Genomic DNA, 54,487 nt, shown 5'->3' with positions numbered 1-54,487 from the left:
GCCCGCGTGCCGCTCTCGGGCGGGACGCAGGCGCTGGCCAACAAGCTCGTCGGCGCCGTGCTGCTGCTGTTCACGACAGGGGCGATGATCGCGCCGCTGGTCAGGCTGGCGCCGACCCCGGCCGCGCCGCCCGTGACGGCGGTCGCGTACTCGGCGCCGATCGTCGAGAAGACGCTCGAGACGAACACGACCAAGAAGGTGTACGTGGTGCAGCCCCCGCACGGCCGGCACCACGAGAGCCTGTGGGAGATCGCCGAGAAATGCCTCGGGGACGGCCGCCGGTATCCCGAGATCTACCGGCTCAACCAGGCGAAGGAGCAGCCGGACGGCAGCCGCCTGCGCATGGCCGACCTGATCAGGCCCGGCTGGGTGCTCGACATGCCGGACGACGCCAGGCACGTCCACATCGTCCCCGCCGGCCAGCCCCGCGAGGAGACGCTGCGCGAGTATCCCGGCAGAGCGCACGTGGACCGCAACCTCGAGCACGGCTCGACGACCGACCACGTCGAGAAGAAGACGGAGAAGAAGGCCGAGGAGGGGACGGGGGCCAGGCACCGGCAGCCGGAGCAGCGGGCCGAGCAGCGGCCCATCGTCCAGGAGAGCCAGGCCGACCTCACCGACTACCTCGCCTCGGCCTCGCTGGCCGCCGCCGGCCTGCTGCTCGTGCTGGCCAGGCGGCGGCGCGAGCAGCTCTGGCGCAGGATGTTCGGCCGCAGGATCGTACGCCCGCGCGACGACGCCGCCCAGGCCGAGGTCGCGCTCCGGCTGGGCGGCGACGCGCCGGGCGCCCGCATCCTCGACATCGGCCTGCGGCTGCTCGGCGCCGAGCTGGCCGCTCAGAACCGCACCCCGCCCACCGTGTACGGGGCACACCTGTCGGCCCGCACGCTCGACCTGTGGATCCATCCGCCGGACGAGCACCCGCCCGCGCCCTGGACGACCCAGGACGGCGGCCAGGTCTGGCGGCTGCCGGCCCACGAGGGCCGTCTCCTGGAGGATCAGGCTGGCGGCGCGCCGTACCCGGGGCTGGTCTCCATCGGCACGGACGCGAGCGGGCGCGTGCTGATCGACCTGGAGGCCGCGCAGGGCCTGATCAACGTGCGCGGCCCGCAGACCACCGCCGCGCTGGCCGCGCTCGCCGTCGAGCTGGCCACGAACCGCTGGTCCGACCGCATGCGCATCACTCTCGTCGGCTTCGGCGCGGAGCTGACCGCCATCGCGCCCGACCGGATCAGGGCCGTGGGCGGCCTGGCCGAGGTGCTGCCCGAGCTGGAGGCGAGCGCGGCGCCGCGCAGGGAGGTGCTGACCGGGCGCATCTCCGGCAGCCCGCGCGACGCCCACTACCTGCTGTCGGCGGTGGCGCCCACGCATGAGGAGGCCAGGCGGCTCGCGCTGCTGGCCCGCAGGGACACCGCCGGGTACGTCCTGGCGGGCGACGTGCCGCACGCCACCTGGACACTGGAGATCGGCGACGACGGCCGGGCCAGGATCGCCGAGCTGGGCTTCGACGTGCAGGCCCAGCTCCTGCCGCGCCGCCACTACCAGGCCCTGATCGACCTCTTCCGCACGGCCGACCGGGTCGACGGCGAGCCCGTCCCCGAGCCTGAGCCGCTGGACGGGCTGCACCCGCCCGCCGTCGAGATCAGGATCCTCGGCCCCATCGAGGTCACGGGCCTGCGGCCGCTGGAGGAAGGCCGGATGGCGCTGGCCACCGAGCTGCTGGTCTACCTGGCCACCCATCCCGCCGGCGTGCATCCCTCGGTGCTCGGCGGGGTGCTGTGGCCGCGCGGCGTGCAGGCCATGGTCAGGGACGCCACGATCGCCAGGGTCGCCGAATGGCTGGGGCCCGACCACCTGCTCACCGACGAGGCCGGCCGGCTCAGCCTGGGGCCCGAGGTGCGTACGGACTGGGCGCTGTTCCGCGAGCTCGTACGCCGCTCGCACGGCGAGCAGACGGCCAGGGCCGTCCTGCTGGAGAAGGCGCTCGGCCTGGTCAGGGGCCCGCTGCTGACCGGCCGCCAACCGGGCAGGTACGCCTGGCTGGCGGCCGAGGACCTGGAGTACGACGTGGCCGCCGAGGTGGCCGACGCGGCGCACCGGCTCTGCGAGCTCAGGCTCGCGCACGGCCAGCCGGACGCCGCCGTGGCGGCCGTGCGCGCGGCGCTGCTGCTGGCGGCCGACGACGAGGGCCTCTGGCGCGATCTGCTGCGGGCCACGCACGCGACCGAGGACGTCGTACGGCTGCGCGCCGTCGTGGAGGGGCTGACCCGCAGGGCGGCCTCGCACCCGTACGGCGGCGGGATGGCCCCGGAGACCGAGGCCTTGATCGAGGAACTGCTGCCCACGTGGCGCATCCATGTGGTGAGGGAGTCATCGGCATGAGACGAGTCCTGGTCCTGGTGCTCTTGGCGGTCGTCCTGGCCGGCTGCGGGCAGGCCGAGCGCCCGTACACGCCCGCCCCGGTGCGGAGCCCTTCCGCGAAAGCTGCGGAGAGTGCCGACCCGGCGGAGAAGGCGCTGCCGTCCGGCCCCCAGACCATCGCCATCGGCGAGGGCCTGCGCGTGCGGGTGGAGTGGCCCGCGGATCCCGACCCGCTGCTGAAGGTCATGGTCGACCAGTACGTGGGCACCCGCAAGGCCGTCGTGGAGGGCACCCGCGGCTACAAGCGCGATCTCGAGATCAACGCCGAGGAGCAGGCGGCGGAGTGGGTGAACCAGTTCGTCGACCAGGAACGCTCGCTCCGGGGGACGAGCCGGCTCTACAAGCTGCGCGTCAGCGCGCAGATGGGAAAGGGCGCCCAGGTCAACGCATGCGTGGACGAGTCGGGGGTGCGGATGATCTCTTCCCGCACCGGCAAGGCCGTCGCCCCTCAACCCGATTGGCTGCGCACCCCCTACAGCCAGAGCGTGGTCACTCACCGCGGTGACGACGGGGTGTGGCGCATCAGGTCCTACATCACCTCCACAGAGAGATGCACCCGATGAAACCTTTGATCGCGATGCTGCTCGCGGTGCCGCTGATGCTCTTTCCCACAGATCCCCCCAAGGTCGACGTCGATGCGGGCGGGTCCGGCAACACCAGGTTCGTGGACCTTTCGACCGACACCATCAAGATCTCTGGTGACGGCGCCGGGGGCGGCAAGGGGGACGGCTATCGCATCCCGCGGCCGTGCTGGTACGAACCCAGCCTGAACGCCGAGGACATGTACCGGCTGCACACCGGGGGCCGCGACCGGGCCAGGCGTCTGGGCATCGAGGAGGGCAGCCGCGTGGCCTTCGAACAGCAGTTCAAGGACAAGCTCGGGAAGCCGGGCCGGTGGTGGGTGCCCGCGTACAACAAGGCCGACCCGAACGGCGCCGCCTGCTGGGGCGGCCTCGAGCTGTTCGTCTTCATGCCGCCGAATGTCACGCCGCCGTCCGGGATCACGATCGAGCAGCTGGCGCAGATCGCCAGGGCCGCCCTGACCGTCCCGGAGCCCACCGTCAAGCTGAACCCGGACGCCAAGAGCTTCGTCAACCTGCCGACCTATGTCTGGCTGGAGAACGTCGGCCAGCCGCGCCGCACGGTCACCGCGTCGATCCCCGGCGTCATGAGCGTGACCCTGGTGGCGACGCTGCAGGACATCAAGATCGACCCTGGTACCGGCACGGACCGGGCCGAGGTGCGCCAGGACGGCTGCGGGCCGTCAGGGAAGCCGTACGTCAAGGGAGCGGAGTTCACCTGCGGCGTGCGTTACCTGCGCTCGTCGATCGACCAGCCGCGCGAGAAGTACACGCTCACCGTCACCACCGTCTGGCCGGTCCAGGCGGCCGGCAACGTGGTGCCGTTCCAGTTCGCGCCCGTGCAGGTCGGCGGCACCCGGGACGTGCCGGTCGGCGAGATCCAGAGCAACGTCAAGCCCTGACCACCGCGACCAGCGGGGCCAGCTCGGGCTGCTCGGCCGCCTCGTCCAGCACCTCCTTCAGCACGGCGTCGTGTGTGGGACCTGCCCGGCCGAGCAGCTCGAACCCGGCCTGCGTGACCTCGGAGTAGATGCCGCGCCTGTCGTCCTCGCACAGGTAGCGCCTGAGCAGGCCGCGGTTCTCCAGCCTGGTGACCAGCCGCGTCGTGGCGCTCTGGCTGAGCACGACGGCTCTGGACAGCTGCTGCATGCGCATGTGCCAGCCGTCCTGCCTGGCCAGCACGTCCAGCACTGTGTATTCGCTCACACTCAGCTCGTGCTCCTTCTGGAGCGCTTTCTCCAGCCTGTCCTCGATTTTCGCGTGCAGCGCCGCGAGGGTGCGCCAGCCCTGGGCGCGCGCCTCCACGGCGTCATCGGCTAGGGGCATGTGACAGCCTCCCCGGCATCCTTGTATGGTCAGTTAGTCGGCGTGTGCAAATAATGTCCACGCTCACTAACGTCGTCTGAGGAGTAGTCTATGCCTCTCGCCCTGTTCGCCCTCGCGATCAGCGCCTTCGGCATCGGGACCACGGAGTTCATCATCAACGGGCTGCTGCCGGAGGTGGCGGCCGACTTCGGCGTGACGATCCCGGCCGCCGGGCTGCTCGTGTCCGGATACGCCCTGGGCGTGGCGGTCGGCGGGCCGCCGCTGACCATGCTCGGCGGGCGGTTGTCGCGCAAGACCATGCTGCTGTCGCTGATGGTGCTGTTCATCGTGGGGAACCTGCTGTCGGCGCTGGCGCCCTCGTACGCGGTGCTGATGATCGGGCGCTTCCTGTCGGCCTTCGCGCACGGCGCGTACTTCGGGATCGGCTCGGTGGTCGCCGCCGACCTGGTGGCGCCGCAGAAGCGGGCCAGCGCCATCGCCCTGATGTTCACCGGCCTGACGCTCGCGAACGTCCTGGGCGTGCCCCTGGGGACCTGGATCGGTCAGGCGTTCGGCTGGCGGGCCACGTTCTGGGTCGTGGTCGCCATCGGCGTGGCCGGCCTCGCCGGCGTCCTGGCCCTCGTGCCTCGACAGCCGCGCCCGTCCGGCGGCGTCCTGCGGGAGCTGTCGACGTTCCGCAAGCCCGGCGTCTGGCTGGCCCTGGCGATGACCGTCTTCGGCTTCGCGCCGGTCTTCGCCGTCATCACGTTCATCGCGCCCATCATGACCGGCGTGGGCGGCTTCTCACCCGGAGCGGTGCCCGTGGTCATGGCCCTGTTCGGGGTGGGCCTGGTGGTGGGCAACCTGGTCGGCGGCAAGCTGGCGGACCGGGCGGTCATGCCCAGCATCTACGGCTCCGTCGCCCTGCTCACCCTCCTGGCCGTGGCGGTCGCCCTGGTGTCGGGGAGCCAGGCGGCCTTCGTGATCACCATCACGCTCTTCGGCGTGGCCGCCTTCGCCACGGTCCCGCCCCTGCAGACCCGCGTCCTGGACGCCGCCGCCGGGGCGCCGACCCTCGCCTCGGCGGCCAACATCGGCGCCTTCAACCTGGGCAACGCGATCGGCTCCTTCGCGGCGGGCCTCACCATCGACGCCGGCCTCGGCTACACGGCCCCCGCCTGGACCGCCGCCCTGCTGGGCCTGGTCGGGCTGGCGGTGGCGGGAGCGGCGGGCCTCCAGGCCCGCCGCCTGGTGCCCGCCACCTAGAGAACGCCCGATTCGTGGGCGATCAGCCACTCCTTGACCGGGACGCCGTAGTAGTAGCCGCCGTACCCCCCGCCGCTGGGCAGGATCCGGTGGCACGGCACGAAGGGCGCGATCAGGTTCTGCGCGCAGGCGGACCCGGCCGCCCGTGCGGCAGTCCTGGGCAGGCCGGCCCGTTCGGCGAGCTCGGCGTACGAGACGGTGGTCCCGGCCTTGACCTCGCGCAGCGCCTGGTGGAGGCGCTTGCGGGTGGGCGTGCCCGGCTGGGAGACCGGGATGGCGTCCAGGGCGTCCAGGTCCCCGTCCAGGTACGCCTGGACCGCCGAGACCGCGGGCCCGAGTCCGTCCACGACCTCCAGGCCCTCCGCCTGCAGGGCGGGCGTGAGGCGGACGAACATCTCCTTGGGGTCGGCCGTGAACCCGGCCGCCACCAGCACCCCCTCGCGGGACAGCAGGGACAGCGGCCCCACAGGGGTCGGTACGAGCTGGGCAGCGATCATGATGAGCTCCAAAGATGCAGGGCGGCGTAGGCCCGCCAGGGCCGCCACCGCTCGATGTGGTCGTCGGGAATGCCCAGGCAGGCCATGCGCTTCCTGAGCACGAGGTCGCCCGCGGGCCACGCGTCCGGGTCGCGGAGCGCCCGCAGCGCGATGTAGCTGGCCGTCCACGGGCCGATGCCGGGGACGTCGAGCAGCGCCGCCACCGCCTCGGCGGGGTCCTGGCCGCCGTCCAGGTCGATCTGGCCGATCGCCAGGCGGTCGGCCAGGTGCTTGAGCGTGGCGATCCTGCGGTTCGTCAGGCCCAGGCCGGTGAGGTCGGTGTCGAGGAGCTCGGCGGGGGTGGGGAAGAGGGGGCCGGGGGCCTTGGCGACGATGCGGCCGAGGATGGTGCGGGCGCCGGCCACCGAGATCTGCTGGCCCACGACCGCGCGTACGGCCAGCTCGAAGCCGTCGAACGCCCCCGGCACCCGCAGCCCAGGACGGGCCGCCACCAGGGGGCCGAGCGAGGTCTCGCCGAGGACCTCCGCGATGGCGCCGGGGTCGGCGTCGAGGTCGAGCAGGCGGCGGCAGCGCCCCACGATGCGGGCGAGCTGCCGCGTGTCGTCCACCACCACGTCCAGGGCTATGTGGTCGCGCCGCGGTGTGAGCGTGATCGTCCCACCGGGTACGGCCCGCGCGTACGACGTGGGGGACGCCTCCTCCAGCCCGGGGATGGCACGGGAGGCTAGGAACGCGAAGACCCCCTCCACGTCGTACGGCTCCCGCCGGTGCAGCCGGACCCGGAGCGCCGCGTCGGACACCCGGGGCCCCGCCGTCGCACGCAGCTCGCTCGGCGTGAAGCCGTACGTCTCCCGCATGGTCGCGTTGAACTGCCGGACGCTCCCGAACCCCGACGCGAACGCCACCTCGGTGACCGGCAGCCCCGTCTCCGTCAGCAGCTGCTTGGCCAGCAGCAGCCGCTTCGTCCGCGCGACCGCCAGCGGCCCGACGCCCAGCTCGGCCACGAACAGGCGGTGCAGGTGCCGCTCCGTGATGTGCAGCCGCTTGGCCAGCCCCGCGACGCCGTCGTCGTCGGCCGCCCCGTCGTCGATCAGCCGCAGCGCCCGGCCGACCAGGTCACCGCGGAAGTCCCAGCCGGGATCGCCGGGCGAGAGCTCGGGACGGCAGCGCTTGCACGGCCGGAACCCGGCGGCCTCGGCCGACGCCGCGTGCCGGTAGAAGCGCACATTGCGGGACGAGGGCGTGCGGGCCGGGCAGATCGGGCGGCAGTAGATACGCGTCGTCGTCACCGCCGTGTAGAAGCGCCCGTCGAACCGGGCGTCTCTGGCTGAGACGGCCCGGTAGCAGGAGTCGAAGTCGAGCTCTAGTGGTGACATGCCTCCGACAGTATGCGCTCGCCAACGGCGCCGACTGGCGGAAATCGGACCCGTACGTGACGGCTACTTGGACGAGACGCCCACCCCTAGGTCGAACTCCCGGTAGACCCTGGCCCAGAAGCCGTCACGCAGCCACACCCGGGCCTCCGGGTACGGGCGCAGCGAGTGGCCGAGCTCCTTCTCCGCCTCGATCAGCAGCTCGGTGTCGATCACGGTCGGCAGGATCGGGCCGGGCAGCAGGTCGCGGATGTTGTCGCGGCCACGGGTGAGGATCCACTTCTGTGCCACGTGCTCGCCCACGTCCTCCACGCGCGGGCGGCTCGGCCCGAGCTTGGCCACCTGGCCGGGCTTGGCGTGCGGCTTGACGGGCGTTCGCCCGGCGAAGACCTGCGCGGGCGAAGGAGCGGCGGCCGGCGGAGTGACAGGGACGGGCTGCGGAGCACGGCTGAAAAAGGGCCTCAGAAAATCAGCGGAGATCACTTCTACGGTGTCGGACTCCCACACCAGGCGCTCGGCCTGGTTGGTGCCGTAAGGCGGCTCGACGCCCCACAGGTGGATGCGGACGCCGTACGCCTGCGCCGCCTCGACCGCCGGAACCATGTCCTCATCGCCCGCCAACAGGATCGTGTCGGTGACCGCATGATGCCTCGCCAGTGCCTCCAGATCACTCCTGATCTGCGCGTCCACGCCCTTCTGCTGGCCACGGGCGTTCAGGTTGCCAAGTCGCACCTTGACCCAGGGCAGCTGAGCGATGACACGCTGGTCGACGGTGGGCACGCGATCACGGGCTGCGTCATACCAATAGATCCGCAGAAGTTCGCCGGAAATACGTTCCTCTGCATGTTTCTGTAGACTCTGGATGAGCTCATCGGCGGCCACCCGATATTCCTTGCGTTCCTTCGCGGCGAGCAGCACTTCACCTGCCGCCGCGTACAGATAACCGACATCCACCAGGACGGCGTACTTGGCTGCCACAGGATGCGGCATGAGGTCTGGGATGGCCATGTCGTCCTCCAGGCCGCGGTGTTAGTTGATCGGCCGACTATATACGCCTACTTTCTCTAGATAGTCCCAACTCCCGGGGTGCTTGACACCCGTTTCCCAGGATCTATCTAGGGTAGTGCGCTCACCCGCCAAGCCGACTTCCCTGGGACGACAGGCTTACGCATACCTCTGGCTGGGTTTCGCCACGTTTGTCTTTGCGGTACTGGAGACTTCTCCGGTTCGGTCCGGGAGCCCTGTCGTGCCGCGAGTACGGCCACCAACGCCGCGATCTCTTCGGGCGTGGCGTCGCCTCGGACAATTCGCAGATCTGCCGTCATAGCGGGATGTTCCCATGCTTCTTCGGCGGGAGCGTCGCCCGCTTGTTCCTGAGCGCCCGCAGCGCCCGCACAACCTGGGACCGGGTTTCGGCCGGCCGGATCACCGCGTCCACGTAGCCGCGCTCCGCCGCGATATAGGGGTTCGCCAGCGTGTCCTCGTACTCGGTGACGAGCCGCGCGCGCTCGGCCTCGGGGTCCGCGGACGCGGCCAGCTCGCGCCGGTAGAGGATGTTGACCGCGCCCTGTGCGCCCATGACCGCGATCTGGGCGGTCGGCCAGGCCAGGTTGACGTCCGCGCCGAGGTGCTTGGAGCCCATGACGTCGTACGCGCCGCCGTACGCCTTGCGCGTGATCACCGTGATGAGCGGCACGGTGGCCTCGGCGTAGGCGTAGAGGAGCTTGGCGCCCCGGCGGATGATTCCGTTCCATTCCTGATCGGTCCCAGGAAGGAATCCCGGCACATCCACAAAAGTCAGTATAGGAATATTAAAGGCATCACATGTTCGTATAAATCTGGCGGCCTTCTCCGATGCATTGATATCCAGACATCCCGCGAAATGCATGGGCTGGTTGGCCACGACGCCGACCGGCTGGCCGTCCAGGCGGCCGTACCCCACCACGACGTTGGGCGCGAACAGCGCGTGGACCTCCAGGAACTCCCCGTCGTCCAGCACGTGCTCGATCACCCGGTGCATGTCGTACGGCTGGTTGGCCGAGTCGGGGATCAGCTCGTCGAGCTCCGGATCGGGCTCCAGGTCGGCGGCGGCCTCGAAGATCGGGGCCTCGTCCAGATTGTTCGACGGCAGGTACGACAGCAGCGCCTTCACGTACTCCAGCGCGTCCTGCTCGTCGGCGGCCTGGTAGTGGGCCACGCCCGACTTCGTGTTGTGCGCGTGGGCCCCGCCGAGCTCCTCGAACGTGACCTCCTCGCCCGTCACCGTCTTGATCACGTCGGGCCCCGTGATGAACATGTGGGACGTCTGATCCACCATCACGACGAAGTCGGTCAGCGCGGGGGAGTAGACGTGCCCGCCGGCCGCGGCGCCCATGATGAGCGAGATCTGCGGGATCACGCCGGACGCGTGCACGTTGCGCTTGAAGATCTCCGCGTAGAGGCCGAGCGCGACCACGCCCTCCTGGATGCGCGCGCCGCCGCCCTCGTTGATGCCGATGATCGGGCATCCGGTCTTGATCGCCATGTCCAGCACCTTGACGATCTTCTCGCCGTACACCTCGCCGAGCGAGCCGCCGAACACGGTCACGTCCTGAGAGAACACGCACACCTGCCGGCCGTCGACCGTGCCGTGCCCGGTGATGACGCCGTCGCCGTACGGCCGCCGCTTCTCCAGCCCGAACATCGTGGACCGGTGCCTGGCGAACTCGTCGAACTCCACGAACGAACCCTCGTCCAGCAGCGCGAGCACCCGCTCCCTGGCGGTCATCTTGCCCTTGGCGTGCTGCTTGTCCACCGCGGCCGCGGAGCCCGCGTGCGCGGCCTCGTCGAGGCGCCGCTCAAGGTCGGCGATTTTCCCAGCAGTGGTGTGAATATCCGGCTGTTCCGGTATCGATTCCGCAGCTGTGGTCATGCGCGCAAGATTAGTCCTCCTCCTAGAGTTGATTCCATGACGGACGCGGTTCGCACGCAGGGGCTGTTCAAGCGGTACGGGCCGCAGGTCGCCGTGGCGGGCGTCGATCTCGTGGTCCCGGCGGGCAGTTTCGCCGGGCTCGTCGGGCCCAACGGCGCGGGCAAGACCACCACACTGAGCATGATCACCGGTCTGCTCCGTCCCGACGGCGGCTCGGCCGAGATCGACGGGTTCGATGTCTGGCGCGACCCCGTCGAGGTCAAGACCCGCATCGGCGTGCTGCCGGAGGGGCTGCGGCTGTTCGAGCGCCTGTCGGGCCGCGAGCTGCTCCTCTACAACGGCCGGCTGCGCGGCATCCCCAAGGCCGACGTCGAGCAGCGCGCGAGCGAGCTGCTGGCCGTGATGGACCTGGACGGCGCGGCCGACAAGCTGGTCGTCGACTACTCCACCGGCATGCGCAAGAAGATCGGCCTGGCCGCCGCGCTCCTGCACAACCCGTCGGTGCTCTTCCTCGACGAGCCGTTCGAGGGCGTCGACCCGGTCAGCGCCAACACCCTCACCGACGTGCTGCGGCGCTTCACCGCGTCCGGCTCGACCGTGATCTTCTCCAGCCACGTGATGGACCTGGTCGAGCGGCTGTGCGACTGGGTGTCGGTGATGAGCGCCGGCCACATCGTGGCTCAGGGGCCGCTGGCGGACGTACGCGGCGGGCGCAGTCTCAACCAGGCGTTCCTGGAGCTGGTCGGCGGTCCCCGCGGCCACGGCGAGGCCGGTCTGACCTGGCTCGGCGCCAGGCCGGAGGAACAGCGATGAGCACGGTCGCCCTCTTCGCCCAGCTCAAGCTCCGGTTATTGGCCGGCAACCTGCGCGGCGACGTCCAGCGCAAGCTCGGCTTCGTCTTCACCCTGATCGCCGCCGTCGGCCTGGCCGCGCTCGGCTTCCTCCTGATGAGCCTGCTCCGCCTGGCGAGCCACGACATCGCCGCCCAGCTCGTGATCATCGCGTTCACGATGTTCCTCATCAGCTGGATGATCGTGCCGCTGCTCGCGTTCGGCCTGGACGACACGCTCGACCCGGCGAAGCTGTCGCTGCTCCCGCTGCGCACGCGCGAGCTGGCGATCGGCCTGTTCACCGCGTCCGTGACCGGCGTCTGGCCGGCGGCCATGCTGATCGTCACGGCGGGCGCGCTGGTCGGCCTGGCGAACGGCGTCGGCGGCGTGCTGCTCGGGGTGCCGGCCGTGCTGCTGCAGTTCGCGCTCTGCGTGGTGACGTCGCGGCTGATCACCACCTCGCTCTCCGGCGCGCTGCGCAGCCGGCGCGGCCGCGACGTGCTGGCCGTGGCCGCGCTGCTCGTGGTGGTGCTCGCGCAGCTGCCCAACCTCGTGATGAACCGGGGGCTCGGCGACCCGGCGGCGATGATGGCCGGTGTGGCGGCCGTGTTCAGGTGGACCCCGCCGGGCATGGCCGCGCACGCGATGGCGGACGGCGGCCTCGTGGGGCTGGCCGAGCTGGCGTTCGTCGCCGTGCTCGTGGTGGCGCTCGGCTGGCTGTGGATCAAGGCGCTGAGCAGGGCCCTCGTCACGCCCGACGTCTCCACCCAGGGCGCCTCCGTACGCAAGGAGAGCGGTCTGACCGACCGGCTCCTGCCGGACGGGCCGCTGGCGGCCGTGGTGACCAAGGAGCTGAAGTACATCAGGCGTGAGCCCAGGTCCCGCGTCGGCTGGTTCAGCGCGATCGTGGTGACCGCCGTGCTGGCGTTCTCGTTCACCAGGAACAGCGGGAGCGGGGAAGGGGCGTCGATCGTGATCACCTCCCTCGGCGCCCTGATGATCGCGCTGCAGTCGGGCAACGCGTTCGGCATCGACGGCCGCTCGCTGTGGATGAACGCCGTCGCGTTCGGCTCCGAACGCGGCCTGGGCATCGACCTGGCCGGCCGCCACCTGGCCAACGCGCTGATCGCCGTGCCGCTGCTCGGCGTGATCGCGGTCGCCACCAGCCTGTTCACCGGCCATCCCGCCTCGATCGTCCCCGCGGCCCTGGCCGGATGGGGCGCGCTCGGGGTCGGGCTCGGCGTCGGCTCCGTGACGAGCGTGGTGGTGCCGTACACGGTGCCCGAGCGCATGAACGCCTTCAGCAGCGCCGCGCCCGGGCAGGGCGGGCAGGCGTTCGCCTCGGCCCTGGCGGCCACGGCCGGCATCGCTCTGCTGTCGCTGCCGTTCGTGGTGCCGCTGGTGCTCGGCTGGTTCTGGGTGTGCGCGCTGGCGCCGTTCTACGGACTGCTGGTCGAGACACTCGGCAGGCGGCTGGCCGCCAAGCTCGGATTCGCCAAGATGCCGGAGCTGCTGGGGGCTGTTTCCAAAGGTAGTTGAGTGGTCTAGTCCAATGGGCGAGACCGGTCTACGGCTTCCCAGAACGAGTCGATACCCTTCAAAACATGATTGACCAGGGGTTCGAGCGTCGCAGCGCCGCCGTTACCGAGATGCCGGACGAGCTACGCCATGATGTGCGCCTGCTGGGCAAACTGCTCGGCCAGGTGCTTGCCGAGCAGGGCGGTGAGGACCTGCTGGCAGACGTCGAACGGCTGCGCAAGGCCGTCATCACAGCACGCAGAGGCGAGATCTCCGCCGACGAGATCACCGCCATGGTCGAAGGTTGGGAGATCGAGCGGGCGGTGGCCGTCGCCCGCGCGTTCACCTGCTATTTCCACTTGGCCAACCTCGCCGAGGAGCACTACCGCATCCGCACGCTGCGCGAGCGTGACGCCGAGGGCAAGGTGCAGCGCGAGTCGCTGGCCCAGGCCGTGCAGCAGCTGGGCCACGAGCGCGTCACCGAGCTGCTCGAGGGCCTGGAGCTGCACCCGGTGCTCACCGCGCACCCCACCGAGGCACGCAGGCGCGCGGTCGTGACCGCCATCCAGCGCATCAGCGGCCAGCTCACCGAGTACAACGCGCCGGGCCGGGGCGCCTCCGAGCGCTCCGAGAGCAAGCGCCGCCTGCTGGAGGAGATCGACCTCCTGTGGCGCACGGCCCAGCTCCGCTCGACCAAGCTCGACCCGCTCGACGAGGTACGCACGGCCATGGCGGCCTTCGACGAGACGTTGTTCCGCATGGTGCCCCAGGTCTACCGCTCGCTGGACGCCGCGCTCGACGAGCACACCGGCACCCGCCCGCCGCAGGCCAGGCCCTTCATCCGGTACGGCAGCTGGATCGGCGGCGACCGCGACGGCAACCCCAATGTCACGGCCAGGGTGACCCGCGAGACCATCCAGATCCAGTCCGAGCACGTGCTGTCGGCCCTTGAGACCGCCTGCGCGCGCATCGCCCGCACGCTGACCGCCTCCGTCCAGCTCGCCCCGCCGTCGTCCGGGCTGAAGTCGGCGCTGGCCGCCGCCGTGGACGCCTACCCCGACGTGGTCTCCGAGCTGGCCACCCGCTCGCCGCGCGAGCCGCACCGGCAGTGGCTGCTGTTCGTGGCCACGCGCATCGCCGCCACCCGCCGCCGCGACCTCGACCTCGCCTACCGCTCGCCCGCCGAGCTGCTGGCCGATCTCCGCCTGGCGCAGGAGTCGCTGGCCGGCTCCACGCCGCGGCAGGCGTACGGGGAGCTGCAGCACCTCATCTGGCAGGTGGAGACGTTCGGCTTCCACCTGGCCGAGCTGGAGGTGCGCCAGCACTCCCAGGTGCACGCGGCGGCCCTGGAGGAGGTCAGGGCCGGCGGCGAGCTGTCGGAGCGCACCGAGGAGGTGCTGGCCACGATCCGGGTCATCGCCTGGATCCAGGAGAGGTTCGGCGTCACGGCCTGCTCCCGTTACGTGGTCTCGTTCACCCGCTCGGCCGACGACCTCGCCGCCGTCTACGAGCTGGCCAGGCACGCGCTCGGCGACCGGGCTCCCGTGCTCGACGTGGTGCCGCTGTTCGAGTCGGGCCAGGACCTCGCCAATTCGCCGGACGTGCTGACCGGCATGCTCGAGATCCCGGAGGTGCAGGCGCGGCTGGCGACCACCGGGCGGCGCATGGAGATCATGCTGGGCTACTCCGACTCGGCCAAGGAGCTCGGTCCCGCCGCCGCCACGCTCCGGCTCTACGAGGCGCAGGAGGAGCTGACCGCCTGGGCGGCCAAGCACGACGTGAAGCTCCGCATGTTCCACGGCCGCGGCGGCGCGCTCGGGCGCGGCGGCGGCCCGGCCAACCGAGCGGTGCTGGCACAGGCGCCCGGCTCGGTCGCGGGCCGGTTCAAGGTCACCGAGCAGGGCGAGGTCATCTTCGCCCGCTACGGCCACATCGCGATCGCCCGCCGCCACATGGAGCAGGTGGCCAACGCCGTGCTGCTGGCCTCCTCGCCCACCGTCGGCGACCGTACGGCGGCCGCCGCCGAGCGCTTCCGCGGCCTGGCCGAGCAGGTGGCCACGGCGTCGGAGCAGGCGTACCGCGCGCTGACCGAGGCCCCTGGCTTCCCCGAGTGGTTCGGGCTGGTCAGCCCGCTGGAGGAGATCGGCACGCTCCGCCTGGGCTCGCGCCCCGCGCGCCGCGGCCTCGGCGCGCCCCGCTCGCTCGACGACCTGCGGGCGATCCCGTGGGTGTTCGCGTGGGCGCAGACGCGGGTCAACCTGCCCGGCTGGTACGGCCTCGGCACCGGCCTGGCCTCGGTCGGCTCCCTCGACGAGCTGCGTGCGGCGTACGCGGAGTGGCCGCTGTTCAACGCGATGCTCGACAACGCGGAGATGTCGCTGGCCAAGACCGACCGCTCGATCGCCAAGCGCTACCTGGCGCTCGGCGGCCGGGAGGACTTCAGCCGGCAGGTGCTGGAGGAGTACGACCGGACCCGCGAGCTGGTGCTGCAGGTCACGGGCCACACGCGGCTGCTGGAGAACCGCAAGGTGCTCTCGCGCGCCGTCCAGCTCCGCGACCCGTACGTGGACGCGCTGTCGCACCTGCAGCTGCGGGCCCTGCGCGCGCTGCGCACCGGCAACCCGTCGGAGCAGGAGCGCGAGCGCCTGTCCACACTCCTGCTGCTGTCGGTCAACGGCGTCGCGGCGGGCCTCCAGAACACCGGCTGACCCGCCCGCCAAGGCCCTCGCGCCGCCGCCCGTCGGCCGAAGGGGATGGGTGGCGGCGCACCGCCCCCTTCGCCCTTCGGCCGGGCCCAGTGCATCGTCTTCCCCAAGGGACCCCAGCCGAAGTGCGGTGGGTCCAGGAGGAGCGGGGGAAGGGGGCTACTGACCGAGGCCCTTGAAGAAGGCGACGATGTCGGACGCGACGACCTCGGGCGCGGTGTGCGCGGCGTAGTGCCCGTGCACCGGGGCCGGCAGCGTCTTCCACGACACGATGTTGGCGTGGTCGCGCTCGGCGAAGCGGCGGATCGACTTGAAGTCGCCCTCGCTCATCGCCAGTGCCGTCGGCACGGTGGTGGGCTCCTTGGGCTGCTCCATGCGGGCGTTCTCCCAGTACTGCCGGATCGCCGACCCGGCCGTCCCGGTGAACCAGTGGATCGAGGCGTTGGTCAGGACGAAGTCGTCGTCCAGGTCCTCGTCGAAGAGCTGGGCCAGCCAGCCGAGCAGCCCGGCGGGGGAGTCGGCGATGGCGTGGGCGAGGGTCTGCGGCTGCTGGGAGTGCAGCACGTTGAAGGCGCCCTTCTCCTTCCAGAACCAGTCGAGCACGGCCAGGCCCGCCTGATCCTCCTCGCTCAGGTCCGCGAACTCGGCCGGGTCGCCTGAGGGGAACGAGAACAGCTGGGTGACGTGCACGCCCACGACATGCTCCGGGTCGAACCTGCCGACCTCGGGCGAGATCATCGAGCCGCCGTCGTTCCCGACCGCGCCGTAGCGCTCGTAGCCCAACCGGGCCATCAGCTCGGCCCACGCCCTGGCGATGCGCTGGTTGTTCCACCCCAGCTCGTGCGTGGGGCCGGAGAATGCGTAGCCGGGCACCGACGGGATGACCAGGTGGAAGTGGCGCGACAGGGGCTCGATGGCGTCGAGGTACTCGACGAGGGTGCCGGGCCAGCCGTGGGTGAGGATCAGCGCCAGCGCGTCGGGGTTCTCGTTGCGTACGTGGATGAAGTGGATGTTCTGCCCGTCGATCTCCGTGGTGAACTGCGGGTACGCGTTGAGCCTGGCCTCCTGCGCCCGCCAGTCGAACCCGTCGCGCCAGTAGCCGACCAGGCGCTTCACCCGCTCGACGCTGACGCCCTGGTCGGCGCCGGCGATCTCGTCCGTGAAGCGGGTCAGGGCGAGGCGGGCCTGGAGGTCATCGAGGTCGGTCTGCGGGATCTCGATGCGGAAGGGGCGGATGCTCACGGGAAGCTCCTCTTTGAAGCAGGGGAACGGTTCGTTCTGTTCCAAGAATAGCAGAACGGAACGATTCATTCCACAACAATCCGCTCCGCGCCCGCGTAGATGTTGCAGCGCTCGCCCCGCAGGAAGCCCACCAGCGTCATGCCGAACTCCCTCGCCAGGTCGACCGCCAATGACGACGGCGCCGACACGGCGCACACGACCGGGATGCCCGCCGCCAGGGCCTTCTGCATGATCTCGTAGCTGGTCCTCCCGCTGACCATGAGCACGTGCTCGGCCAGCGGCAGCCGTTCGCTCAGCGCCGCCCAGCCGGCCAGCTTGTCCACCGCGTTGTGCCGCCCCACGTCCTCCCGCAGCGCCACCAGCTCCCCGGCGGCCGAGAACAGCCCGGCCGCGTGCAGCCCGCCCGTCTTGCCGAACCCGCCCTGCGCCTTCCTCAGCCGGTCGGGGAGGGCGTACAGGAACTCGGGGGTGAGCTTCAGCGGGCCCCTGGGAACCGGCTCGCAGCGGTCGTGCAGCACCTCGAGGCCGGCCGAGCCGCAGACGCCGCAGGCGCTCGAGGTGAGGAAGTGGCGGTCGAGAGCGGGCAGGTCGGGGATGGGGCCGTGCAGGCGCACCGTCACGGTGTTGTAGCGGGCCTCGGGCGGGACGTCCTCGTCGACGCAGTACGCGATGGCCGCGATCCCGCCGGGGCCGACCAGGCCCTCGCCGTGCAGGAACCCGGCGGCCAGCTCGAAGTCGTGCCCGGGGGTGCGCATGGTGATGGCCACGGTCTTGCGCGTGCCGTCGGCGGCGGTGAGGCGGATCTCCAGCGGCTCCTCCGTGGCCAGGTCGTCGCGGCGCTGCCTGGCGGTGGAGCCGGAGAGCTCGGTGATCCTGATGCGGCTGGTTGGCCCCAGGCGTGTCGTCACAGGGGCCGCACAGTGACGAGGGCGTTGTAGTCGGGGATCCGCGCGTCGGGCGAGCGGCGGGCCTCGTCCAGCAGGACGTTGCCCTCCGGCCAGTGGATCTGCAGGTTGCCCGGCATCAGCGGGGCCCGCAGGACCTTGCCCCGGTAGGCGCGTTCGCCGGAGCGAAGCTCGACGGGGGCGCCGTCGGGCAGGCCGAGGCGGTCGGCGTCGTACTCGCTCATCAGCACGGCCTCGCGCGGCGCGCCGTTGAAGCCGTCGCGGCGCTCGTGGACCATGCTGTTGAACTGCTTGCCGCGCCTGGTCGCCACCATGAACGTGCCGTCGGGGCGCTCCAGCGCGGGCAGCCTGACGGCGGAGAACCTGCCCAGCCCGTCGGGGGTCTGGAAGCGGCCGTCGGCGAACAGGTGGCGCCCGCCGTACTGGACGTTGTCGCCGAACCTCCGCAGGCCGGCGATGCCCTGGTAGAAGGGGACCGCCTGTTCGATCTCGGCGCGGATCTGTGGGGTGCCGGTGAAGCCAACTTTTGCCGAAATTTCGGGACGTGTGCGGGCGGCCAGCTCCGTGAAGATCTTCCACTCCGGCCACGCCTCGCCGATCCGCGGCCCCTCGACCTCGGGGGAGAAGATGACCCGCCGCTCGGTGGAGGTCTCGGTCACGCCGCCGACCATCTCGTAGCGGGTCTGCGCGGGCAGCAGCAGCACGTCGCCCTCACCCGGCACCAGCATCTGCGACGACAGCACGATGTCGATGTGCACCCGGAGCCTGAGGCGCGACAGGGCCTCGCGGCAGTAGGCCGGGTCGGGCAGGACCTCCAGGAAGTTGCCGCCGCTTGACACCAGCGCGTCGAGATCGCCGGTGTGTGCGGCGTCGATCATGTCGGTCGCGGTCAGGCCGGGCGTGTCCGGGACCTCAAATCCCCACATATCAGTAAATTTCGTGGCATTTTCTGGCGTGATCGGCAGGCCGCCGGGCAGCCCGGTCGCGTACGCGCCCATCTCCGCCCCGCCCTGCACGCCGCTGTGCCCCCTGATCGGCATCAGCCCGCACTTGTCGCGCCCCACGAAGCCCCTGGCCAGCGCCAGGTTCACGATCGAGCGGACGTTGTCCTCGCCGTACGTGTGCTGCGTGATGCCCATCGACCACACCAGCACCGCCGACTTCGCCTCGCCCAGCAGCCTGGCCAGGCGGTACATGTCATCCCTGGACGCCCCCGAAAGCGCCTCCAGCTCCTCCCACGACTGGCCCGCGAGCTCGGCGCGCAGCTCCTCGAAGCCCGACGTCCGCCGGTCGACGAACTCCTTGTCCACCCAGCCGTTCTCGATCAGGTGCTTGAGCACGCCGTTGAGGAAGCCGATGTCGCCGCCCACGTTCACGCCGAAGAAAGCGTCGGTGATCTTCGTGCCGAACAGCGCGGACTCGGCGTTCGACGGGACCCAGTACTTGTCCATGCCGGGCTCGCGGTAGGCGTTGACCATCGCGATCCGCGTGCCCGCCTTCTTGGCGTGGTAGAGGTACTTCATCGCGACCGGCTGGTTGTTCGACGGGTTCGAGCCGATGAACACGATCAGGTCGGAGCCGATCCAGTCGGCGTACGAGCAGGTGGTGGCCGCGGCGCCGATGGTCTGCTTCAGCGCCACCGTCGAGGGCGAGTGGCAGATCCGCGCCGCGTTGTCGATGCTGTTGGTGCCGAGCGCGCGCACGGCCTTCTGGGCCGCGTAGTAGTTCTCGTTCGGCATGCCGCGGCTGGTCAGATAGGCGCCGAAGCGCGCGTCACGCAGGCCGTCGGCGGCGACGCGCAGCGCCTCGTCCCAGCTGATCCGGGTGAAGCCGGGCTCGCCCCGCCTGCGGAGCATCGGGTACGGCAACCGCCCCAGCTCGCGGAGCTCGGCGCTCTTCTTGCCCGCGAGCCCCGAGACGTCGCCCAAAAGGGACGTGTCCAGGGCGGGCATGGTGTTCAGGGGCAGCAGCCGCAGCCGGATGTTGCACAGATGGATCTCGTCCATGGTCCAGTCACGCATGCCCTGGGTGCCCAGCGCGCACCCGTCACAGGTGCCCTGGTTGAGTATTCGCCAGGCATAGCGCCGGTTGCCCTTGACCGACTTGAACGCCTTCCAGAGCTCCAGATAGTTGTTCGGCTTGCGCAACCCGATGCCGAACGGCCGCCAGGAGGCCCAGTTACGCGGATCCAAAGGCTTGCTCATCTCTCCATCCTCCTCTTGCCTGCCAAGATAGGGGGATGTCCGGCTCACGCTATTCCGACCTCGAACGCCCGCCGCTCTCCGAGGCCGCGCTCAACCGCGCGCTCGTGCACCCCGGCTCCCTGTGGACGGGCGTCACCGTCGTGGAGAGCACCGGCTCCACCAACGCCGACCTCGCCGCCTCCGCCCTCGGCGGCGCCGGTGAGGGGACGGTGCTGGTGGCGGAGTCGCAGCTCGCGGGCCGCGGCCGGCTCGGGCGCAGCTGGTCGGCGCCGCCGCGTTCCGGCCTGACGTTCTCGATCCTGCTCAGGCCGCGGCCGCCGATCGCCACGCAGGGCTGGCTGCCCCTCCTGTACGGCGTCGCCGCCGCCTCGGCGGTGCGCCGCGTGGCAGAGGTGGACGTGCGGCTCAAGTGGCCCAACGACCTGCTGATCGGCGAGCGCAAGCTGGCCGGCATCCTGGCCGAGCGGGCCGACGACGCCGTCGTCGTCGGCATGGGGCTGAACGTGTCGCTCACGCGGGAGGAGCTGCCCACCGGGACGGCCACGTCACTGGCCGTCGAGAAGGCCGCGTGCGTCGACCGGGACCCGCTGCTCAGGGCCGTGCTCAGGGAGGTCGAGAGCCACTACAGGGAGTGGACGGCGGCCGACGGCGATCCGGAGGCGTCGGGGCTGCGCTCGGCGTACCTGGCGGTCAGCGCCACGATCGGGCGGCGGGTCAGGGTGGAGCTGCCCAACGGGCAGGCGCTGACCGGGCTCGCCACGGGGATCGACCTGTCCGGGCATCTGCAGGTGGAGTCGGAGGGCGAGCGCTACACGCTGAGCGCTGGAGATGTCGTACATGTAAGGACAGCGGAATGAACGTGGCCGCCGGGCGGCGATGATGGGACGATTTGGGCCATGACCCTTCCCGACCACCATCTGACGCAGGGTGAGCAGCGCGTCAGATCCTTCCACCCCCACTGGAAGCGGCTCATCGGCCCCTTCTTCGCGCTGGTCCTCGTCGTCGGGGCAGTCGGCGCGGCGCTGTTCCTCATCCCCGGCGAGTGGGAGTACGCCTTCTACGCCAGGATCGCCGCCGTCGTCATCGGCCTCATCCTGCTGACGATCTACACGCTCGTGCCGTACCTGCGCTGGGTGAACACCGGCTACGTGCTCACCACCCACCGCTTCACGATCAGCATGGGCGTGCTCAACAAGTCGACCGACGAGATCCCGATCGCCAAGGTCAACACGGTCAGCTCCGACCAGACGTTCCCCGAACGCCTGCTCGGCTGCGGCACGCTGACCGTCGAGTCCGCGGGCGACCGGGGCGAGATCGTGCTGCGTGACATCCCGAGGATCCAGGACGTCCGTACCGACCTGTTCAGGCTCGTCGAGGACGCCTCCGACGGCGACATCGACGGTCACTGACAGGTGAGCAGCCCGAGCCGCGGCAGGCCGACCGCCGAGGAGATCGAGCGGTTGCTCGTCGGCGCGTCGCCCCGCTTCACAAAAGATCAGGTCACCGCCGAAGCAGGAGTGCCTCAGGAGCTCGCCGAGCGCATCTGGCGGGCGCTCGGGTTCGCGCAGCGGGCCGACGAGGCAGTGACGTTCACCGACGCCGACCTCCAGGCGCTGCGGCGGGTGCGCGGGATGCTCGACAGCGGCCTCATCGACGAGCAGACGGTCATCCGCATGGCCCGGGCGCTCGGCCAGACCACGGCCAGGCTGGCGCAGTGGCAGGCCGAGATCATCATCGGCGCGATGCTGCCGCAGGAGCCCTCGGAGGACGACCTCGCCCACGTGCTCGACGCAGCGCTGGAGCTGATGCCCGGCTTCGAGGACGTGCTGATCCACGTCTGGCGGGCCCAGCTCGCCGCCGCGGGCACCCGGCTGCTGGCCATCGCCGACGGCAACGACGAGCTGGTGCCGACCCGGGTGTCGATGGCGGTGGGGTTCGCGGATCTGGTGTCGTTCACCAGGCGTTCCCGCGAGCTCGACGAGAAGGAGCTGGCCGAGCTGGTCGAGGGGTTCGAGGCGCTCGCCTCCGACGTGGTGGCCTCCCACGGCGCCCGGCTGGTCAAGACGCTGGGCGACGAGGTGCTGTTCACCGCCCCGACCGCGGCCCAGGCGGCGGAGATCGCGCTCGAGCTGGCCGAGTCGGGCGTCGAGCTGCGCGTCGGCATGGCGTACGGGCCCGTGCTGCCCATGCTGGGCGACGTCTTCGGCACCACCGTCAACCTGGCCGCCAGGCTCACCGCCATCGCCAGGCCGGGCACGATCCTGGCGGACTCGTCGCTGGCCGAGGGGCTCGACGGGTTCGAGTTGCACAAGATCAGACGTCGTCCCGCGAGGGGGCTCGGCGTGGTACAGCCCTACGTCTTGCGGAGACCATCCTCCTGACACAAGATGGCTGCCATGCCGTACGAAGTGCAGGGCGTCATCGCCCGAGCCAAGGGCCAGGAAGTTTCCCTAGAGACGGTCGTGGTGCCGGACCCCGGTCCAGGCGAGGCCGTCGTCAACGTGCAGGCCTGCGGGGTCTGCCACACCGACCTGCACTATCGCGAGGGCGGGATCAACGACGACTTCCCGTTCCTGCTCGGGCACGAGGCGGCGGGCGTCGTCGAGGCGGTCGGCCCCGGCGTCACCGACGTGGCCCCCGGCGACTTCGTGATACTCAACTGGCGCGCGGTGTGCGGGCAGTGCCGCGCCTGCCTGCGCGGCCGCCCCTGGTACTGCTTCAACACCCACAACGCCACCCAGAAGATGACGCTCAAGGACGGCACGGAGCTCTCCCCGGCGCTGGGCATCGGCGCGTTCCTGGAGAAGACGCTGGTCGCCGCAGGGCAGTGCACCAAGGTCTCCGCCGAGGCGCCCGCGAAGGTGGCGGGGCTGCTGGGCTGCGGCGTCATGGCGGGTCTCGGCGCCGCGATCAACACCGGCGGGGTGAGCCGGGGCGACTCCGTCGCCGTCATCGGCTGCGGCGGCGTGGGGAACGCCGCGATCCTCGGCGCCGCGCTGGCCGGCGCCTCGAAGATCATCGCGGTGGACGTGGACGACCGCAAGCTGGCCTGGGCGCGCGACTTCGGCGCCACCCACACCGTCAACTCCCGCGAGAACGACCCGGTGGCGGCGATCCGGGACCTGACCGGCGGGTTCGGCGCCGACGTGGTCGTCGAGGCCGTGGGCCGGCCGGAGACGTACGAGCAGGCCTTCTACGCCCGCGACCTGGCCGGCACGGTCGTCCTGGTCGGCGTCCCCACCCCTGAGATGAAGCTCGAGCTCCCGCTCCTCGACGTCTTCGGCCGCGGCGGCTCGCTCAAGTCCTCCTGGTACGGCGACTGCCTGCCCTCGCGTGACTTCCCGATGCTCATCGACCTGTTCCTGCAGGACAGGCTGCCGCTGGACAGGTTCGTCACCGAGACGATCGTGCTCGACCAGGTCGAGGAGGCGTTCGCGAAGATGCACCGCGGCGAGGTGCTGCGCTCGGTGGTGAAGTTCTAGATGATCGACAGAGTCGTCACCTCGGGCACGTTCTCGCTGGACGGCGGCACCTGGGACGTCGACAACAACGTCTGGCTGGTCGGCGACGCCCGCGAGGTCCTCATCATCGACGCCGCGCACGACGCCGGGCGGATCGCCGAGCGGGTGGGCGGGCGCACGGTCAAGGCCGTCGTGTGCACCCATGCGCACAACGACCACATCAACGCCGCCAAGCCGCTCGCCGACCGCACCGGCGCGCCGATCCGGCTCCACCCCGCCGACCAGGTGCTGTGGGAGCAGCAGTACAGCGACGCGGTGCCGTACGAGCCGCTGGCCGACGGGGACAAGATCGAGGTGGGCGGGATCGCGCTGGAGGTGCTCCACACGCCGGGCCACTCGCCCGGGGCGGTGTGCCTGTACGCGCCGGACCTCGGTGCCCTGTTCAGCGGCGACACGCTCTTCAAGGGCGGGCCCGGGGCGACCGGCCGGTCGTACAGCTCGTTCGACACGATCATCGAGTCGATCCGGGAGCGGCTGCTGACGCTGCCTCCCGAGACCGTCGTGCACACGGGACACGGCGACTCGACCACGATCGGCGCGGAGGGCCCTCACCTGGAGGAATGGATCACCCGGGGTGGATAGCAGAGTGTGGCCTAGCTAACGTAGGCAAGCCTTACCAAAGTGAGCTACCTTAGGTGTGCCTAACCTTTGTTGTTGCTGCTTGTCGAGAGGCCTGCCACCGGATGTACGTGTGCATTTGTCGTGCTGTGACGGAGAACGAGGTGCACGACTGCATCGCTGCCGGGGCCAAGAGCGCGAAGCAGATTCGCGACACTACAGGTGCTGGTGGGGACTGTGCCCGATGTGTACGGAAGATCTGTGCAATGCTGAAAAGGTCTGAAGAACTGACGACCGCATAGCAAGGGGCCCGTTTCATGCAGGGCGACAAGCAGATCATCGAGTTGCTCAACGAACAGCTGACCGCCGAGCTCACCGCGATCAACCAGTACTTCCTCCACGCCAAGATGCAGGAGAACTGGGGATACACCAAACTCGCCGAGCACACCCGCGCGGAGTCGATCGACGAGATGCGCCACGCCGAGCGCCTCACCGATCGCATCCTCTTCCTCGAAGGCCTGCCCAATTACCAGCGTCTGGGGACCCTGCACATCGGGCAGACCGTCGAGGAGCAGCTCAGGGCGGACCTTGAGGTCGAGCTCTCCGTCGTGCAGCGCCTGCGCCCGGCGATCGCGCTCATGCGCGAGAAGGGCGACATCACCTCGGCCCGGATCTTCGAGGAGATCCTGGAGGACGAGGAATCGCACATCGACTACCTGGAGACGGAGCTCAGCCTCATCCGGAGCCTGGGTGAGCAGCTGTACCTGGCCCGCTACGCCGAGCCGCCGTCGTCCGACGACTGACCACGGCCATCGGGTGGGCTTGCCGGAGCCCACCCGGAGCCGGCTCTAGCGCATGATCCAGCTCTGGTCGGTGATGTTCCGGCAGGTCCACTGGATGATCCACTTGCCCGGCTTGCGCTCGCCCTTGCCGACGGCCAGGCACATCCCGGTGGCCTGGTTCCGCAGGTGCTGGTTGTCGTAGATCCACTCCTGCTCGGCCCCGCCGTCGGTGCACGGCCACTGGATCGCGTACTTGCCCTTGACCTGGACGCCACGCGCGATCGCCAGGCACATGCCGGTCTTGGCGTTGACGAGCTTGCGGCCCTTGTAGATCCACTGCTGGTCCTTGTTGGTGGAGCACGTCCACTGGATGACCTTCTTGCCGGCCTTCACCTCGCTCTTGCCCACGGCCAGACAGAGCCCGGTGGCGGCGTTCATCAAGCGCGATCTGCTGCTCGCCGCGGAGGCTGGAGCGGCGGCCAGGGACAGCGCCACGGCGGCGGTGGCGGTGACGGCGAGGAGTTTCTTGGAGATTGCGACCACGTCTATGACCTTTCTGCGAACTGTTGATCACTGAGACGCGCGCAATTCCCTTTTTGTTCTGATCGGCCGCGGAGCGTTGCTCATGGCGCGGAACGGGAATGCCATGATCGGTGCCTCTCGGCTGGCGCTCCAACAGCGGTAATTTAATCCGGACTAACCGATATTTAGCCGCGTTTGCCCAGGTCAATGGATAGGTCAACGACGAGTCAAACCCGGCGCTGTGCCCGGGAAACGATCGCCTAAGGTCCTACGATCGCTTCATGACCTGCGTACTTCTCGCCGAGGATGACACCTCGATCTCGGAGCCGCTCGCGCGTGCGCTACGCCGCGAGGGCTACCAGGTTGAGGTGAGCCCCGACGGCCCGCAAGCCCTGGAGCGTGCTCTGTCGGGCGGCATCGACCTCATCGTACTTGATCTTGGATTGCCCGAAATGGACGGGCTGGAGGTGGCCCGCCGGATCCGGGCCGAGGGGCACGGCACCCCTGTTCTCATACTCACCGCCCGCGTCGACGAGGTCGACACGGTCGTCGGACTCGACGCCGGCGCGGACGACTACGTGACCAAACCGTTCAGGCTGGCCGAGCTGCTCGCCCGGGTACGGGCGCTGCTTCGCCGCGGGACCTCCGAGACTCCCGTCGTCCAGGGCGTGCGCATCGACGCCGATTCGCGTCGTGCGTGGATGGGAGACAAGGAGCTGCACCTGACGACCAAGGAGTTCGACCTCCTGCGTGTGCTCGTACGTGACGCCGGAAAGGTCGTCACCCGCGAGCAGATCATGCGCGAGGTCTGGGACACGAACTGGTGGGGTTCGACCAAGACACTCGACATGCACATCTCCTGGCTGCGTCGCAAGCTCGGCGACGATGCCGCGAAGCCCCGTTACATCACCACCGTCCGGGGAGTCGGCTTCCGGTTCGAGCGCGAGTAGGAGATGCGCCGCCGACTGCTCTCCTCCACGCTGCTGGTCGCGGTCATCGCGGTCCTGCTGCTGGGGGTCCCCCTGGGCGTCGTCGTCAGCCGCCTCATCGTCGACGAGGCGGCTCAGGAGCTCGGGGCGGAGGCCAAGCGCCTCGTGGGAGAGGTCGAGTATGCCCGTGTTCAGGAGACACCACTCGACCCTCAGCAGCTGGAACAGAAATATCCGGGCCGGTACATACAGATATGGGAGCGCGGAACCCCCCTCCGGGTGACCGTGGTCGGCACCGCTCCGCCGTCCGGTCACCTCATGACAGAGGACGCGCAGACCAACACCGGCGTCTACGTCCGGATAAGTCGCGACAGGGACAAGGTCGAGCAGGATGTGCGGGCTCGCCTCATGCTCATCGTCGCCCTGGCAGGTGCCGCCCTTGCGGTGGCCGTGAGCCTGGCCGTCGTACAGTCCCGGAGGCTGACGCTGCCCCTGCAGGACCTGGCGAAGATCGCCGAACGGCTGGGGTCGGGCGACGCGCGGCCGAGCAAACACCGGTACGGCATACCTGAGCTGGACCGGGTGGCACAGGTGCTCGACCGCAGCGCCACCCGCATCTCCGACCTGCTCACGCGCGAGCGCGAGTTCGCCACCGACGCCTCCCACCAGCTCCGCACGCCCTTGACCGGTCTCACCATGCGCCTTGAGGAGATCGTGTCCGCCGCGAACGAGCCCGAAGTCGTACGCGAGGAGGGCGAGGCGGCGATCGTACAGGCGGAGCGGCTCACCGCCGTGATCGACGAGCTGCTGGCCGCGGCCCGGCGTCAGCGCCACGCCCAGGCCGAGCCGATCGCCGTCGACGAGGTCCTCATCCAGCAGGTCAGGGAGTGGGAGCCGGTGTTCAGGGACGCCGGCCGCATCCTGCGCCTGGAGGGCGGGCGCGGGCTGAAGGCGATGGCCACCACCGGCGGATTCGGCCAGGTGATCGCCTCCCTGCTGGAGAACTCACTGCGCCACGGCGGCGGCGCCGTCACCGTCACCGTCACCAGCGGCGACAACTACGTGGTGATCGAGGTGGCCGACGAGGGCCCGGGGATCGCCGACGAGATAGCACCCAAGATCTTCGAGCGGAACGTCAGCGGCGGCGGAGGCACCGGCCTGGGCCTGACGCTCGCCCGCGCGCTGGCCGCCGCCGACGGCGGCCGGTTGGAGCTGATACGGCGCCGCCCCGCCACGTTCGCCATCTTCCTGCGCCCGGCGGAGGACGACGGCAGCAGGAACCGGGTGGTCAGCGGTCCTGCTTGACCCCGGCCTCGGGCAGCTCCACCGGGATCGGCTCGGTGGCCTCCAGGAACACCCACTTCTTGTACGACCAGTAACGGAAGAGCGTGCCGAGCCCGACGCCCACGATGTTGGCGATGTTGAAGCTGAGCGGGTCGTCCAGGCCCAGCGTGTAGGTGGTGAAGCCGATCGCCAGCATGCCGAACAGCAGTGCGATGCCGTTGAGCAGGAAGAACAGGAAGTATTCGCGCCCCAGCCCGTTCTGCTCGCGGTGCCGGAAGGTCCAGTAGCGGTTGCCGAGGTAGGCGAACGTCGTGGAGACCGTCGTCGCCACGACCTTCGACGTCAGCGGGCCCCAGTCCAGCACGACGTTGCAGAGGTTGAGCAGGCCGAAGTCGATCAGGAAGGCGATGGCCCCGATGCTGCCGAACTTGGCGAGCTCGTAGACCAGCGAGGCGAACCGCTCATAGAGGCGTCCAACGAAATTCACGTCTCCGCTCGGTCCCTTCCTTCGCTGTGCCGGATCCTCTCAGCGTACCGGTCAGGATGTAGGGTCGATATCAGCCTCGCGAACATCCTGCTTAGAAATACCGCTTTATGCCCCGGCATTACGAAAGATGGGCATTACGCTACGTTGCATCCTCCCGCGCCATCCGGCATGCGGGCGGGGCAGAGCGCTGGGCGGTCGTGCCTGCGAAGGCGACCCGGAACGGCCGCCCAGCCCGGAGCGTCCGGGAAAGTCGTTCCGTCCCGGTAAGCTCACCTGGCGTGAGTTCCTACAGCCCCATCGGACCGGTCGTCGGCATCGTCGGCGCGGGTCAGCTGGCCAGGATGTCGCAGCCACCGGCCATCGCGCTGGGTGTCGAGCTGCGAGTGCTGGCCAACACCCCTGAGGAGAGCGCCGCACGGGTGATCGTCGACACGCGCATCGGAGACTACCGCGATCTCGACGATCTACGCGAATTCGCCAAGGGCTGCGCCGCGATCACGTTCGACCACGAACACGTCCCGACCGAGCACATCCGGGCTCTGGCCGACGCCGGCCACGCGGTGCACCCCGGCGCCGACGCGCTCGTGCACGCCCAGGACAAGGCGGTCATGCGCGAGCGGCTCAGCGCGGTCGGCGTGCCCTGCCCGGCCTGGGCACGCGTGTCGTCGGCCGAGGAGGCCGAGCGCTTCGCGGGCGAGCACGGCTGGCCCGTGGTGCTGAAGTCGGTGCGCGGCGGCTACGACGGCCGCGGCGTGTGGGTGTGCCGGTCCCCGGAGGAGGTCGCGGAGGCGTTCGCGACCGGGGTCGAGCTGCTCGCCGAGGCGTTCGTGCCGTTCGAGCGGGAGCTCGCGGTGCTGGTGGCCCGCTCGCCGCACGGGCAGGGCGTCAGCTACCCGGTCGTGGAGACCGTCCAGCAGGACGGCATCTGCGTGGAGGTCATCGCGCCCGCTCCCCGGCTGGACCCCGAGGAGGCGGCGCAGGCGCAGCGCATCGGCCTGAAGATCGCCCACGAGCTGGGTGTGACCGGGCTGCTCGCGGTGGAGCTGTTCGACACCCCTAACGGGCTCGTGGTCAACGAGCTGGCCATGCGCCCGCACAACAGCGGCCACTGGACGATCGAGGGCTCGACGACGTCGCAGTTCGAGCAGCATCTGAGGGCGGTGCTGGACCTGCCGCTCGGTTCGCCCAAGATGACCGCCCAGGTCGTCGTCATGGCCAACCTGCTCGGGGGCGAGGAGCCCGACCTGTTCAAGCGCTATGAGCACGTGCTGGCCCACGATCCGGGCATCAAGCTGCACTTCTACGGCAAGGAGGTGCGCCCCGGCCGCAAGATCGGCCACGTGACGGCCCTCGGCTCCAACCTCGAAGAGGTCCGCGCCCGCGCCCGCCACGCCGCCGTCTACCTCACCACCGGGGAGTACACATGAGCGTGGGCATCGTGATGGGCAGCGACTCCGACTGGCCGGTCATGAAGGCCGCCGCGGAGGCCGTCGCGGAGTTCGGCGTGCCCTTCGAGGCGGACGTGGTCTCGGCGCACCGCATGCCCGCCGAGATGATCGAGTACGGCCGCAGCGCCGCGTCCCGCGGCCTCCAGGTGATCATCGCCGGCGCCGGAGGGGCCGCGCACCTGCCCGGGATGCTGGCCTCCGTCACGCCGTTGCCGGTGATCGGGGTGCCGGTGCCGCTGAAGTACCTCGACGGGATGGACTCCCTGCTGTCGATCGTCCAGATGCCCGCCGGGGTGCCGGTGGCCACGGTGGCGGTGGGCGGCGCTCGCAACGCGGGGCTCCTGGCCGTACGCATTCTCGCCGCGTCGGACGCGAAGCTGCGGGAGCGCATGGAGGAGTTCCAGGCCCGGCTGAAGGAGCAGGCGTACGCCAAGGGCGAGAAGCTCCGCGCGGAGGCCGCCGAGCTGCGGGGCTAGCTGGAGAATGGCATGGCCGCCCGCGGATTCAGCGGGCGGCCATTGTGGTTTCCAGAGGGCTACGGGCGGCCCAGGGCGCGGTAGTGCCATCCGGCGGACCGCCACGTCTCGGCGTTCAGGGCGTTGCGTCCGTCCACGATGCGCCGGGTCGCGACCACCGAGCCCAGCTCCTCCGGGTCGAGCTCCACGAACTCCTGCCACTCCGTCAGCAGCAGCACGACGTGTGCCCCGCGGACCGCCTCAAGGGCCGACTCGCCGTAGTTCAGCTCGGGATGAGCCTTACGGGCGTTCCCGAGCGCGATCGGGTCGTACACGGTGACCTGTCCGCCCTGGTGGCCGATGGTCACGGCGACGTCCAGTGCGGGGGAGTCGCGAATGTCGTCCGAGTTGGGCTTGAACGCGGCGCCCAGCACGCCCACGGTGCACCCGTGGAACGAGCCCCCGGCCAGCTCCCTGGCCAGGTCGACCATGCGGGCGCGGCGGCGCATGTTGATGGCGTCCACCTCGCGCAGGAACGTCAGCGCCTGGTCCGCGCCCAGCTCACCGGCCCGTGCCATGAAGGCCCTGATGTCCTTGGGCAGGCAGCCGCCGCCGAACCCGAGCCCGGCGCTCAGGTAGCGTCCGCCGATCCTGTCGTCGTACGACAGGGCCTCGGAGAGCTGCTTGACGTCGGCGTGAGCGGCCTCGCAGACCTCGGCCATGGCGTTGATGAAGGAGATCTTGGTGGCGAGGAAGGCGTTGGCGGCCGTCTTGACCAGCTCGGAGGTGGCGAGATCGGTCACCACGAACGGAACGTCGCCCATCGGCTCGTAGACCTCGCGCAGCACCTTCTCTGCTCGTTCGGTGCGTACACCGAGCACGAGGCGGTCCGGGTGCAAGGTGTCCTCGACCGCGAACCCCTCACGCAGGAACTCGGGGTTCCACGCCAGCTCGGCCTCCGCTCCGGCGGGCGCGAGGCGGGCGAGCTTGTCCGCGAGCCGCTCGGCCGTGCCGACGGGCACGGTGGACTTGCCGACGACCAGGCACTCCCGGTCGAGGAGCGGGGCGAGGGCCTCGATGGCGCTGTCCACGTAGGTGACGTCCGCGGCGTACTCGCCGCGTTTCTGCGGCGTGCCCACGCAGACGAAGTGCACGTCGCCGAAGGCGGCGACCTCCTCGTAGGAGGTGGTGAAGCGGAGGCGGCCGGATTCGAGGCCGCGGCGGAGCACCGGTTCGAGCCCCGGCTCGTGGATCGGAAGCTCACCTTGGTTCAGTCTGGCGATCTTGTCTTCGTCTACGTCAAGGCCAAGGACCTCGAATCCAAGATCAGCCATGCACGCCGCATGGGTGATCCCCAGGTATCCGGTCCCGATCACCGTGAGGCGATATGGCACGAGTGAGCTCCTTTCGGTCGCGCAGGCATGCTACCGGGACTCGCTACCTCCTACGTGCCACCTGCACCTCTTCGCAAACCGTACTAGCTGGTAACAAAAGGTCGGACGTCCTAGTATCTAGCGCATGAGCTTCCCTCTATACGCGCCCGCCGAAGAGCACGACATGCTCAGGGAGACGGTCCGGGCCCTGGCCGACGAGAAGATCGCCCCGCACGCCGCCGAGGCCGACGAGACCGAGGAGTTCCCCTGGGACGTCTACAAGGCGCTCGTGTCGTCGGACCTGCACGCCGTACACATTCCCGAGCAGTACGGGGGCGCGGGGGCGGACGCTCTGGCCACCGTCATCGTGATCGAGGAGGTGGCCCGCGCCTGCGCCTCCTCGTCTCTGATCCCCGCCGTGAACAAGCTCGGCACCGTCCCCCTCCTCCTTTCGGCCTCGGAGGACCTGAAGTCCCGCTATCTGCCCGCGGTGGCGAGCGGCGAGGCCATGTTCTCGTACGCCCTCTCGGAGCCGGAGGCGGGCTCGGACGCGGCGTCCATGAAGACGAAGGCCGTGCGGGACGGCGACGACTACGTGCTCAACGGCACCAAGATGTGGATCACCAACGCCGGGGTCTCGGAGTACTACACGGTCATGGCCGTGACGGATCCGTCGGCGGGCGCCAAGGGCATCTCGGCCTTCGTCGTCGAGAAGTCGGACGAGGGCGTCTCCTTCGGCCCCAAGGAGAAGAAGCTCGGCATCAAGGGCTCACCCACCCGCCAGGTGATCCTGGACGATGTCCGGATCCCGGCCGACCGCATGATCGGCGAGCCAGGCACCGGCTTCAAGACCGCCCTGGCCACCTTGGACCACACCCGCGTCACCATCGCCGCCCAGGCCCTGGGAATCGCACAGGGCGCCCTGGACTACGCGATCGGCTACGTCAAGGAACGCAAGCAGTTCGGCCGCCCGGTGGCGGACTTCCAGGGGCTGCAGTTCATGATCGCCGACATGGCCATGAAGCTCGAGGCGGCCAGGCAGCTCACGTACCATGCGGCGGCGAAGTCGGAGCGGGCGATGCACGGGGAGCCGCAGAAGGATCTGACCTTCCTGTCCAGCGCCGCGAAGTGCGCCGCCTCGGACGCGGCCATGGAGATCACCACGGATGCGGTGCAACTGCTGGGTGGTTACGGTTACACGAAGGACTTCCCGGTGGAGCGCATGATGCGCGACGCCAAGATCACCCAGATCTACGAGGGGACGAACCAGATCCAGCGCATGGTGATGGCCCGTCAGTTGCTCAAGTAGGCGTTGACATGCGGAAACCCGGCGCTTCCTGTGGGGTGGGCCGGGTCCGCAGAAGCGCTGCCCGATCATCGGTCTCGGCCTGTTCCGTCCCTGTTCCGTGATCTTTACACGGTGGCCCAGGGGTGCGAGCATCACGCGGCATGGATGTCGATGAGTTCTGGGACCTGATCGAGCGTTCCGGGCGCGAGACCGACACGAGGAGAACGCGTGTCGCGTGGTTGGTGGACGATCTCTCTCGCCGCCCGGTCGAAGAGATCATCGACTATCACATCTGGTGGACGACGACTCAGAACCGCGGCTGCACCGTCGATCTCTATGCGGCTTACTGGTTCGTGTTCGGTTCAGGCTCGTTGGACGGCTTCGAGTACTTCGTGAGCTGGCTCGTCAGCCTGGGCCGCGAGACGTTCGAGGCAGTCTCTGACTGCCCTGATCGGCTGATCGAGCAGCCTCAGGTGCTCCACCTGCTGGAGCTGGAGGATTTGTACGCCAACTCCACCAAGCGCCGGCCTCGGGATCCTGAGCAGATGTGGGAAGAGCGCCCTGAGTTCGAGTCGCTGGCCTACGTGGCGTATCACGCCTATGAGCAGGTGACCGGACAGGAACCGGACAGGCTTGGCGAAGCCGCAGAGACACGTGGCGCTTCCAGCGGGTTTCCGCTGGTTCCGGCGATCGGCAGCGTTCCCAGTGGAGAGCAGTGGGATTTCGACGATGAGCTGGAATTGGCTCGCAGGCTTCCGAAGATAGCTCGCTACCGAAACGTGTGAAGATCCGGCGATGCCTCCTTCTGTGGGTTCAACGGCCGCATAAGGCTGCAAGGACCCTCATCGATGGGTCGCTGGCCGATGAAGGACCCCGGGATCGTAATGCGGATGCGCGACGGTGAGTTATCTGTCAGCATGAGGCAATGAATAACGATACGGTAACCATTCCAAAGATCACTCTTGACTCGAACTGCATTATCGATGCAGTCCAGCGGCAGGGAGCCTGGCAGCATGTTGAGCGGCTAGTGGAGCTTGCACGAGGCGGACACGTGCAGCTTTGGATCACCGATGCCTTCGATGCCGAGCAGATCAGGGCGCGTGACGAACACCGCGAAGCTAACCTGCGATGGCTTGCCGATCGACCGCTCATCGGCCGCACTGTCCCTGTGATGCGGTTGGACTATCCGACAGCCATCCTTGGCGTCGCCGTGCTGGCGAGCGATGAGGGCGCGGACGCTGACAGGACTATCCAGGACATCATCCTTCCGCAGGAACTGCGGCCTGGGCATGTCGATCCAGGCGACACCAAGGCCACCAAGCGACAAGCCAAGCGGATCCACGACGTCCACCACCTCTCTGCTCACTGGACGGCCGAGCATGACTTCTTCGTGACACGCGACGAGGACGACATGCTTAAGAAGCGGGAAGAGCTCAAGCGCCGAGTAGGCATAGTGGTGCTGACGCCCGCGGAGGTGCTAGAGAAGCTGAGCGTGCAGTAGACCGGCCTATATGACGCAGCCTTGAGGTTGATCGGAACACTTCAACGTACGTTTGATGCCTTCACAGGCCCTGCATGCGGAAGGGACGGTCATCGATCGCCTTACGTGCGCGATCATGAGACCCCGGCATCATGTGAGCGTAGACGCGGAGGGTGAATCCCGGGTCGGAGTGGCCGAGGTATTCGGCGAGTTCCTTGGCCGAAACGCCGCCGGCCAGCATGACGCTCGCGTAGTAGTGCCGGAGCTGGTGTAGTGAACCGCCCCGACTTTGATGGAGACGCTCCCTGAGAGCCTTGCGGCGCGTATTGGAGGAAGTAGGGAGAAGGCTTCGCTACCAAGCCTGTTCGTAGGGCCGGGCTCATCCCGTCAGAACAGGACGATCCGGGTTAGCAGCACCTGTTGATTCTTCCGGTCGATCCGATACTCCGCGATGCCGAATCCCTTGGGGATGAGGATCTCCCGCCAGTCGGGATCGGTGCCGACCTGGTCGCTTGCCGTCAGCCACGGGTCCTCGCAAATGGCGACTGTGAGCGCGGCCACACTCGAGAACACCTCCGCCGAGACCGCTGAGTCGGCGAGTGTTTCAGCCACGACCTCCGATGGTACGACCGGCCATAGGTCGTCCTCGCTCACTGAGCGCCACGCTCTCGTCGGCGACGTAGGACTTCCTCCATGGTCGTGGTTGGCAGAGTCCCGGCTTCGGCTGCTGCTCGGATACGATCACGGTCCGGGTCGGTGTCCAGCATGGCCCGACCCCACCAGGCGTTGAGCACGCCGTCCAGTTCAGCGCCCTGCTGAGCTTCAAGAAGTTCTGCGAAGAACTGCGCACGGCGGCTGCCGCGCAGCGCGCCGGAGATTCCGCCGATCGTCCGCGGCACTCTGGGGTGGTCCGGTGTACCACCGTGGACACGCTGAGCGCTCATGACACCACCTTTCACGCTGTCAGCCTACGACTTGATCTCAAGTACTCGCAGGAATCCCGTAGGCCCAACGGGAAGAGTGTGCCCGTGATCGTCTACCAGGCGCGCACCGAGCATGACTGCCCGGCTCGGCGCCCGTGATCTGGAGACCTTCAATTCCGACGATTGGTGATCCTGCCAACGCGGATGCTGACAACGGTCTTGGAAACGCATGGATGTGAAGCGCCCCGGGTTCCTCTGGAAGATGATCACGTCAGCTCCTCAAGTAGCTGGTTGACGTGGTTTTCGATCCCCCTTTCGGCGATGCTCGATTGTGGGTAGGTTGAGGCTGCCTCAGTGTGCGGCAATAGGGGCTTCGTCAGGTGGCCGGTCTTGGGGGCGCTGAGCGGACAGGGGAGACCCTTCGGATGAAGATCGTTGCGTTGTCCTGCACACAGAAACGTCTCCCGTCGTTGACCGATGCGCTGCTCGAGGCGGCGATCACCGGCGTCGTCCGGGAGGTCGACGACGCGGAGATCCAGCGAATTCGGTTGATCGACCATCGCATCGCGATGTGCGAAGGCGAGGACACCTGCCTTGATCCGGAGGTGGGCCGGTGCACGCTCGACGACGACTTCGAGCATGTCGTCGGTCTGGCCGAAGGCGCGCAGGCGATGCTGCTCGCCATGCCGGTGTACGCGGGGAACGTACCCGCGGTGCTGAAGATCTTCCAGGAACGATTGAAGAGCTTCATGAACGCCACGCAACGCCCGTTCGGCAACCTGCTGGTGGGGACGATCGTGCATTCGCGCACCATGCTGACCGAGCCCGCACTGGGCTCGTTGTTCCCGTGGTACCTGCGTTTACGGAACAAGAACGTGGCGTCGGCGTGCTTCACCCAGAACGATCACGAGGACCTGACCCGTACCGCGGCGCTCGACCTGTGTGTGGCCGTGGGCCGGCAACTCGGCATGACGCTCGACGGCAGCCGGTCGCCGGCCAAGGACCGCACGGCACTGCCGTTGGTTCAATCGCCGGCTCGTCCGCGGTGCGGTGACCCGGCCGCGGCCTCTCCTGGAGCGTGAGGAGATTCCGCGCGCCAGGTGCACCCGTCGCCCGCCTGTTCGCACGACACTGTGACGTCCGGTTCCACGTAGCGGGCGGCGATGGCGGTGTTGAGCTCTTGGCAGTACGGGCACGGTGACGAGAACGTCAGTACGACGCCGGCGCGGGCGGCCCGTTTGCGGTACCGGAGGATCCCGCAGTCGGCGTTGCGCAGGACTGTGCCCGAGGGTTGGGGTTCACTGGTCACCGCCGAGTCGTACAGCAACAGCTGACGCTGCAGCCGGGTCATGAAGTGATCGGTGGCGGATACCCCGGCGGGCCGCTGCGCTTGCAGCAGCTTCGCGGTGATGCGGGAGTTCGCCTGGATCCACGCGGCCAGGCCTTCTTCGCCGTGCTCTCCCAGGATGAACTCCTCCGCGGCCGCCTGGGCCTCGAAGAACCGCTGGCGCCACAGGTCGACCTTCTCGGCCGGGTCGAGGGGAGACGGTTCACTGGTCATGGTCCGTGTCCTTCCCGGTGGTGCCGTCCTTCCCGGTGGCGGCGTCCAGCTCGGCGAAGACCTCCTGGGCGACGCGAAGCCCGTTGTTGGCGACCGGCCAGCCACCGTAGTAGGCGAGCTGAATGATGACTTCGACGATCTTCTCTCGCGACATCCCGAGGTGCAGGGCGGCACCGATGTGGCCGCGTAACTCCCAATCGGTCCGCGCCAGCGTGACCGCGGTCAGCGCGACCAGCTCGCGCTCCTCGACGCTCAGGTGCGGGCGGGTCCAGATCTCGCCGAACAGGTGGTCGACGGTGATCCGCAGGAACTCCGGGTACGAACCCGGGCGCGGTTCGCGGCCGAAGACCTGCTGGAACATGGCCTCACCGCGCTCATGTCGGTCAGACGGCTGATTCATCGATCATCTCCTTCGTGTTGGCCGAACAGTTGTCAACGTCCACGACGCCACGAAGGCGACGACCAGCAGCGCGGCGCCGCTGCCGAAGGCGGCCGGAACGCTCACCCGCTCGGCGATGAGCCCGACGACGACCGGTCCGACCACGGCGCCGACATCGGTGCACATCGAGAAGACGGCGACGCCACTGCCGGCCCGGCCGGCGACGACGTCACCGATCAGCGCGGCTGGTGCGGCGTTGAGCAGCGCTGATCCCGCCGCGTACACACTGAGCAGGACGACGAGCCAGGCGTAGCTGTCCACGAACACCAAGGCTGTGATCGCCGCTGCGGCCACACCGGTGCCGGCGATCATGGCGAGCCGGCGGCCGGCCCGATCGACGACCCAGCCGGCCGGCATGATGAGCAGCGCCTGAACGACGGCGGATATCGTGAACGCCCACCCGACCCACGTCACGTCATGTCGCCACGCCACAACCACCGTGGGGACCAGTGCGCTGCGCAGCCCGAACAAGACCCATCCCTGCGCCAACGCTGCGAGGCAAGCCACCAGGTAGCGTCGGTCCCGCAGCAGGACCGGTAGCCGGACCACGTCACGGCCGGGCTCTGCGCCGGCGGTTCGGCCGGTGCGGAGCACGGCCAGTGTCAGTACCGCGGCGGCCAGCAGCAGCACGGCGTACGCCACGAACGGCGCGGACAGGGCGATGAGAGCGAGGAGCCCGCCCAGCGCCGGTCCGCAGATCCCGCCGAGCAGGAAGCCTGCTTCGAACACGGCGCTGGCCCGGCCCCGCTGGTCGGCCGGCGCGATCGCCAGGAGTGTCGCCAGCGCGGACACCGAGAACAGCACCGAGCCGACGCCGCCGAGGCTGCGGAACACGAGCAGCTGCCCGAAGGACCCGGCGAACGCCGTCAGGGCCGAGGAGAGCGCACAGAGCAGCAGGCCGGTGACCAGGACTCGCCGCTCCCCGAAACGAGCTCCGAGCCGGCCGCAGAACGGACTGGTGGCCAGCCGCATCAACGCGAACAGGGCGACGAGCACTCCGATCTGGGTGGGCCCGGCCCCGAACGTCGCCGCGTACACCGGGAGCACCGGGAGCACCAGTCCCAGGCCCAGCATGACGCAGCCACCGACGACACTGAGGACGTAGACCTCGCGAGGGAGACTCGGCTGGGGGTCGGCAACGGGTGGGACGTTGCCAGGGCCGGCCGCCGTCACTGTCCGATCACAGGATGATGCTGAGCTTTCCGTGCTCGTACAACGTCTCGTGGTCGAGCACCACGACCCGTCTCCGGGCCCGGAACGACTCGCCCTCGACGACGAGCTCGAACCGGTATTTTCCGACGTAGGCGTCAGAGCGCCCGTGCCCGAACCGGTACACGACGACATTCGCCGCCACGTCGAGGTGCGTGCCCCGATCGGTCAGGATCTCCACGTTGCTGATCATCCGATTCGTCCGCGACCGAGGGTTCTCGCACCACACCTCACCGTTGAGGAGTTGTTCGATCCGCTGGCGTAACCGGGCGGCATCGTCGTCGATGAGCCCGAGCGCATCGGCCGACTCGCCGCGGACGTCGGTGGCAGGCACCGAGTAGCGGATGTCGTCGGTCAGCATCTCGTCGTACCACTCGAGCAGGCGCCACTCGTCGAGCAGCCGCGCCTCACGGAAAAGGAACTCGCTCACCCGGTGCCACAACCGCACCTGGGCCGCTTCGTCGACCGTCAGCTCGATGGTCATCGTCATTCTGCCCCTTGCATCTCGGCCCGGTGAGCGACATCGAGGTGACCGTCGTCGCCGTACATCAGCCGGTCCCACTGCCGCCAGAACTCGCGGGCGGGAAGCTCGTCGGTCGTCTCCGGGACCTCCTTGTTCATGCCGCGTGACAGATCCGAGTAGCGGACCGTGCGGTTGAGATAGCCCCGCTGGCACGACTCGACGATCTCGATGTCGTCGGGAGTGGCGAAGCCGGCGGGGCCGAGGAAGGTCAGGTAGTGACTCTTGCGGAGTTCCCGGATGTCCGGATCCTCGTCCTTGGGGGCCAGGGCGACCGAGGTGATGGCCATCTGGCCGGCGCCGACCGGGTCGATCTTGCGGATCGTGATCGCGATCGCGTCGATGATCATCAAGTTGGGGAAGATCAGCACCGCACGATTGGTGCCGGTGATCCGTTCGGCGCGTTCGGCGCCGAACCGGTCGACGAACCGTGCGGCCGTCGCCTCGATCCGCGGCCGGACCTCGGCGCCGAACATCGGCGTCCAGTAGGCGAGCGGGCGGGCTGCCGCCGGTGGCAGCTCGTTGGCTCCATGCCCCAGTCCGAGGGCGCGGCCGAAGCCGCCCCGTCGTCGTGGCGGCACCGACCCCAGCGACTCCATGTAGCCGACGTAACGCTTGTGCAGGGCCCGGAAGTGGTAGATGTCGACGCTGTTCTCCATCATGAGCTTCCAGTTGGCCCGAGCCCCGTGGAGTTGCGCACCTTGGATCACCTCCATCCCGACCTCGGACTGGTCGTCGATCAGATCGAGGTACTCCGTCGCCCCCGCCAGGTACTCGGTCAAGGTGCGCGGCTGCTCGGGATCGAAGGTGATGAACACGAAACCGCGGTAACTGTCACTACGGTGCTGCGCCAGGCCGAAGTCCGCCTTACGGAAGCCTGGCCCGTACCCGTCCGGGAGCGGGACCCCGACCAGGTCGCCCTGGTTGGAGAACGTCCAGTCGTGATACGGGCACCGGAACGATCTGGCCTGTCCGGCCGGCTGCGAGCAGATCAGAGCCCCGCGGTGAGTGCAACTGTTCGCGAACACCCGGATCACCCCGTCGGACCCGCGCGCCATGACCACCGGGCGCCCGCCGACGTCGCGTGCCACGTAGGAGCCCGGTCCGGGCACCTCCGATTCGTGCCCGACGTACAGCCAGCAGCGGTCGAAGATCCTGGTCATCTCCCGTGCGGCCAGGTCGTCGTCGGTGTAGGCGCGGCGATCCACCCGGAATGAGAGGCGCTCGAGATCATCGATCACGATCGGGTCGCGCACCGGCCGCTGCAGTTCGATCGTCACTGCTGCCCCTTTCGCTGGAGCGTCTCGACTGTGCTGATGACCAGCTCGGCCGTGCGCACGGCGGAATCGCCGCACTCCGGCTGCGCAGCGCGCAGGCGGGCCCGGTAGTCCCGGGCGGGATCGAGCAGATCGGTGACAGCGTCGGCGACCGCCCGCTCGGTGACGTCGGCCGGCTCCAATGCCGTCCCGAAGCCCGCGCTACCCACGAAGTACGCCTGGACAGGCTGATCCACAGCCAGCGGGATCACCAACATCGGTGTCGCCGCCCGGATCGACTCCGCCACGGAGTTGTATCCGCCATGGGTGATGAACACGTCGGCGCGCTCGAGCACCTCACGTTGCGGCAGGTACGGGGCGGTGAGCACGTCGTCGGGCAGCGCGAGCTCCTCGGCGAGATCTCCTACCGCGGCGATCACCTGTGCACCGGTCGCCGCCGCCCCGGTGATCACCGTGCGCAGCAGGTCCGGCCGCCGGTAGAAGATCGTGCCGAAGGAGACGTACACCACCGGGCGGTCGGGATCGATCCGATCCAGGCCCGAGAAGGCGACCTCGTCGCCGCGGGTCCCCGCCGCACCCGGCAACCCGACCAGCTGCACACCGTCGTCGGTGACCGCGTCGTCCCCGACGAGAGCAGGAATCGTCGGCATCACATTGAGAATCGGCGAACGCGCCGAATGAGTCCGGGGCGACCACAACACCCCGTGCCTGGTCAGATAGTCGCCGACCTGCTCGTCGTACGGCCAGCGACCTCGTCGATGCTCGCTCGGACATACTCCACCCAGGTTGGCCCAGATCATCCCGTACGGCACGCCGGACGCCTGTGCGCCGACCATGGCCGACGCCGTGACCGGCAGCGAATCGACGAGTACGAAGTCCGGCGCCGTCGCACGGAGCGCATCGGCTGTCTGGTCTGCCACCGGCGACGACTGGAGCATCGGGCCGATCTTCGCCGGGTCGCCGCTCCACGGCGCCATCTCGACCTGCCCGACCGCGTGGACCTCCGCCTTGCCCAAGGCCTGGCGACGTTGCTCGTCGAGCGCGCCACCGTCCGCGGACAACAGCAGCAGCGCAACCTCGCTGCCGGCATTCTGAAGCGCATTGACCACCGGAACATACGGGTTCAGGTGACCATGCTGAGTTGTGGTGAGGAGGGCGACGCGCATCAGATCTCCGATCCATCGAAAGAAGACGACCAGGCCGACTCAGGATCTGGCTCTGGATGCACCACAGCAGCCACGACCGCGACACCCTCCTGCCTTCAGAAACGAGTCGAGACGGCGACGTGCGAACGGTATGAATCCGCCCCCGGACAGGCGAGAACGCCCGGCAGGTGAAAGAGACCGTCGACGTCCAGGTACTGCTATGAGGCTCTACGCATTCCCCACCGTCGCGGAGGGGACACATCGATCGACGTTATTCGGAACAACCTCGAAACAACCGGGTTCACCACCTGCCCCCGCAGGCAGCTTCGCAAAAAGCCTGCCGGGATGTGCAATCGATGTCAACGACTCGCAACTGTCAACTTCCATCACTCTGCTGAACGCAATTTCGTCAAGGGGGGGCTATGGGGCGCCTTATGCGACGGATGAGCGTCCCGCGACAGAGTCGGTGCCCGCTCGGCAGGCGAGACCGAGGCCGGCCGATTTCCTGTCCGTGCAGCATTTACGAAATTATCAAGAACGGTACACGCACGGTCTCAGCCATAGCCGCAGCTCAACAGACCTGAGCGAGGCGAGCCCCGGAGAGGAACTCGGCCTGCGCGACCGCGTCCACGCCGTCGTCCATGCCTACGAGAGCGGCCTGGTACGAACCGGGGGCCACCTGACCGGCGCCCAAGGTTGTTTCGATTTCAACTACATCCCCTACTACTACAACTGCATGGGCGAGCCGCGCGAGATCCTGACCACTGAGAATGATTGGGCCAACCACACGACGGTGCGGCGAACTCTGTGCGTGCCGGCCAACTCGTGGACGCGGCTCGGCTTGAGCGTGTATGACGTGGTCTGGGCCCAGGACAACGGCAAGACCTGCGAGCTGTAGCCGAACTGCGGCTCGTCGTGCGCGGTGGACGTCCCACCGCGCACCGACCCGCGAGGCCGGGTCCGCCCAGGCGTAGTAGCCCTGGCGCGACACACCCAGCACCCGGGCGAGCAGGGGGAACTCGTGGTGGTCCTTCTCCGCATGGATCAGCTGGTCGTCATTTCGGCAGATCCGTCTCCCGCGCGAAGAAAGCTGCGCGTGCCCATCCCCGTTCCGTCGCTCTTTCCGTGGAAGTGTCAGAACCAATGAGACACGGCTCCGGAAGGCACCAGGGGCCTCGGGGGGTTTCAGAGGAAAAGCGTGGTCTTCGCTGAATGGCGTTTCGCGCAAGGAGTTCAGGCCGTGACATTGGGGGGGGCGACCCCATATCCCCAGCCAAAAGCCGCTTCGCCGATTCGCCGAGCACGCGAGCCCTGGAAAAAACTCGGCCAGGGGTCGACTCGGCTGTTCGCGGCACGGGTTTCATGCCGCGTAGTTCGACCACTTGTGCCACGGCAGGCGCACAGAGGTGGTGCTGGAAGTCGTTCCAGGCGACGAACACGTTGTGCGCCGTCAGAGTGACATTGCTGAAGAGCCCAGGCCGGTACAGGTCGGCCAGGACTCCGGCGCTCTCGACGCGGTCACGGTGTGGATCGTGAAGTCCTCACGAAGCATGGGACATTCGGCCAGTGCTCTGGGGATGCAGTCCCAGCACGTCGGCGGAGCATCAGCCTCGATGGTGGTGACCGATGCCGTCGGCGAGCTGTCCGCGTTGGTGCCGGTCCGGCGGGTCTGCCACGATGGCGCATGCTGATCGACAACACCGTGCAGACGCATCGGCGGCTACACGGACGGGGTGGTACCAGCGGGCGGGAGCACTGCTTTCACGGGGGACCGAGGCGGATACCGGGCTGCGTCCCGCGCGATTCGCTGACCGCCCGTACTGGCGATGGAGGAGTGAGGTTTGCACGGGCATGTCGGCAAGGGGCCGGAGCATTCGCTGGAGCGACCGTCGACCCGGATCGCGACCGGTGCCGAGTCGGCGGGCGAGGCTCGGTGGGCGGTACGTCTCACCGAAGTGCGCAAGACACATGGTCAAGGGCAGGGCGGAGTGATCGCGCTGGACAACGTGTCCACGGCATTGCCGTACGGCACGTTCACCGCGATCATGGGCCCTTCCGGGTCGGGGAAGAGCACACTGCTTCACTGCGCGTCCGGCCTGGAGCGACCGGATCAGGGCATGGTCGAGGTCGGCGGCCGCGACATCGGCGCTCTCAGTGAGACGGCGTTGACGAAGCTGCGCCGTGAACGCATCGGGTTCGTCTTCCAGGGCTTCAACCTCCTTCCCGCCCTGACCGCCGAGCAGAACATCACGCTGCCGGTCCGTCTCGCGGGCCGCCGGGCGACGCTCGACCGCGACTGGCTGGAGCGGCTGATCGACTACACCGGGCTCGGCGAACGTCGGCACCACCGGCCGGGGGAACTGTCGGGAGGCCAGCAGCAACGTGTGGCCATCGCTCGAGCCTTGATCACCCGGCCTGACGTGGTCTTCGCCGACGAGCCCACCGGAGCGCTGGACACCTCCTCCGGCCGTAAGATCCTCGAGCTGCTGCGCCGGCTCGTCGAGGAGGTCGGCCAGACGGTCCTGATGGTGACCCACGACCCGGCGGCCGCATCGTACGCCGATGCCGTGCTGCTGCTCGCGGACGGGCGCATCATCGACGTGCTGCGGCGCCCGTCGGCGGCGACGGTAGCCGAGCGGCTCGCCGGGCTGGGGGTGTGACGTGCTCCTCTCGCTGGCATGGGCCACCGTGCGCTTCCGGAAGGTGTCCTTCACCGGATCGTTCGTGGCGATGGCGTGCGCACAGCTTCTGGTGATGGCCTGCGCGGTGCTCTTGGAATCGGGCGCGAGGGCGGCACCCGCCCAAGGCGGGGGAGACGTCATCTCCTTCGCCGTGCCTTTCGGTTTCATCTGCCTGTCCGTCTCCGCCTTCGCGGTGGCCGGCGCGTTCTCCCTTTCTGTCCAGCAGCGCACGCGGGAGATCGCCCTGCTGCGGGCTGTCGCTGCGACGCCCGGGCAGGTCCGCAGGCTGATCGCCTACGAGGCTCTCGTGGTCACCGGCGTCGCCGCCGTCCCCGGCTGTGGTCTCGGTGCTCTGCTGGCGGCCGGGCTGCGGGCCTGGATGGTCGGGCAGGGCTGGGTGCCGGAGTCCTTCTCATTGAGCTTCGGTCCGAGCAGCGTGCTCGGCGCGGTGTCGCTGTGCGGGGTGACGGCTCAACTCGCCGTCTGGAGCAGCGCTCGGCGAGCCGCCAAGGTCCGCGTCCTGCTGGCCCTGGGGGAGGCGTCGGTGCCCGCCCGGCGGGTGGGCGTGGTACGCACGGTGCTGGGACTCGCGGTGCTGGCCGGTGGTATCTGGGGGCTGGCGGCGCTCTCCCGGTCCGCTGGGTCGGACGCCGCCAACACGGCGGTCGGCATGGTCATGGTGCTCATGGTCGCGGTGGGACTACTCGCTCCCTGGGTCGGAAGGCTCGCGGGTGCCGTCTTCGGGCTCATGTGCCTTGTACTGCTGCCGGTGATCGGCCCGCTGGTCAGGGCGAACCTCGGCGTCGGTCACCGCCGGCTGGGTGCGGCCGCCACGCCGCTCGCGCTCACCGTCGCGTTCGCGGCCGTCGCCCTGTTCGTCCCGCAGATGAAGTGGCAAGAGCTGCAGAAGCAGGACCACGGTCGACTGGTCGCCGACCATCTGGTGCAGGCTACGAGGAAAGGGCTGCCCGACTCCGTGGCCCGGACCGTGAGCGGACTGCCGGGGGTCGCCGCGGCGGTCGGCACCTGGGGGACCTACGCCATGGTGCTCACCCGGAACGATCCGGCGGGCCAGGGCCCGGCTGCCATCGTTCAGGCGGTCACCGACGGCCCGCTGAACCAGGTGCTGGACCTGGATGTCCGCCAAGGCGAGGTCGACCGGCTCGGCCCGCACGACATCGCGATGAGCCAGACGCTGGCCCGCAAGGTCCACGCTGCGGTGGGCGATCGGCTGTGGCTCTCCTTCGGCGACGACCGTCGCGAAGGCACCAGGGTCGCCGCCATCTACACCCGTGACCGGGGATTCGGTGACCTGGTCGTCCCGTATCGACTCGCCGCCGCGCACTGGGACGGCGAACCGCCCGGCCAGGACACGGTTTACGTGCGGGCCCTGCCGGGACAGCAGCGGACAGTGGCGGAAGGGCTGGCGGCTCTGCGGCGGCACCATCCATCCTGGCAGGTCCTGGACCGCACCGCGCACTGGTCCGAGGCGCGCCGCCAGCAGGACGCCTCGATGGCCGTCACCTACCTACTGCTTGTCGTGGTGACCGTGTTCACGTCCATCTCGGTGGTGAACACACTGGTGATGACCACCATGGAGCGCGCCGGGGAATTCGCGTTGCTGCGGCTCGTCGGTGCGACACGCAGACAGGTCGCCCGCATGATGCGCGCGGAGAACGCCGTCACGGTGCTCGCCGCACTCGGCGTCGGCGCGACGGTGGCCGGAATGGTGCTGACGGTGTTCAGCAAGGCGCTGACCGGCTCACCGTACCCCTCCCTTTCCGGTTCCACCATCGCGCTCATCCTGGGCGGGGCAGGTGTCCTCGCACTCACCACAGGGCTGCTGACCACGCACATCGCCCTTCGGCAGCGGCTGGGCACCGCCCTGAACAGCAGCGGATAGCGCCGTGCGGGGCAACGCCCTTGATGGGACGCGAGCAACCCCGTACGTCGGCCGAACCTGAAGCACAGCCTCTGGCACAGGGGCTACTGACAGGCGGTGGAGATGCCGCCGCGTCCCCAGCTACACGTGTCGATCTTCTTGAGGTCGCTGCCTCGATAGAGCCCTGCCGTGTCCCCGTCGTTGTTCCAGACGTACCACTTGCGCCCCCAGTACAGCGTGGTCGAGCTGTCGGTCCCCTGACCCGAGCGCACGGTCACCGACTTGCCGGACCTGAGAGTGAACCTCGGGAACCGGTACTTGTAACCGGTCGCGTCCCGCAGGATCCACTTCTCGAGCTGGATGTTCTGCTTGGACGTGTTGCGCAGCACCGCGTACTCGCCGTTCAGAGAGACATTGCCGCCCCGGTCCGACCCCGGCGAGTCGTAGTACACCTTGACGATCTGAACGACCGGGGTCGCCGCCTGGGCGGACGTGGGGGCCGACGGCAGGATCGCGACCGCGACACCGGTCGCCACGAGCAGACGCTTGAGCACTACGGGCTCCATAGGGCTAGAGATGGAACGTGACATCAATGGGACGATTGCTGCCATTCGGGGGTTGGCAATCGCCGATGTCCGCATCCGGCCACACGCGATGGCCCCATCGTGAGGTAAAGCCAAGGAGGCACGGGATGGGTGGCGAGCCCGCTACCGGCATGCTGCACCACGTCGAGCTCTGGGTGCCCGACCTGCCGCGAGCCATCGAGAGCTGGCAATGGCTGCTGGAGGCGCTCGGCTACGCGCTCTTCCAGGACTGGAGCGACGGCCGCAGCTGGCGGCTAGGAGCCACGTACCTGGTCCTGGAGCAGTCGCCCGCGCTCACCGCCGACAGGCACGACCGACGCCGCCCAGGCCTGAACCATCTGGCCTTCCACGTGGAGAGCCGCGCCATGGTCGACGCTCTGGTGGCGCAGGCGCCCGCGAACGGCTGGACGCTGATGTTCCCCGACCGCCACCCCTATGCCGGCGGAGACCAGCACTACGCCGCCTATCTGGAGGACAGGGACGGGTTCGAGGTCGAGCTTGTCGCCGCGGACCCACCAGGCAGGGAATGACGGGCGAGTGGCGCAGACCACAGAACTATACTTCTGGGAAGTATAGTTCTGTATATGTGCTGGGAGTGGTCTTGATCCGGAAGCCGGAGCACGTCTTCGACCGCGTGCGGGAGTGGCAAGGTCTGACGGGCTTCGTGACGCCGCAACGCCGAACGACCGCGATGCCCGGCGCGACACTGGGGGTCGTCAGCGGCCGACGCCGGCAGGGGAAGAGCTTTCTGCTGCAGGCGCTGGCGGAAGTGACCGATGGGCTGTATTTCGCCGCCACCGAGGCGACGGAGGCCGAATCGCTGCGGCTCTTCGCCGAAGCTCTCACGCGATTCACCCGGCAGGCCGTGGAGATCCCTTTCCGCGACTGGAACGACGCCATTCCCTATATGTTTCGCGCCTTCCGCGATCGCCCGGCACCGTTGATCATCGACGAGTTCCCGTTCCTGTCCAGGGCCTCGCCCGCGCTGCCGTCAATCATTCAGCGCGAGCTCGGGCCTGGCGGCAGCGGGCGGGAGAGCGCCGCGCGGCTGATTCTCTGCGGATCGGCCATGTCCGTGATGGGCGGCCTTCTGTCCGGGCAGGCGCCACTGCGCGGACGGGCCGGGCTGGAGCTCATGATCCATCCGTTTCGCTATCGGGACGCGGCGGAGTTCTGGGGGATCACGGACCCTCGGCTGGCCGTACTGGTGCACGCGATCGTCGGTGGAACACCTGCCTACCGGTACGAGTTCACGCAGGGTGACGCGCCGGAGGGCCTTGACGACTTCGACTCCTGGGTCGTCCGCACGGTGCTCAATCCGCAGATGCCGCTCTTTCGCGAGGCCCGATATCTGCTGGCTGAAGAGTCGGAGATACGCGATCCGGCGCTCTATCACTCAGTGCTGGCGGCGATAGCGAGCGGAAACTCCACGAACGGCGGGATCGCCAACTACGTGGGGCGCAGGTCCGATCAGATCACGCATCCGCTCACGGTGCTGGAGGACAGCGCGCTGGTCAGGCGGGAGCCAGACCTGTTCCGCTCGGGACGCGCCCGCTATCGCATCGTGGAGCCGTTGATCACCTTCTATGAGGCGATCATGCGGCGTCGCTGGCCGGAGCTGGAGATCCACAGGGCCGAAACCGTATGGCAGGCGGTCAGGCAGACGTTTTTCGCCCAGGTGGTGGGGCCGCACTTCGAGTCACTGTGCCGTGACTTCGCGCTGGACGCGGGCGATTCTGTTTTCGGTGAGTTCCCCGCGGAGATCGGGGCAGGTGTCGTGCCTGATCCGGCCAACAGAGCCCGGGTCGAGGTCGACGTGGTGGCACTGGCCGCTCAGGAGCCCGGGAGGCCGCGGCGGATCCTGTCGCTCGGCGAGGTCAAGTGGGGTGAGGTGATGAGCCGCCATCACCTCAAGCGGCTCGCGAGGGCGCGCGAGTTGCTGGGAGGGAAGGGGTACGACACACGCGACACCGTGCTCGCCTGCTATGGGGGATCGGGGTTCAGCGACGAGTTGAGCGCGGCGGCGGGCGGTGATTCTCGGGTGGCTCTGGTGGGGCTCGAGCGGTTGTATCGCCCGTAGGAGGCCCGGATGGGCAGTTTGGTGGTGTTTCACTGCCAGTTCACTCATATGTCAGACAGCGGCACTTGATCGGTATAACGTCTGGTTTCGGTCTGTTCCTTAACTGAAGACGGGTACCGCAACATGCGCAAAGTCCTGACGCTCGCCGTGGCCGCCACCGCCTCGATCGGTCTGCTGGCCGCCCCGGCCACCGCCGATGACCGCCCCAGAGAGCTGCCGACCGAGATCAACGGGGGCGCCTGGACCGAAGGGCACGTCCAGGGCATCGCCATTGACCAGCGCAAGGGGTACATGTACTTCTCGTTCACGAACGTCCTCGTCAAGACCGACCTCAAGGGCAACCTCATCGGGTCGGTGACGGGCTTCACCGGGCACCTCGGCGATCTCGACTTCAACGCCAGAGACGGCCGCGTGTACGGCTCCCTGGAGTACAAGGAGCAGGAGTCGTTCTACATCGCGATCTTCGATGTCGACCGCATCACCAGCCCGAACATGGACGCCCAGAGCACCGGCGTGGTCAAGACGGTCTACCTCAAGGAGGTCGTCGCCGACTACACCGCCGACATGAACGGCGACGGCAAGTTCGACGGGAACGTCGGCAACACGGCCGACCACCGCTACGGGTGCAGCGGCATCGACGGTGTATCCTTCGGGCCGCAGTTCGGGCGGAAGAACGGCAAGCAGCTGCTCACCGTCGCGTACGGGATCTACTCGAACGTCGACCGGAAGGACAACGACTACCAGGTCGTCCTTCAGTACGACATCCAGCAGTGGAAGAAGTACGAGAAGCCGCTCACCGAGAGCGACCCGCACAAGAGCGGCCCCGAGCAGACGGACGGCAAGTACTTCGCCTACACTGGCAACACCACCTACGGCGTGCAGAACCTCGAATGGGACGAGCACACCGGCAACTGGATGATGGCCGTCTACAAGGGGAAGAAGCCGCAGTTCCCCAACTACTCCTTCTTCATGGTGGACGGCGGCGCGCGGCCCACCGAGGGTGACATCGTCGGGCAGCCGCAGTCCGAGCGGGGCCGGCTGCTCACGCTGGCGCCCGGCGGGCTCCAGCACGAGGCCACTGGTGTCAGGGGCTGGGAGTTCACCGGCGAGTACGGCCTGATCTCGCTGGGCGGCGGCCGCTACTACGTCTCCAAGTCGGGGACGGTCACGGACAACGGCGTCAGCAAGTACACCGGCACCGCGCAGCTCTACCGCTGGACGGGCCAGACGCCGACCCCGTTCGAAAAGCTCGGCTGAGGCGAACCCTCACCCGGCTCCGAGATGTCCGGGGGCGGCGCACCCCGTCCCCGGCCTCTGAGCCTGAGCGACCTGCCCGCGACGGGCGGCCACGGCTGTTAGGGTCGTTGCTCATCTCGCGAACGGGCAACGACATTGGGAGGGTCATGCGGCGGGCCACGAGGAAGACCGTCTCCTTGCTGATCGGAGTCGCCGCTCCGATGGCGCTGATGGCGCCCGCGGCCGACGCACAGGCGCGTCCGGCCTGGGTCGCCTACCACGGTCTGACGGCCGCCCAGAGCGTGGAGCGGGTCCGCCAGCTCAGGGATCAGGGCTTCCGCCCGATTACGGTAAACGTTTCCGATGGTGAGCGGTATGCGGCCGTATGGGTGAAAGGCGGGTCGCCGGCCAATTGGGGCCTCTGGCAGGGCATGTCGGCCGAGACGTTCCAGCAGCGGTTCGACCAGGGGCTGCGGGAAGGGGCGCAGCCGGTTTCCGTCTCGGCCACCGGGCCGGCCGACTCGCCGGTGTTCACGGCGATCTTCGAGAAGAGAAGCGGCAGGTTCGTCGCCAAGTCCGATCTGACGCCCGATCAGTTCGGCGCCGCCAACCAGCAGGCCGCCGGCCAGGGGCTCGCGCTGACCTCCGTCGACGTGTACGGCACCCCCGACGACCTGCGGTACGTGGGCGTGTGGACGGCCAACAGGGGCGGGGCCTGGTCCTGCACCTACGGCAGGACCAGGGAGCAGCACGAGGCCGCCTTCTACGCCAAGCGGAAGCAGGGGTTCCGGCCGGTCAAGGTGGCCGTGGGGCCCGATGGGACGTACACCGCGGTGTGGCGCAAGGGCGGCGACAAGACCTGGGCCCACTACATCGACATGACGTCCTCCAGCTACCAGAAGCGGTTCGACGACCTCAAGGACAAGGGGTTGTTCCCGGTCCAGGTGAACGCGGAGAACGGGCGTTACGCCGGGATCTGGGAGTAACCGGCCGAGGGCTACTTGGCCAGGAGGATCCGGACGTCTCCCGAGGTGCTGCGGGCCGTGATGGTGTTGGGGCTCTTGGCGTCGTGCTTGAGCTCGGAACGTTCGGTGCCCTCCTGGCTGCGGGCGCTGATCGCGTAGGCGGCCCTGGGCACGGTGGCGGTCACCCTGCCGTCCCGGGACTGCAGGTCGAGGGCGGTGGGCGGGCCGGCGAACGTCAGGTCGATGGCGCCGTCCGACGTCCGGCACCTGACGTTCGGCGATTTCAGGCCGTCACCGGTGATCGGCCCCTCGCTCGTCAGCCGCAGCCTTCCCGTGGTGGCCGTGACCTGGATGCGGTCCCCGCTGGACACGTCCACGTCCTGGGTGAGGCCGTTCAGGATGACGCCGTCCGACGCGTCGATCGACAGCCGTACACCGGGCGGGACCTTGACGTGATAGCGGGCGCCGCAGTCGCCGAAGACCATGCTGCAGTCGGCGCCCAGGCGGAGGGTGCCGTCGCGGAGGGACCAGGTGGCGTTGCCGTCGTCGGCGGCCTTGCCGCGTACCCACCGCTCCACCTCGACCCGGCCGCCGGTGCCGGGGAGGACGCGCACGCCGCCCAGGGAGGATCGGATCTGCAGGGCGGCGCCAGTCAAAGGGCCGGTCAGGGGGAACGACCGGGCGGAGTGGACCTCCTCTGCCTCGAGGTCCACCCCGCATCCGGCCGCCGCCAGCGCAATGGCGAGCGCCACCACGACTTGCCTCATCGGGATGCTCATGGCAACGATCGTGGCCGAGCGTTCCTCGCCCGCCATCGACCATCCGACCGACCGCCGGCCGCCCGCCATCGACCATTCGGCCATTGGCGGACGGCCACCCGCGGCCCTGCGACCTCAGAGGGCCGAGAGGAGCGCGGTGACGTGCTGGATCGGGTCCGAGCCGAGTGGCCGGACCGCGACCGTGCCGGCCCCGGCCGCCCACAGCGCCTTGACCTGCGCGGCCGCCGCCTCAGGAGAGCCCACGGCCATCACCACCTCCTCGGGCGCGACCCCGAGGAAGCCCGCCTGCCCCTCCACCATCGGACGCGTGACCTCCGCGAAGTCGGCCCCGGTGTGCAGGAACGTGAAGACCACCAGCTCGTGGTCGGCGTCGCCCCCGATCTGGTCCAGGATGCCGGGCAGCTGCGCGGGCCCGACGCCCTCCGGCAGGATCGTGCCCTGGGCGACCCGGCCCGACAGCGCCAGCGAGCGCGGCCCCTTCACCCCGGCCAGCACGGGCGGCGGCACGGCCGGCGGGTGCACCAGGGACACCCCGTCCAGGTGGACGGACTTTCCGTGCAGGGTGACCGTCTCGCCGCGCAGCAGCGCGCGTACGGCCGTGATGGTCTCCTCCAGGAGGGTCAGCGGCGACGGCGGGGCGGCGCCCACCTGGCGCATCCAGTCGCCCACGCCGTGCCCGATGCCGGCGGCCAGCCGGCCGGGATGCACCCTGGCCAGGTTGGCCAGCTCCATCGCCAGCAGCATCGGGTTACGCAGGGGAGCGGGCGTGATGCCGATGCCGACGCGCAGCCTGGAGGTGACGGCGAGCGCGGTGGCCGCGGCCGAGATGCCGCCGGTCCACCCGAGGTCCTCCACCACCCAGAGGTCGTCCACGGACGTCTCGTCGAGTGCTCTGGCGAACGGGATCAGCCGCTCGGGCGGCAGGTCCCGGTCGAACATGACGCCAAGTCTCACGATGCCCTCCAGTAATAGCGGAACAACCGGCCGACCTCCGAGTATCCAGCACGCAGGAAGGCGTTGGCAGTGGGGACGTTGGCGAGGTCAGTGGCGGCGACGATGCGCTGCAGGCCGGCCTCGGCGAGCGTGCGCGTGCCCCTGGCCAGGAGGTCGTCGACGTAGCCGTGGCCGCGGTGCTCGGGCACGACGCCGATGTAGGCGATCGAGTGGTCGTCGGGGGCCACCAGGCCGACGGGGGAGTCGCCCAGGTAGCCGATGACGAACCAGTCGGGCTTGGCCTTCCGGTTGACGAGGTCGTCGTACATCCATCGGGCTTCGTGCTCGGCGCCCGCCGTGGCCACCTCGATCCGCGTGTCGTAGTCGAGCGAGCCCTCCGAGACGCGGACGAGGATGTCGATCACCTCGGCCGGGTCCATGCGGCGCGCCGGGTGGTACGTCAGGCGGCCGGGGTCGGGCGGGACATCCGTCCCTGTCACCCATTCGAGCATCAGCCGCTCGACCTCCATGGCGAACCCGGCCAGGGTCAGGGCCTCGTGCTCGACGGCGCGATCGACGACAGGGGTCAGGCCCGGCTTGAGGGAGATGTCGTAAATTATCTTGCTCAGACCCATCGTGCGCAGGCTGCTGCGCAGCAGCTCGGCCGCGGCGACGGGGTCGGGCCCCGGGTCGAACTGCCAGATGATCACTGGCTCCGAGCCGGCGAAGGGCGCCCAGAACGCGAGGCGGGCCTGCCCTTCCACGAAGCACCATTCAGGCCGGGTCCTGCCCTCGTCGAAGGCGGCCGCGAGCTGAGAGCGCCCTGGCTCGGGGAACTGGTCGAACAACGTGAAAGCCTCCGCACCTGAAAGGGCGCTCCCACGACGTCATGCGGTCGTGCTGAGGTGTGCCCGTGCTGACATGACCATGTTCTCGCACGTTCTCGCGCAAAGGCGATCAGCCGGGCCGCCCGCGGAGGTCAGGCGGCGTTGCCGAAGGCCGAGCAGGCCTCTCCGAGGGATTCGCGCGTCTCGAAGTGCCGGTCGAGGTTGGTGATCGTCAGCAGGTGGCGGATCATGCCCGGGCCGAGCACCAGGATCAGGCGGCCCTTCACGCGCTGGACGTGGTTGAGCGTGGCCACCAGCACGCCGAGGCCCACGGAGTCGCAGAACGGTACCTCGGTCAGGTCGACGACGAGGTTGAGCGGATCGGCGGCCTCGATGGCCTCGTCGAGCTCGACTCGCAATCGGGGTGCTCCGGCAACGTCGAGATCTCCGACCACGCGCAGCACCATGCAGGGGTCTTCCCGCCACGATCTGACCACCATGGGCCATCACCTGCCCGATATGCCGCTCGTTATTGTTATTTCTTACATATATTTTCCATTGCCGTCTTCGTCGTGCTTGTAACACTCGGCGTCGAGGATGGTTGGGAAGCGGACTTCGGTTTCGCGATTTTCGGCTGGTCACTACCGAGAATCACCTCGATGCCCTCGAGGTCCGCCTTGCGAAGCTCCGCCCCCGGGATGGCGGCGGCCACGACCTTCGCCGAGTCCTCGCGGTCCGCGCCGTACCGGATGACCGTCTTCTTGTAGTCCTTCTTCGTCGTGTTGCCGGGCTCGCCGGGGACCTTGAAGCCGTACGCGACCAGCGCCGCCTTGCTGCGGGCGCCGAGTCCCGTGATGAGCGTGCCGTTCTTGATCTTGAGCGTGATGCGCTCCGGCGGGACGGCGGAGTTCGTCGGCTTCGGGGAGGGCGACGGGGTTGCGGGCTTGGCCAGGTCCTGGTCGGCGTTGATCCTGGCGAACATGTCGCGGGCGGCCTGCTTGTCCCACAGCACCGCCGACTCGCCCGTGGGCGCCTTGAAGTCGACGTTGGCCAGCGGCACGTCGGCGAACTTCACGTCCTGGAGCGAGACGTCCCTCATCTGGGTCGCCAGGCCGAGCAGCCCGTCGTCGGGATCGACCTTGACCGTGCTCAGCGTGGAGTTGACGAACGCGGCCAGCTTGGTCGGGTTGGCCAGCGTGTCGGCGCTGAGCGCCCGGTTGAGCAGGGCCGAGATGACCTGCTGCTGCCGGTCGATGCGGTCGAGGTCGGAACGGGCCGTGGCGCGGGTGCGTGCGTAGCCGAGTGCCTGCACGCCCTGGAGCTGGTGGGTGCCCGCAGGCAGGTTGACCCCGGCCTTGGGGTCGTTGATCGGCACGGGCGTGCAGACGGTGACGCCGCCGAGGGAGTCGACGACGTCGATGAAGCCGAGGATGTTCACCTCGATGTAGCGGTTGATCTGCAGCCCGGTGGCGGCCTCCACGGCCTGCTTGGTGAGCTTGGGCCCGCCGAACTGGTACGCCGAATTGATCTTGTGGTCGCCCTTGCCGGGGATCGTCGTCCA

Annotated in this window: 56 protein-coding genes and 1 pseudogene (2 of these 57 running past the window's edge); 30 read left to right on the top strand and 27 right to left on the bottom strand. The window is 68.9% G+C overall.

Features of this window, described 5'->3' with window-relative positions:
• The 3 genes in view from ABD830_RS34140 to ABD830_RS34130 are tightly spaced (each overlapping or abutting the next) and all read left to right on the top strand, a layout consistent with a single transcriptional unit that may run on beyond the window.
• Positions 1-2,382: the 3' portion of a BTAD domain-containing putative transcriptional regulator gene (locus ABD830_RS34140; protein ID WP_344996930.1), read on the top strand. Its footprint begins 324 nt before the window's first position; 2,382 of the gene's 2,706 nt are visible here — the last part of the coding sequence; its start codon lies off the left edge, out of view; the stop codon is at positions 2,380-2,382.
• Complete coding sequence (locus tag ABD830_RS34135; protein WP_344996927.1) at positions 2,379-2,984, top strand: hypothetical protein; 606 nt, start codon at positions 2,379-2,381, stop codon at positions 2,982-2,984. The genes ABD830_RS34140 and ABD830_RS34135 overlap by 4 nt, the downstream gene beginning before the upstream one ends.
• On the top strand, positions 2,981-3,904 hold the full coding sequence (locus ABD830_RS34130) for a hypothetical protein (RefSeq protein WP_344996924.1): 924 nt from the start codon (positions 2,981-2,983) through the stop codon (positions 3,902-3,904). The genes ABD830_RS34135 and ABD830_RS34130 overlap by 4 nt, the downstream gene beginning before the upstream one ends.
• On the opposite strand, the gene ABD830_RS34125 is transcribed toward ABD830_RS34130, so the two are convergent.
• On the bottom strand, positions 3,894-4,328 hold the full coding sequence (locus tag ABD830_RS34125; RefSeq protein WP_344996921.1) for a MarR family winged helix-turn-helix transcriptional regulator: 435 nt from the start codon (positions 4,326-4,328) through the stop codon (positions 3,894-3,896). The genes ABD830_RS34130 and ABD830_RS34125 overlap by 11 nt on opposite strands.
• Positions 4,329-4,418: 90 nt before the next feature.
• Between ABD830_RS34125 and ABD830_RS34120 the strand changes: the two genes are divergently transcribed.
• Entirely contained in the window at positions 4,419-5,573 is a 1,155-nt protein-coding gene (locus tag ABD830_RS34120) for an MFS transporter (protein ID WP_344996918.1), read from the top strand.
• Here ABD830_RS34120 and ABD830_RS34115 read toward each other — a convergent pair.
• The 5 genes from ABD830_RS34115 to ABD830_RS34095 all read right to left on the bottom strand — a co-directional run bounded on the left by ABD830_RS34115 (position 5,570) and on the right by ABD830_RS34095 (position 10,354).
• Positions 5,570-6,070: a methylated-DNA--[protein]-cysteine S-methyltransferase gene (locus tag ABD830_RS34115; protein ID WP_344996914.1), complete on the bottom strand. Its 501-nt coding sequence runs from the start codon at positions 6,068-6,070 to the stop codon at positions 5,570-5,572. The genes ABD830_RS34120 and ABD830_RS34115 overlap by 4 nt on opposite strands.
• Positions 6,067-7,446 (bottom strand): AlkA N-terminal domain-containing protein, encoded by a 1,380-nt coding sequence (locus ABD830_RS34110; RefSeq protein ID WP_344996911.1) that lies wholly within the window; start codon positions 7,444-7,446, stop codon positions 6,067-6,069. The genes ABD830_RS34115 and ABD830_RS34110 overlap by 4 nt, the downstream gene beginning before the upstream one ends.
• 63 nt (positions 7,447-7,509) lie before the next feature.
• The gene (locus tag ABD830_RS34105) at positions 7,510-8,451 is read right to left on the bottom strand and encodes an NYN domain-containing protein (RefSeq protein ID WP_344996908.1); all 942 of its coding nucleotides are present in this window, start codon (positions 8,449-8,451) and stop codon (positions 7,510-7,512) included.
• A gap of 107 nt (positions 8,452-8,558) precedes the next feature.
• Positions 8,559-8,768: an acyl-CoA carboxylase subunit epsilon gene (locus ABD830_RS34100; protein ID WP_344996905.1), complete on the bottom strand. Its 210-nt coding sequence runs from the start codon at positions 8,766-8,768 to the stop codon at positions 8,559-8,561.
• A complete protein-coding gene (locus tag ABD830_RS34095) occupies positions 8,765-10,354 on the bottom strand; it encodes an acyl-CoA carboxylase subunit beta (protein WP_344996902.1) in 1,590 nt (529 codons plus the stop codon). Before ABD830_RS34095 ends, ABD830_RS34100 begins: the two co-directional genes overlap by 4 nt.
• 36 nt (positions 10,355-10,390) lie before the next feature.
• Between ABD830_RS34095 and ABD830_RS34090 the strand changes: the two genes are divergently transcribed.
• The 3 genes from ABD830_RS34090 (at position 10,391) to ABD830_RS34080 (ending at position 15,410) form a co-directional block, all read left to right on the top strand.
• Positions 10,391-11,167 (top strand): ABC transporter ATP-binding protein, encoded by a 777-nt coding sequence (locus tag ABD830_RS34090; RefSeq protein ID WP_344996899.1) that lies wholly within the window; start codon positions 10,391-10,393, stop codon positions 11,165-11,167.
• Positions 11,164-12,723: a hypothetical protein gene (locus tag ABD830_RS34085; RefSeq protein ID WP_344996895.1), complete on the top strand. Its 1,560-nt coding sequence runs from the start codon at positions 11,164-11,166 to the stop codon at positions 12,721-12,723. The genes ABD830_RS34090 and ABD830_RS34085 overlap by 4 nt, the downstream gene beginning before the upstream one ends.
• 65 nt (positions 12,724-12,788) lie before the next feature.
• Complete coding sequence (locus ABD830_RS34080) at positions 12,789-15,410, top strand: phosphoenolpyruvate carboxylase (RefSeq protein WP_344996892.1); 2,622 nt, start codon at positions 12,789-12,791, stop codon at positions 15,408-15,410.
• A 156-nt stretch (positions 15,411-15,566) separates the two neighbouring features.
• Here the strand turns inward: ABD830_RS34080 and ABD830_RS34075 are convergent, their stop codons facing one another.
• From ABD830_RS34075 to ABD830_RS34065, 3 genes are all read right to left on the bottom strand, one after another.
• A complete protein-coding gene (locus ABD830_RS34075; protein WP_344996889.1) occupies positions 15,567-16,649 on the bottom strand; it encodes an epoxide hydrolase family protein in 1,083 nt (360 codons plus the stop codon).
• A gap of 65 nt (positions 16,650-16,714) precedes the next feature.
• Positions 16,715-17,557, bottom strand: coding sequence for a formate dehydrogenase accessory sulfurtransferase FdhD (gene fdhD, locus ABD830_RS34070; RefSeq protein WP_344996886.1), 843 nt, complete (start codon positions 17,555-17,557; stop codon positions 16,715-16,717).
• A complete protein-coding gene (locus tag ABD830_RS34065) occupies positions 17,554-19,758 on the bottom strand; it encodes an FdhF/YdeP family oxidoreductase (protein WP_344996883.1) in 2,205 nt (734 codons plus the stop codon). Before ABD830_RS34065 ends, fdhD begins: the two co-directional genes overlap by 4 nt.
• 35 nt (positions 19,759-19,793) lie before the next feature.
• On the opposite strand from ABD830_RS34065, the gene ABD830_RS34060 reads away from it, so the two are divergent.
• The 7 genes from ABD830_RS34060 (at position 19,794) to bfr (ending at position 24,640) form a co-directional block, all read left to right on the top strand.
• Positions 19,794-20,615 (top strand): biotin--[acetyl-CoA-carboxylase] ligase, encoded by an 822-nt coding sequence (locus ABD830_RS34060; protein ID WP_344996880.1) that lies wholly within the window; start codon positions 19,794-19,796, stop codon positions 20,613-20,615.
• A gap of 39 nt (positions 20,616-20,654) precedes the next feature.
• Positions 20,655-21,167: a PH domain-containing protein gene (locus ABD830_RS34055; protein ID WP_344996877.1), complete on the top strand. Its 513-nt coding sequence runs from the start codon at positions 20,655-20,657 to the stop codon at positions 21,165-21,167.
• A 3-nt stretch (positions 21,168-21,170) separates the two neighbouring features.
• Complete coding sequence (locus tag ABD830_RS34050; RefSeq protein WP_344996874.1) at positions 21,171-22,139, top strand: adenylate/guanylate cyclase domain-containing protein; 969 nt, start codon at positions 21,171-21,173, stop codon at positions 22,137-22,139.
• A 15-nt stretch (positions 22,140-22,154) separates the two neighbouring features.
• Positions 22,155-23,240 (top strand): S-(hydroxymethyl)mycothiol dehydrogenase, encoded by a 1,086-nt coding sequence (locus ABD830_RS34045; protein WP_344996868.1) that lies wholly within the window; start codon positions 22,155-22,157, stop codon positions 23,238-23,240.
• Positions 23,241-23,861: an MBL fold metallo-hydrolase gene (locus ABD830_RS34040; RefSeq protein WP_344996866.1), complete on the top strand. Its 621-nt coding sequence runs from the start codon at positions 23,241-23,243 to the stop codon at positions 23,859-23,861.
• Positions 23,862-23,962: 101 nt separating this feature from the next.
• Positions 23,963-24,139, top strand: coding sequence for a (2Fe-2S)-binding protein (locus tag ABD830_RS34035; RefSeq protein ID WP_345002194.1), 177 nt, complete (start codon positions 23,963-23,965; stop codon positions 24,137-24,139).
• A 15-nt stretch (positions 24,140-24,154) separates the two neighbouring features.
• Positions 24,155-24,640, top strand: a complete 486-nt coding sequence (gene bfr, locus ABD830_RS34030) for a bacterioferritin (protein WP_344996864.1) — start codon at positions 24,155-24,157, stop codon at positions 24,638-24,640.
• Between the two features lie 45 nt (positions 24,641-24,685).
• Here bfr and ABD830_RS34025 read toward each other — a convergent pair whose 3' ends face one another.
• Positions 24,686-25,162, bottom strand: coding sequence for an RICIN domain-containing protein (locus ABD830_RS34025; RefSeq protein ID WP_344996861.1), 477 nt, complete (start codon positions 25,160-25,162; stop codon positions 24,686-24,688).
• 260 nt (positions 25,163-25,422) lie between these two features.
• Here ABD830_RS34025 and ABD830_RS34020 point away from each other — a divergent pair, with 260 nt between their 5' ends.
• Both ABD830_RS34020 and ABD830_RS34015 read left to right on the top strand, forming a co-directional pair.
• Complete coding sequence (locus tag ABD830_RS34020) at positions 25,423-26,091, top strand: response regulator transcription factor (RefSeq protein WP_012888073.1); 669 nt, start codon at positions 25,423-25,425, stop codon at positions 26,089-26,091.
• Positions 26,092-26,094: 3 nt separating this feature from the next.
• Positions 26,095-27,375 carry an ATP-binding protein gene (locus ABD830_RS34015; protein WP_344996858.1) on the top strand — a complete coding sequence of 427 codons (1,281 nt, stop codon included), beginning with the start codon at positions 26,095-26,097 and terminating at the stop codon, positions 27,373-27,375.
• Here the strand turns inward: ABD830_RS34015 and ABD830_RS34010 are convergent.
• Complete coding sequence (locus ABD830_RS34010; protein WP_344996855.1) at positions 27,359-27,841, bottom strand: GtrA family protein; 483 nt, start codon at positions 27,839-27,841, stop codon at positions 27,359-27,361. The genes ABD830_RS34015 and ABD830_RS34010 overlap by 17 nt on opposite strands.
• Positions 27,842-28,119: 278 nt before the next feature.
• Between ABD830_RS34010 and ABD830_RS34005 the strand changes: the two genes are divergently transcribed.
• Together ABD830_RS34005 and purE are read left to right on the top strand one after the other, a co-directional pair.
• Complete coding sequence (locus tag ABD830_RS34005) at positions 28,120-29,268, top strand: 5-(carboxyamino)imidazole ribonucleotide synthase (protein ID WP_344996853.1); 1,149 nt, start codon at positions 28,120-28,122, stop codon at positions 29,266-29,268.
• Positions 29,265-29,765, top strand: a complete 501-nt coding sequence (purE, locus tag ABD830_RS34000) for a 5-(carboxyamino)imidazole ribonucleotide mutase (protein WP_344996850.1) — start codon at positions 29,265-29,267, stop codon at positions 29,763-29,765. The genes ABD830_RS34005 and purE overlap by 4 nt, the downstream gene beginning before the upstream one ends.
• A gap of 59 nt (positions 29,766-29,824) precedes the next feature.
• Here the strand turns inward: purE and ABD830_RS33995 are convergent, their stop codons facing one another.
• Positions 29,825-31,138 carry a UDP-glucose dehydrogenase family protein gene (locus ABD830_RS33995; protein ID WP_344996847.1) on the bottom strand — a complete coding sequence of 438 codons (1,314 nt, stop codon included), beginning with the start codon at positions 31,136-31,138 and terminating at the stop codon, positions 29,825-29,827.
• 124 nt (positions 31,139-31,262) lie between these two features.
• On the opposite strand from ABD830_RS33995, the gene ABD830_RS33990 reads away from it, so the two are divergent.
• The 3 genes from ABD830_RS33990 (at position 31,263) to ABD830_RS33980 (ending at position 33,906) form a co-directional block, all read left to right on the top strand.
• Positions 31,263-32,426: an acyl-CoA dehydrogenase family protein gene (locus tag ABD830_RS33990; protein ID WP_344996844.1), complete on the top strand. Its 1,164-nt coding sequence runs from the start codon at positions 31,263-31,265 to the stop codon at positions 32,424-32,426.
• A gap of 140 nt (positions 32,427-32,566) precedes the next feature.
• Complete coding sequence (locus tag ABD830_RS33985) at positions 32,567-33,190, top strand: DUF4240 domain-containing protein (protein ID WP_344996841.1); 624 nt, start codon at positions 32,567-32,569, stop codon at positions 33,188-33,190.
• A gap of 140 nt (positions 33,191-33,330) precedes the next feature.
• Positions 33,331-33,906, top strand: a complete 576-nt coding sequence (locus tag ABD830_RS33980; RefSeq protein WP_344996838.1) for a hypothetical protein — start codon at positions 33,331-33,333, stop codon at positions 33,904-33,906.
• Positions 33,907-33,967: 61 nt separating this feature from the next.
• Here the strand turns inward: ABD830_RS33980 and ABD830_RS33975 are convergent.
• From ABD830_RS33975 to ABD830_RS33965, 3 genes and pseudogenes are all read right to left on the bottom strand, one after another.
• Positions 33,968-34,207 (bottom strand): annotated as a pseudogene (locus ABD830_RS33975) (tyrosine-type recombinase/integrase); the annotation flags it as partial.
• 65 nt (positions 34,208-34,272) lie between these two features.
• A complete protein-coding gene (locus ABD830_RS33970; protein ID WP_344996836.1) occupies positions 34,273-34,497 on the bottom strand; it encodes a hypothetical protein in 225 nt (74 codons plus the stop codon).
• Between the two features lie 38 nt (positions 34,498-34,535).
• Complete coding sequence (locus tag ABD830_RS33965; protein ID WP_344996833.1) at positions 34,536-34,829, bottom strand: hypothetical protein; 294 nt, start codon at positions 34,827-34,829, stop codon at positions 34,536-34,538.
• A 404-nt stretch (positions 34,830-35,233) separates the two neighbouring features.
• Here ABD830_RS33965 and ABD830_RS33960 point away from each other — a divergent pair, with 404 nt between their 5' ends.
• Positions 35,234-35,890 (top strand): flavodoxin family protein, encoded by a 657-nt coding sequence (locus ABD830_RS33960; protein ID WP_344996830.1) that lies wholly within the window; start codon positions 35,234-35,236, stop codon positions 35,888-35,890.
• Here ABD830_RS33960 and ABD830_RS33955 read toward each other — a convergent pair.
• The 6 genes from ABD830_RS33955 to ABD830_RS33930 are packed head-to-tail and all read right to left on the bottom strand — an operon-like array spanning position 35,833 to position 40,980.
• A complete protein-coding gene (locus ABD830_RS33955; RefSeq protein ID WP_344996827.1) occupies positions 35,833-36,369 on the bottom strand; it encodes a hypothetical protein in 537 nt (178 codons plus the stop codon). The two genes, ABD830_RS33960 and ABD830_RS33955, sit on opposite strands and share 58 nt — an antisense overlap.
• Positions 36,359-36,769 carry a carboxymuconolactone decarboxylase family protein gene (locus tag ABD830_RS33950; protein ID WP_344996824.1) on the bottom strand — a complete coding sequence of 137 codons (411 nt, stop codon included), beginning with the start codon at positions 36,767-36,769 and terminating at the stop codon, positions 36,359-36,361. The genes ABD830_RS33955 and ABD830_RS33950 overlap by 11 nt, the downstream gene beginning before the upstream one ends.
• Before the next feature lie 3 nt (positions 36,770-36,772).
• Entirely contained in the window at positions 36,773-37,981 is a 1,209-nt protein-coding gene (locus ABD830_RS33945) for an MFS transporter (protein WP_344996821.1), read from the bottom strand.
• Positions 37,982-37,988: 7 nt separating this feature from the next.
• Complete coding sequence (locus ABD830_RS33940) at positions 37,989-38,507, bottom strand: aromatic-ring-hydroxylating dioxygenase subunit beta (RefSeq protein WP_344996818.1); 519 nt, start codon at positions 38,505-38,507, stop codon at positions 37,989-37,991.
• Complete coding sequence (locus ABD830_RS33935) at positions 38,504-39,817, bottom strand: aromatic ring-hydroxylating oxygenase subunit alpha (protein ID WP_344996815.1); 1,314 nt, start codon at positions 39,815-39,817, stop codon at positions 38,504-38,506. The genes ABD830_RS33940 and ABD830_RS33935 overlap by 4 nt, the downstream gene beginning before the upstream one ends.
• The gene (locus ABD830_RS33930; RefSeq protein ID WP_344996812.1) at positions 39,814-40,980 is read right to left on the bottom strand and encodes a glycosyltransferase; all 1,167 of its coding nucleotides are present in this window, start codon (positions 40,978-40,980) and stop codon (positions 39,814-39,816) included. Before ABD830_RS33930 ends, ABD830_RS33935 begins: the two co-directional genes overlap by 4 nt.
• 490 nt (positions 40,981-41,470) lie before the next feature.
• Here ABD830_RS33930 and ABD830_RS54410 point away from each other — a divergent pair, with 490 nt between their 5' ends.
• From ABD830_RS54410 to ABD830_RS33910, 4 genes are all read left to right on the top strand, one after another.
• Positions 41,471-41,857, top strand: coding sequence for a hypothetical protein (locus ABD830_RS54410; protein WP_425567218.1), 387 nt, complete (start codon positions 41,471-41,473; stop codon positions 41,855-41,857).
• Between the two features lie 508 nt (positions 41,858-42,365).
• Positions 42,366-42,650 (top strand): hypothetical protein, encoded by a 285-nt coding sequence (locus ABD830_RS33920; protein WP_344996809.1) that lies wholly within the window; start codon positions 42,366-42,368, stop codon positions 42,648-42,650.
• A gap of 150 nt (positions 42,651-42,800) precedes the next feature.
• On the top strand, positions 42,801-43,619 hold the full coding sequence (locus tag ABD830_RS33915; protein ID WP_378520726.1) for an ABC transporter ATP-binding protein: 819 nt from the start codon (positions 42,801-42,803) through the stop codon (positions 43,617-43,619).
• Between the two features lies 1 nt (position 43,620).
• Positions 43,621-45,543, top strand: a complete 1,923-nt coding sequence (locus ABD830_RS33910; RefSeq protein ID WP_344996806.1) for an FtsX-like permease family protein — start codon at positions 43,621-43,623, stop codon at positions 45,541-45,543.
• A gap of 83 nt (positions 45,544-45,626) precedes the next feature.
• Here the strand turns inward: ABD830_RS33910 and ABD830_RS33905 are convergent, their stop codons facing one another.
• Positions 45,627-46,076, bottom strand: coding sequence for a lamin tail domain-containing protein (locus ABD830_RS33905; protein WP_344996803.1), 450 nt, complete (start codon positions 46,074-46,076; stop codon positions 45,627-45,629).
• A 137-nt stretch (positions 46,077-46,213) separates the two neighbouring features.
• Between ABD830_RS33905 and ABD830_RS33900 the strand changes: the two genes are divergently transcribed.
• From ABD830_RS33900 to ABD830_RS33885, 4 genes are all read left to right on the top strand, one after another.
• Entirely contained in the window at positions 46,214-46,636 is a 423-nt protein-coding gene (locus tag ABD830_RS33900) for a VOC family protein (protein WP_344996800.1), read from the top strand.
• The gene (locus tag ABD830_RS33895) at positions 46,633-48,186 is read left to right on the top strand and encodes an ATP-binding protein (protein WP_344996797.1); all 1,554 of its coding nucleotides are present in this window, start codon (positions 46,633-46,635) and stop codon (positions 48,184-48,186) included. The genes ABD830_RS33900 and ABD830_RS33895 overlap by 4 nt, the downstream gene beginning before the upstream one ends.
• A gap of 123 nt (positions 48,187-48,309) precedes the next feature.
• The gene (locus tag ABD830_RS33890; RefSeq protein WP_344996794.1) at positions 48,310-49,443 is read left to right on the top strand and encodes a hypothetical protein; all 1,134 of its coding nucleotides are present in this window, start codon (positions 48,310-48,312) and stop codon (positions 49,441-49,443) included.
• 146 nt (positions 49,444-49,589) lie between these two features.
• A complete protein-coding gene (locus ABD830_RS33885) occupies positions 49,590-50,408 on the top strand; it encodes a hypothetical protein (protein ID WP_344996791.1) in 819 nt (272 codons plus the stop codon).
• 11 nt (positions 50,409-50,419) lie between these two features.
• Here ABD830_RS33885 and ABD830_RS33880 read toward each other — a convergent pair whose 3' ends face one another.
• From ABD830_RS33880 to ABD830_RS33860, 5 genes are all read right to left on the bottom strand, one after another.
• Complete coding sequence (locus tag ABD830_RS33880; RefSeq protein WP_344996788.1) at positions 50,420-51,166, bottom strand: DUF4097 family beta strand repeat-containing protein; 747 nt, start codon at positions 51,164-51,166, stop codon at positions 50,420-50,422.
• A 114-nt stretch (positions 51,167-51,280) separates the two neighbouring features.
• Complete coding sequence (locus tag ABD830_RS33875; protein WP_344996785.1) at positions 51,281-52,120, bottom strand: LLM class flavin-dependent oxidoreductase; 840 nt, start codon at positions 52,118-52,120, stop codon at positions 51,281-51,283.
• The gene (locus tag ABD830_RS33870) at positions 52,117-52,947 is read right to left on the bottom strand and encodes a GNAT family N-acetyltransferase (RefSeq protein WP_344996782.1); all 831 of its coding nucleotides are present in this window, start codon (positions 52,945-52,947) and stop codon (positions 52,117-52,119) included. The genes ABD830_RS33875 and ABD830_RS33870 overlap by 4 nt, the downstream gene beginning before the upstream one ends.
• Positions 52,948-53,078: 131 nt before the next feature.
• Positions 53,079-53,426, bottom strand: coding sequence for an STAS domain-containing protein (locus ABD830_RS33865; RefSeq protein ID WP_344996779.1), 348 nt, complete (start codon positions 53,424-53,426; stop codon positions 53,079-53,081).
• Between the two features lie 35 nt (positions 53,427-53,461).
• Positions 53,462-54,487: the 3' portion of an LCP family protein gene (locus ABD830_RS33860; protein ID WP_344996776.1), read on the bottom strand. Its footprint extends 429 nt past the window's final position; only the last 1,026 of its 1,455 coding nucleotides appear in the window; the start codon falls outside the window, past its right edge; the stop codon is at positions 53,462-53,464.

The organism is Nonomuraea helvata (assembly GCF_039535785.1).
Lineage (GTDB): Bacteria > Actinomycetota > Actinomycetes > Streptosporangiales > Streptosporangiaceae > Nonomuraea > Nonomuraea helvata.
The sequence above is the reverse complement of the archived record's forward strand: the minus strand, read 5'-3'. Positions and strand labels throughout refer to the sequence as shown.

What these genes read in the sequence shown, in the direction of transcription:
- ABD830_RS34110 (WP_344996911.1), bottom strand. Translation starts at nt 7,446, where the DNA reads ATGTCACCACTAGAGCTCGACTTCGACTCCTGCTACCGGGCCGTCTCA.
- ABD830_RS34040 (WP_344996866.1), top strand. Translation starts at nt 23,241, where the DNA reads ATGATCGACAGAGTCGTCACCTCGGGCACGTTCTCGCTGGACGGCGGC.
- ABD830_RS33955 (WP_344996827.1), bottom strand. Translation starts at nt 36,369, where the DNA reads ATGACCAGTGAACCGTCTCCCCTCGACCCGGCCGAGAAGGTCGACCTG.
- ABD830_RS33885 (WP_344996791.1), top strand. Translation starts at nt 49,590, where the DNA reads ATGCGGCGGGCCACGAGGAAGACCGTCTCCTTGCTGATCGGAGTCGCC.
- ABD830_RS33965 (WP_344996833.1), bottom strand. Translation starts at nt 34,829, where the DNA reads ATGAGCGCTCAGCGTGTCCACGGTGGTACACCGGACCACCCCAGAGTG.
- ABD830_RS34045 (WP_344996868.1), top strand. Translation starts at nt 22,155, where the DNA reads ATGCCGTACGAAGTGCAGGGCGTCATCGCCCGAGCCAAGGGCCAGGAA.
- ABD830_RS34130 (WP_344996924.1), top strand. Translation starts at nt 2,981, where the DNA reads ATGAAACCTTTGATCGCGATGCTGCTCGCGGTGCCGCTGATGCTCTTT.
- ABD830_RS33950 (WP_344996824.1), bottom strand. Translation starts at nt 36,769, where the DNA reads ATGAATCAGCCGTCTGACCGACATGAGCGCGGTGAGGCCATGTTCCAG.
- ABD830_RS33990 (WP_344996844.1), top strand. Translation starts at nt 31,263, where the DNA reads ATGAGCTTCCCTCTATACGCGCCCGCCGAAGAGCACGACATGCTCAGG.
- ABD830_RS34120 (WP_344996918.1), top strand. Translation starts at nt 4,419, where the DNA reads ATGCCTCTCGCCCTGTTCGCCCTCGCGATCAGCGCCTTCGGCATCGGG.
- ABD830_RS34135 (WP_344996927.1), top strand. Translation starts at nt 2,379, where the DNA reads ATGAGACGAGTCCTGGTCCTGGTGCTCTTGGCGGTCGTCCTGGCCGGC.
- ABD830_RS34100 (WP_344996905.1), bottom strand. Translation starts at nt 8,768, where the DNA reads ATGACGGCAGATCTGCGAATTGTCCGAGGCGACGCCACGCCCGAAGAG.
- ABD830_RS33985 (WP_344996841.1), top strand. Translation starts at nt 32,567, where the DNA reads ATGGATGTCGATGAGTTCTGGGACCTGATCGAGCGTTCCGGGCGCGAG.
- ABD830_RS33895 (WP_344996797.1), top strand. Translation starts at nt 46,633, where the DNA reads ATGACGGGCGAGTGGCGCAGACCACAGAACTATACTTCTGGGAAGTAT.
- ABD830_RS34105 (WP_344996908.1), bottom strand. Translation starts at nt 8,451, where the DNA reads ATGGCCATCCCAGACCTCATGCCGCATCCTGTGGCAGCCAAGTACGCC.
- ABD830_RS33890 (WP_344996794.1), top strand. Translation starts at nt 48,310, where the DNA reads ATGCGCAAAGTCCTGACGCTCGCCGTGGCCGCCACCGCCTCGATCGGT.
- ABD830_RS34015 (WP_344996858.1), top strand. Translation starts at nt 26,095, where the DNA reads ATGCGCCGCCGACTGCTCTCCTCCACGCTGCTGGTCGCGGTCATCGCG.
- ABD830_RS34080 (WP_344996892.1), top strand. Translation starts at nt 12,789, where the DNA reads ATGATTGACCAGGGGTTCGAGCGTCGCAGCGCCGCCGTTACCGAGATG.
- ABD830_RS34020 (WP_012888073.1), top strand. Translation starts at nt 25,423, where the DNA reads ATGACCTGCGTACTTCTCGCCGAGGATGACACCTCGATCTCGGAGCCG.
- ABD830_RS34125 (WP_344996921.1), bottom strand. Translation starts at nt 4,328, where the DNA reads ATGCCCCTAGCCGATGACGCCGTGGAGGCGCGCGCCCAGGGCTGGCGC.
- ABD830_RS34115 (WP_344996914.1), bottom strand. Translation starts at nt 6,070, where the DNA reads ATGATCGCTGCCCAGCTCGTACCGACCCCTGTGGGGCCGCTGTCCCTG.
- bfr (WP_344996864.1), top strand. Translation starts at nt 24,155, where the DNA reads ATGCAGGGCGACAAGCAGATCATCGAGTTGCTCAACGAACAGCTGACC.
- ABD830_RS34060 (WP_344996880.1), top strand. Translation starts at nt 19,794, where the DNA reads ATGTCCGGCTCACGCTATTCCGACCTCGAACGCCCGCCGCTCTCCGAG.
- ABD830_RS33900 (WP_344996800.1), top strand. Translation starts at nt 46,214, where the DNA reads ATGGGTGGCGAGCCCGCTACCGGCATGCTGCACCACGTCGAGCTCTGG.
- ABD830_RS34055 (WP_344996877.1), top strand. Translation starts at nt 20,655, where the DNA reads ATGACCCTTCCCGACCACCATCTGACGCAGGGTGAGCAGCGCGTCAGA.
- ABD830_RS33960 (WP_344996830.1), top strand. Translation starts at nt 35,234, where the DNA reads ATGAAGATCGTTGCGTTGTCCTGCACACAGAAACGTCTCCCGTCGTTG.
- ABD830_RS33940 (WP_344996818.1), bottom strand. Translation starts at nt 38,507, where the DNA reads ATGACGATGACCATCGAGCTGACGGTCGACGAAGCGGCCCAGGTGCGG.
- ABD830_RS33980 (WP_344996838.1), top strand. Translation starts at nt 33,331, where the DNA reads ATGAATAACGATACGGTAACCATTCCAAAGATCACTCTTGACTCGAAC.
- ABD830_RS34095 (WP_344996902.1), bottom strand. Translation starts at nt 10,354, where the DNA reads ATGACCACAGCTGCGGAATCGATACCGGAACAGCCGGATATTCACACC.
- ABD830_RS33865 (WP_344996779.1), bottom strand. Translation starts at nt 53,426, where the DNA reads ATGGTGGTCAGATCGTGGCGGGAAGACCCCTGCATGGTGCTGCGCGTG.
- ABD830_RS33880 (WP_344996788.1), bottom strand. Translation starts at nt 51,166, where the DNA reads ATGAGCATCCCGATGAGGCAAGTCGTGGTGGCGCTCGCCATTGCGCTG.
- ABD830_RS34065 (WP_344996883.1), bottom strand. Translation starts at nt 19,758, where the DNA reads ATGAGCAAGCCTTTGGATCCGCGTAACTGGGCCTCCTGGCGGCCGTTC.
- purE (WP_344996850.1), top strand. Translation starts at nt 29,265, where the DNA reads ATGAGCGTGGGCATCGTGATGGGCAGCGACTCCGACTGGCCGGTCATG.
- ABD830_RS33930 (WP_344996812.1), bottom strand. Translation starts at nt 40,980, where the DNA reads ATGCGCGTCGCCCTCCTCACCACAACTCAGCATGGTCACCTGAACCCG.
- ABD830_RS34085 (WP_344996895.1), top strand. Translation starts at nt 11,164, where the DNA reads ATGAGCACGGTCGCCCTCTTCGCCCAGCTCAAGCTCCGGTTATTGGCC.
- ABD830_RS34035 (WP_345002194.1), top strand. Translation starts at nt 23,963, where the DNA reads ATGTACGTGTGCATTTGTCGTGCTGTGACGGAGAACGAGGTGCACGAC.
- ABD830_RS34090 (WP_344996899.1), top strand. Translation starts at nt 10,391, where the DNA reads ATGACGGACGCGGTTCGCACGCAGGGGCTGTTCAAGCGGTACGGGCCG.